The 46085-nt window shown below is 73.1% G+C and carries 35 protein-coding genes and 1 rRNA gene; 26 read left to right on the top strand and 10 right to left on the bottom strand.

What is annotated here, in order from left to right; genetic code table 11:
* Position 1 precedes the first annotated feature (1 nt).
* Positions 2-118 (top strand): 5S ribosomal RNA (rrf, locus tag KV557_RS34250).
* A gap of 98 nt (positions 119-216) precedes the next feature.
* Positions 217-1077 (top strand): phosphatase PAP2 family protein, encoded by an 861-nt coding sequence (locus tag KV557_RS34245; protein WP_218205475.1) that lies wholly within the window; start codon positions 217-219, stop codon positions 1075-1077.
* Here KV557_RS34245 and KV557_RS34240 read toward each other — a convergent pair.
* On the bottom strand, positions 1070-1633 hold the full coding sequence (locus tag KV557_RS34240; RefSeq protein WP_218205474.1) for an acetate uptake transporter: 564 nt from the start codon (positions 1631-1633) through the stop codon (positions 1070-1072). The two genes, KV557_RS34245 and KV557_RS34240, sit on opposite strands and share 8 nt — an antisense overlap.
* Before the next feature lie 300 nt (positions 1634-1933).
* A complete protein-coding gene (locus KV557_RS34235) occupies positions 1934-4495 on the bottom strand; it encodes a SpoIIE family protein phosphatase (protein ID WP_218205473.1) in 2562 nt (853 codons plus the stop codon).
* 575 nt (positions 4496-5070) lie between these two features.
* Between KV557_RS34235 and KV557_RS34230 the strand changes: the two genes are divergently transcribed.
* From KV557_RS34230 to KV557_RS34190, 9 genes are all read left to right on the top strand, one after another.
* Positions 5071-9591 carry a HAMP domain-containing protein gene (locus tag KV557_RS34230; protein WP_374106711.1) on the top strand — a complete coding sequence of 1507 codons (4521 nt, stop codon included), beginning with the start codon at positions 5071-5073 and terminating at the stop codon, positions 9589-9591.
* A 289-nt stretch (positions 9592-9880) separates the two neighbouring features.
* Positions 9881-10516: a response regulator gene (locus tag KV557_RS34225; RefSeq protein WP_218205471.1), complete on the top strand. Its 636-nt coding sequence runs from the start codon at positions 9881-9883 to the stop codon at positions 10514-10516.
* A gap of 137 nt (positions 10517-10653) precedes the next feature.
* Positions 10654-13329: a DNA translocase FtsK gene (locus KV557_RS34220; protein ID WP_218205470.1), complete on the top strand. Its 2676-nt coding sequence runs from the start codon at positions 10654-10656 to the stop codon at positions 13327-13329.
* Positions 13330-13620: 291 nt separating this feature from the next.
* Complete coding sequence (locus tag KV557_RS34215) at positions 13621-14481, top strand: helix-turn-helix domain-containing protein (RefSeq protein WP_218205469.1); 861 nt, start codon at positions 13621-13623, stop codon at positions 14479-14481.
* Between the two features lie 107 nt (positions 14482-14588).
* Positions 14589-16082 carry a 30S ribosomal protein S12 methylthiotransferase RimO gene (rimO, locus tag KV557_RS34210; RefSeq protein ID WP_218205468.1) on the top strand — a complete coding sequence of 498 codons (1494 nt, stop codon included), beginning with the start codon at positions 14589-14591 and terminating at the stop codon, positions 16080-16082.
* Positions 16079-16717, top strand: a complete 639-nt coding sequence (gene pgsA / locus KV557_RS34205) for a CDP-diacylglycerol--glycerol-3-phosphate 3-phosphatidyltransferase (protein ID WP_218205467.1) — start codon at positions 16079-16081, stop codon at positions 16715-16717. Before rimO ends, pgsA begins: the two co-directional genes overlap by 4 nt.
* Positions 16718-16752: 35 nt before the next feature.
* Complete coding sequence (locus KV557_RS34200) at positions 16753-17217, top strand: CinA family protein (RefSeq protein WP_218205481.1); 465 nt, start codon at positions 16753-16755, stop codon at positions 17215-17217.
* 318 nt (positions 17218-17535) lie between these two features.
* Positions 17536-17904: a helix-turn-helix domain-containing protein gene (locus tag KV557_RS34195; RefSeq protein WP_218205466.1), complete on the top strand. Its 369-nt coding sequence runs from the start codon at positions 17536-17538 to the stop codon at positions 17902-17904.
* A 69-nt stretch (positions 17905-17973) separates the two neighbouring features.
* Positions 17974-18267, top strand: a complete 294-nt coding sequence (locus KV557_RS34190) for a hypothetical protein (RefSeq protein ID WP_218205465.1) — start codon at positions 17974-17976, stop codon at positions 18265-18267.
* A gap of 48 nt (positions 18268-18315) precedes the next feature.
* On the opposite strand, the gene KV557_RS34185 is transcribed toward KV557_RS34190, so the two are convergent.
* Positions 18316-23046, bottom strand: a complete 4731-nt coding sequence (locus tag KV557_RS34185; protein WP_218205464.1) for an ATP-dependent helicase — start codon at positions 23044-23046, stop codon at positions 18316-18318.
* Between the two features lie 150 nt (positions 23047-23196).
* Here KV557_RS34185 and KV557_RS34180 point away from each other — a divergent pair, with 150 nt between their 5' ends.
* The 7 genes from KV557_RS34180 to KV557_RS34150 all read left to right on the top strand — a co-directional run bounded on the left by KV557_RS34180 (position 23197) and on the right by KV557_RS34150 (position 29617).
* A complete protein-coding gene (locus tag KV557_RS34180) occupies positions 23197-24735 on the top strand; it encodes a S8 family peptidase (protein ID WP_218205463.1) in 1539 nt (512 codons plus the stop codon).
* Positions 24736-24856: 121 nt separating this feature from the next.
* Positions 24857-25411, top strand: coding sequence for a GNAT family N-acetyltransferase (locus tag KV557_RS34175; RefSeq protein WP_218205462.1), 555 nt, complete (start codon positions 24857-24859; stop codon positions 25409-25411).
* 43 nt (positions 25412-25454) lie between these two features.
* Positions 25455-25649, top strand: a complete 195-nt coding sequence (locus KV557_RS34170) for a DUF3046 domain-containing protein (RefSeq protein WP_218205461.1) — start codon at positions 25455-25457, stop codon at positions 25647-25649.
* 87 nt (positions 25650-25736) lie between these two features.
* The gene (locus tag KV557_RS34165) at positions 25737-26963 is read left to right on the top strand and encodes an AI-2E family transporter (RefSeq protein WP_374106710.1); all 1227 of its coding nucleotides are present in this window, start codon (positions 25737-25739) and stop codon (positions 26961-26963) included.
* 202 nt (positions 26964-27165) lie between these two features.
* Positions 27166-28281: a recombinase RecA gene (recA, locus tag KV557_RS34160; RefSeq protein ID WP_218205460.1), complete on the top strand. Its 1116-nt coding sequence runs from the start codon at positions 27166-27168 to the stop codon at positions 28279-28281.
* A 4-nt stretch (positions 28282-28285) separates the two neighbouring features.
* Positions 28286-29314, top strand: a complete 1029-nt coding sequence (gene recX / locus KV557_RS45030) for a recombination regulator RecX (protein ID WP_374106709.1) — start codon at positions 28286-28288, stop codon at positions 29312-29314.
* A gap of 156 nt (positions 29315-29470) precedes the next feature.
* On the top strand, positions 29471-29617 hold the full coding sequence (locus tag KV557_RS34150) for a hypothetical protein (protein WP_218205459.1): 147 nt from the start codon (positions 29471-29473) through the stop codon (positions 29615-29617).
* 27 nt (positions 29618-29644) lie between these two features.
* On the opposite strand, the gene KV557_RS34145 is transcribed toward KV557_RS34150, so the two are convergent.
* From KV557_RS34145 to KV557_RS34125, 5 genes are all read right to left on the bottom strand, one after another.
* Positions 29645-31363: an FAD-dependent monooxygenase gene (locus KV557_RS34145; RefSeq protein WP_218205458.1), complete on the bottom strand. Its 1719-nt coding sequence runs from the start codon at positions 31361-31363 to the stop codon at positions 29645-29647.
* Between the two features lie 113 nt (positions 31364-31476).
* On the bottom strand, positions 31477-32325 hold the full coding sequence (locus KV557_RS34140; protein WP_218205457.1) for an amino acid ABC transporter permease: 849 nt from the start codon (positions 32323-32325) through the stop codon (positions 31477-31479).
* A gap of 73 nt (positions 32326-32398) precedes the next feature.
* Positions 32399-33049, bottom strand: coding sequence for an amino acid ABC transporter permease (locus KV557_RS34135; RefSeq protein WP_218205456.1), 651 nt, complete (start codon positions 33047-33049; stop codon positions 32399-32401).
* A gap of 50 nt (positions 33050-33099) precedes the next feature.
* Positions 33100-33999 carry a glutamate ABC transporter substrate-binding protein gene (locus tag KV557_RS34130; RefSeq protein ID WP_218205455.1) on the bottom strand — a complete coding sequence of 300 codons (900 nt, stop codon included), beginning with the start codon at positions 33997-33999 and terminating at the stop codon, positions 33100-33102.
* Positions 34000-34121: 122 nt separating this feature from the next.
* Positions 34122-34895, bottom strand: a complete 774-nt coding sequence (locus KV557_RS34125) for an amino acid ABC transporter ATP-binding protein (RefSeq protein ID WP_305149035.1) — start codon at positions 34893-34895, stop codon at positions 34122-34124.
* A 410-nt stretch (positions 34896-35305) separates the two neighbouring features.
* Here KV557_RS34125 and KV557_RS34120 point away from each other — a divergent pair, with 410 nt between their 5' ends.
* Complete coding sequence (locus tag KV557_RS34120; protein ID WP_218205454.1) at positions 35306-36061, top strand: response regulator transcription factor; 756 nt, start codon at positions 35306-35308, stop codon at positions 36059-36061.
* Between the two features lie 6 nt (positions 36062-36067).
* Positions 36068-37501, top strand: a complete 1434-nt coding sequence (locus tag KV557_RS34115) for a sensor histidine kinase (protein WP_218205453.1) — start codon at positions 36068-36070, stop codon at positions 37499-37501.
* 49 nt (positions 37502-37550) lie between these two features.
* Here KV557_RS34115 and KV557_RS34110 read toward each other — a convergent pair whose 3' ends face one another.
* A complete protein-coding gene (locus KV557_RS34110; RefSeq protein ID WP_218205452.1) occupies positions 37551-38570 on the bottom strand; it encodes a TAXI family TRAP transporter solute-binding subunit in 1020 nt (339 codons plus the stop codon).
* A gap of 95 nt (positions 38571-38665) precedes the next feature.
* On the opposite strand from KV557_RS34110, the gene miaB reads away from it, so the two are divergent.
* Together miaB and KV557_RS34100 are read left to right on the top strand one after the other, a co-directional pair.
* Positions 38666-40165: a tRNA (N6-isopentenyl adenosine(37)-C2)-methylthiotransferase MiaB gene (gene miaB, locus KV557_RS34105; RefSeq protein ID WP_308130210.1), complete on the top strand. Its 1500-nt coding sequence runs from the start codon at positions 38666-38668 to the stop codon at positions 40163-40165.
* 81 nt (positions 40166-40246) lie between these two features.
* Positions 40247-40945 (top strand): hypothetical protein, encoded by a 699-nt coding sequence (locus tag KV557_RS34100; RefSeq protein WP_218205451.1) that lies wholly within the window; start codon positions 40247-40249, stop codon positions 40943-40945.
* A gap of 65 nt (positions 40946-41010) precedes the next feature.
* Here the strand turns inward: KV557_RS34100 and KV557_RS34095 are convergent, their stop codons facing one another.
* Positions 41011-41271, bottom strand: a complete 261-nt coding sequence (locus KV557_RS34095; protein ID WP_218205450.1) for an antitoxin — start codon at positions 41269-41271, stop codon at positions 41011-41013.
* A gap of 187 nt (positions 41272-41458) precedes the next feature.
* On the opposite strand from KV557_RS34095, the gene miaA reads away from it, so the two are divergent.
* The 4 genes from miaA to KV557_RS34075 all read left to right on the top strand — a co-directional run.
* Positions 41459-42409, top strand: a complete 951-nt coding sequence (gene miaA / locus KV557_RS34090) for a tRNA (adenosine(37)-N6)-dimethylallyltransferase MiaA (protein ID WP_218205449.1) — start codon at positions 41459-41461, stop codon at positions 42407-42409.
* A gap of 227 nt (positions 42410-42636) precedes the next feature.
* Positions 42637-43143 (top strand): hypothetical protein, encoded by a 507-nt coding sequence (locus KV557_RS34085; RefSeq protein WP_218205448.1) that lies wholly within the window; start codon positions 42637-42639, stop codon positions 43141-43143.
* 131 nt (positions 43144-43274) lie between these two features.
* The gene (gene dapF / locus KV557_RS34080) at positions 43275-44183 is read left to right on the top strand and encodes a diaminopimelate epimerase (RefSeq protein WP_308130209.1); all 909 of its coding nucleotides are present in this window, start codon (positions 43275-43277) and stop codon (positions 44181-44183) included.
* 171 nt (positions 44184-44354) lie between these two features.
* Positions 44355-46085: RelA/SpoT family protein (locus KV557_RS34075; RefSeq protein ID WP_374106708.1), on the top strand; the 1731-nt coding region annotated here is incomplete at its 3' end.

Here is a 46085-nt window from a genome sequence, read left to right as displayed (position 1 = left end):
TTTCGGTGGTCATAGCGTGAGGGAAACGCCCGGTTACATTCCGAACCCGGAAGCTAAGCCTCACAGCGCCGATGGTACTGCAGGGGGGACCCTGTGGGAGAGTAGGACGCCGCCGAACAATCATTCCAAAAAGACCCCCTCCCATTCGGGAGGGGGTCTTTTTGCGTTACCCTCTGCCAACACGAACCGCAGCTCGGTGGAGAGGCACGATCCGCTTTGCAGAACCTGACTCTTACCTGGCAGTCCGCCGGGGGCACCGCGGTCGCTCTCTACGGCGGTGCGTACGTGGCCGCCCGGGTTCGGAAGCCGTCGCTGTCGGCGTTGTTGCGCGAGGCCGGCACGCTGTTGGCGCTGTTCGCACTCTGGCAGCTGGTGGGCCATCTGTCGGTGATGAGTGCGGACCACGCGCTGGACCGGGCGAGCTGGATCCATCGGACCGAGCTGGCGATCGGGTTGCCGGACGAGGCATCCTGGCAGGCGGCCATCACGCCGTATCCGGTGCTGGTGAGGCTGTCGAACTACTACTACGCGGTCATGCACTTCGCCGTGATGCTGGCCGTGCTGCTCTGGGTCTTCCTGCGGCACCGCGAGCGCTATGCATGGGTGCGCAACACGGTGGTGATCACGACCGCGATCTGTCTGCTCGTCCAGTTCATTCCGGTGGCGCCGCCCCGGATGCTGCCGCAGAACGGGTTCGTCGACGTGGCCGCGGAGTACGGGCAGTCGGTGTACGGGGGCGCGGTCGGCGGTGTGGTGGTGGCGGACCAGCTGTCGGCGATGCCGTCGGTGCACGTCGCCTGGTGTGTGCTGGCGGCGGTCGCGGTGATCCGGGTGTCGCCGAGCCCGTTCCGGTGGGTGATGCTGCTGCACCCGGTGCTGACGGTCGCGGTGGTCGTGGTGACCGCGAACCACTTCTGGGCGGATGGCATCGTCGCCGTCGCGATCCTGTTCTTCGCGTACACCGTCCTGGCGCTGGTGGCACGGCGGCGAGGCCGGATCTCCTCCGTCGACACGGTCGACGCGGAGAAGGCCCGGCCCCGCCAGGATGCGAAGGATCAGTCGAAGCAGGTCACTTGACCGGCAGGGCGATCCGCCCCCACTTGCCGTTGCTCAGCCTGGAGGTGGCCCAGTACCAGGCGATGAGCCCGGAGACCGCCGCCACCCAGCCGGCGACCTTGGCGAGACTGGTGTGGCTGCCGAACGCGGCGATGGCGGACAGGAGCAGTGACAGCGTCAGCAGGCCGTAGACGGCCCGACTGAACAGCCCGGCGCCCCAGCTGGCCGCAGTGAGGGTGAGGGCGAGCAGGGCCCACAGCAGCAGGAACAGCCCGGCGGCGTTCTTGCTCGCACCGCCGGCCACCGACCAGGTCGCCCAGAAGGCGCCGAGGCTGGTGAAGGCGGTGCCGGTGAAGCCCTCTCCGCCGCGGAGCTGCCAGAGGCCCGCGACGAACAGGGTGATTCCGCCGAGGACGTGGGCGAGATGTGCGGCGTCCCCGACCCCGGTGCCCTTGAGGATGCCGGTGGAGAGCAGGCCGTAGGCGAGCAGTGTGAGGCCGAGTGCGAGGTAGCCGAGGTTACCCGCGTCGGCTCCGGTGGAACGGGCGTTCGTTGCCCCGGTAGCTTCGTTGCTCACCGGAGGCTCCTTTCACTCTGGGCGCGCGCAGGGCGCAGTCAACGCAGTGGAGTGGTCCGATGGGGTGGATGCGTGCGACCGCGCCGAGGGCGCACGGCTGAGGCGTGCGCGGGCTGCGGTCAGAAGTGATGGGCCAGCGGGAGAGCCACTGGTCACGTCCCCTTCCGGGGGATTCCCCGGCGAGATCGGTGTACCCGGCCGGAGTCGCTTGTACCCTTGTGAATCGCACAATTTGTGGCGTTGTCAGCTGTGGAATGCTCACGAGCGGCCACCGGGCCGGGCCCGGCGTGGCAGATCTGCTCAGGCGGTGCGCTGGGCGGGCACCCGCAGGGTCAGGATGGCCATGTCGTCGGACGGCGGTTCCGGGGCGAAGCGTTCGACGGCGCGCTGCACGCGCATCGCGACGGCTCCGGCGGTCAGGCCGGTGCAGCCGGTGAGGACCTCGGCGAGGCCGTCGTCGCCCAACATCCGTCGGCCCTCGCGGCGTTCGGTCACGCCGTCGGTGACGCAGAGCAGGACCTCGCCGGGGGCGAGCACGAGGTGTTCGGCGGTGAGGTCGAGGTCGTCCATGACGCCGAGCAGCGGCTGCGGGGTGGCGGCGCGGTCCACCTGGCCGTCGGTGCGCAGCCGCAGCGGCAGCGGGTGGCCGGCGCAGACCAGGGACAGTTCGGTGCTGCCGTCCGGTCGGGGCGTCAGCTCGCCGTAGAGCAGGGTGAGGAAGCGGCTGCGTGAACCCTCGTCCAGGATGGCCGCGTTGAGCCGGCTGAGGACCTGCGGGGCGTCCAGGCCCTCGCGAGCGAGCAGCCGGAGCGAGTGCCGGGCGAGGCCGGTGACGGAGGCGGCCTCGGGGCCGGTGCCGCAGACGTCGCCGATGGCGAAGCCGTAGGTGCCCTCGCGGATGGTGAACAGGTCGTAGAAGTCGCCCCCGACCTCGTTGCCCTCGCCGGCGGCCTGGTAGTAGACGTCCACCTCGACACCCGGGATCTCGGGCAGGTCCGGCGGGAGCAGGCTGCGCTGGAGGGCCTGGCTGGTGGCCGTGCGCTCGGAGTAGAGGCGGGAGTTGTCGAGGGCGAGGGCGGCCCGGCGGGACAGGTCCTCGGCGAGTTCGAGGATCTCCTGCCGGAACCGGACGCCGGCCGGGGTGCCGAGGGCGAGCAGGCCGATGACGCGGTTGCGGGCGGTGAGTGGCAGGACGACCGTCTCGCCGAGCAGGCCGGAGAGTTCGGGGCCGTCGGTGAGCCCGCCGGCGGCGGCGGTCTCGGCGGGCGCGGGCCAGAAGCGGGCGCTGTGGGCCGGGCCGGCCTCCGGGGCGGGGGTCTTGCCGAGCAGGTCGCGCAGCGGGTCGATCCGGTCCTCGTCCTCGTGCAGGACGAAGGCGAGGCGGGGCGCGGCGCCGTGGTCGCCCTTGGTGTAGACGGCGCACCAGGAGGCGAGGGTGGGGACGGCCATCTGGGCCATCAGCGCGAGGGTCTGCTCGTGTTCGAGGGTGCCGGCGAGCAGGTCGGAGGCCTCGACGAGGAAGGAGAGCGAGCCTCTGCGCAGCCGTTCGAGCTCGGTGAGGCGGGTGCTCTCGACGGCGAGGGCCACCCGGTCGGCGGCGAACTGCAGGCGCAGCGCGTCCTCGTTGTCGTAGCGGCCGGGGGCGGCGGTGGCGATGCCGAGCGAGCCGATCAGCCGGCCCTCGACCTTGAGCGGGACGGTGACCAGCGAGCGCATGCCGCTGCCGTCGAGCAGGGGCAGTCCGGTCGGACGGGCGGTCAGGTCCTCGTGGACGGAGGGCAGCCGGGCGGAGTCGTAGCGGTTGCCGCTCTCGACCGGGAAGCGGGCGTGCCGGCGGTGCCCGGTGGTGAGGCCGGTGGCGGCGCGGACCTCGAACTCGTTCTCGTCGTCGGTGGTGAGCAGCAGGTACGCGGCGTCGGCGTCGAGCAGGTCGCGGGCCCGGTCGACGGTGCGCTGGAGGAGGGTGTCGAGGTCGTCGGTGGCGACCGGGCCGGCCAGCAGGTCGAGCCGGGGGCCGGTCTGGTCGGGGCGCTCGCCGGGCAGGGCGCGGGCCGGGGAGCGGAGCACCGCGCGGTCGGGTTCGAGGACGAGCAGGCAGAGCGTGGAGGGTACGCCCTCGGTGTCGCGGACGCGGACCTGGACGCCGTACACCTCGACCGTGCGGCCGTCGGCGCGGCGGACGGCGAAGCCGCCCTCCCAGCGGGCCAGCCGCAGCGTCTCGGCGAGGCCGAGCCCGCGGGCGGGGGCGTCGGGCCAGACGGCGAGGTCGGCCCAGGGGCGGCCGAGGACGGCGTCGGCGGGGTGCCGGAAGAGCGCCTCGGCGTCGGGGTTCCAGGCGAGGACGCGGCCGTCGTCGTCGAGCTGGACGACGGCGACGTGCACCGGGCCGGGGCCGCTGGGCAGGTCGCTGCCGGGGGTGGCGGGGACGGCGTAGCGGGTCCCGGCGACCGGGACGGGAAGGGCGAGCCGGAACCAGACGGTCTTGCGGCCGGCCGCGTACTCGACGCCCCAGCGCTCGGCCAGCGCGGAGCACATCAGCAGGCCGCGGCCGCCCTCGCCGTCCGGGTCGGCGTAGCGGTCGGAGGCGGTGACGGGTCCGTCGGTGAAGGCGGGCAGGCCGCGTTCGGGGTGGTGGTCGGTGACCTCGATCCGGACGGTCTCCTCCTCGCGCAGGCAGCAGACCTCGGCGGCGGTGCCGGCGTGTACGACGGCGTTGGTGACCAGTTCGCTGACCAGGACGACGGCGTCGTCGACGACCTCGGGCAGGCCCCAGCCGAGCAGCGCGTCCCGGACGAAGCTGCGGGCGGCGGCCGCCGACCGGCCGTCGGGGTCGAAGGTGGCGGCTGCGCGCGCGGTGACCACGTTGCCACGTCTCCTCTGTTGCTCCGGCTGGTTGTCCCGGGGTGCTTCGCCGACTCCCCGTGCGCGCCGGCGGGGTGAGCGTCGGCGCTGGGTCGGGTCGTGGCCCGGTGCAGCGCTCCACCCTACTTTCCGCTTGGTTCCCCGTGGGGGCGGGGCGTCGAAACAGGCACCAGAGGGTGATTCTGCCCACCTGTTTCTGGAGAGGCGGTAACAACCGTGTGCAACCGGCCGTATACCCGGCGCCGTTGCTGCCAGACTGGGGGGTCCGCGACGGCCGGTCGGAGCAGTACGGTCGATGCGGGTGCCGGTGTGCCGAGAGGGGCGGCCGGTGCGCAGCCCAGCCGGGCCGGTGCCCTGGCCCGGGCCCGATGGGGCACGGACGGTCACCGGACAGTTCACGACGTGGGAGGGGCCCGTTGAGTTCGGCCACCAAGGACGCAACCGGTACGACGCCGCCCGCTCAGCGCGGCGGTCGCTCCGGGGCCGCGCCGCGGAACGCGGCCGGCCGGCGAGCGAACCACAGCCGCGGCGCGGAGCCGGCCGAGCTGCGCAAGCTGCTGTCGGCGCTGACGGCGATGCGCGACGGCAACTTCCGGCGCCGGCTGACGGTTCCGGGCGACGGGCCGCTGGCGGAGATCGCCGCGGTGTTCAACGAGGTTGCCGAGCGCAACCAGCACCTGACCGGTGAACTGGCCCGGGTCCGGCGGGCGGTCGGCCGCGAGGGCCGGTTGAACGAGCGGCTGGAGACCGGCGCGGGCGAGGGTGCCTGGATGGCGGCGGTCGACAACTGCAATGCGCTGATCGACGATCTGGCCCGTCCGATGGCCGAGGTGGGCCGGGTGCTGACCTCGATCGCCGAGGGCGACCTGGACCAGAAGATGGAGCTGCGGTCGCTGCACAGCAACGGGGTGAGCCACCCGCTGCGCGGCGAGTACCTGAAGATCGGGCGGACCGTCAACGGACTGGTGGACCAGCTCTCGGAGTTCACCGACGAGGTGACCCGGGTGGCCCGCGAGGTCGGCACCGAGGGCAAGCTCGGCGGGCAGGCCAAGGTCCGCAGTGTGTCCGGGAGTTGGAAGGACCTGGCGGACTCGGTCAACACCATGGCCGGGCGGCTGACCGCGCAGGTGCGCAACATCGCCCAGGTGACCACCGCGGTGGCGAAGGGCGACCTGTCCCGCAAGGTCACCGTCGAGGTGGCCGGCGAGATGCTGGAGCTGAAGAACACCGTCAACACGATGGTGGACCAGCTCAACGGCTTCGCCGCGCAGGTCACCAGGGTCGCCCGGGACGTCGGCACCGAGGGCCGGCTCGGCGGTCAGGCGCAGGTGCCGGGCGTGGCCGGGGTCTGGCGGGACCTGACCGACTCGGTGAACTTCATGGCCGACAACCTGACCGGCCAGGTCCGCAACATCGCCCAGGTGACCACCGCGGTGGCGCGCGGGGACCTCTCGCAGAAGATCGAGGTGGACGCGCGCGGCGAGATGCTGGAGCTGAAGAACACCATCAACACGATGGTGGACCAGCTGTCCGGCTTCGCCGAGCAGGTGACCCGGGTGGCCCGCCAGGTGGGCACCGAGGGGCGCCTGGGCGGTCAGGCGCAGGTGCCCGGCGCGGCCGGGGTGTGGCGCGATCTGACCGACAACGTCAACTTCATGGCGAACAACCTCACCGATCAGGTGCGGAACATCGCCCAGGTGACGACCGCGGTCGCCAAGGGCGACCTGTCGCAGAAGATCCAGGTGGACGCGCGCGGGGAGATCCTGGAGCTGAAGAACACCATCAACACGATGGTGGACCAGCTGGGCGCCTTCGCGGACGAGGTGACCAGGGTCGCCCGGGACGTCGGCACCGAGGGCATCCTCGGCGGCCAGGCGAGCGTGCCGGGGGTGTCCGGCACCTGGAAGGACCTGACCAACTCCGTCAACCTGATGGCCAACAACCTGACCAGCCAGGTCCGCAACATCGCCGAGGTGACCACCGCGGTCGCCCGCGGCGACGTCTCGAAGAAGATCACCGTCGACGCCCGGGGCGAGATCCTGGAGCTGGTGACCACCGTCAACACCATGGTCGACCAGCTGTCGGCGTTCGCCGACGAGGTCACCCGCGTCGCCCGCGAGGTGGGCACCGAGGGCATCCTCGGCGGCCAGGCCCGGGTGCGCGGGGTGTCGGGCATCTGGAAGGACCTGACCGACAACGTCAACTTCATGGCGTCCAACCTGACCGGCCAGGTGCGCAACATCGCCGAGGTCGCCAGCGCGGTGGCCCGCGGCGACCTCTCCAAGAAGATCACCATCGAGGCGCAGGGCGAGGTCGCGGCGCTCGCCGGCACCCTGAACACCATGGTCGACCAGCTCTCCTCCTTCGCGGTGGAGGTCACCAGGGTGGCCCGCGAGGTAGGCACCGACGGCACGCTGGGCGGCCAGGCGAGCGTGCCGGGCGTGGCCGGCATCTGGAAGGACCTGACCGACAACGTCAACCTGATGGCCAACAACCTCACCGGCCAGGTGCGCAACATCGCGCTGGTGATCACGGCGGTGGCCCGCGGTGACCTGTCGCAGAAGATCGACGTCGACGCGCGCGGTGAGATCCTGGAACTCAAGACCAGCATCAACACCATGGTCGACCAGCTGTCCGCCTTCGCCGACGAGGTCACCCGCGTCGCCCGCGAGGTGGGCACCGACGGACGCCTCGGCGGCCAGGCCCGGGTGCCCGGCGTGGACGGCACCTGGCAGGACCTCACCGAGTCGGTGAACGAGCTGGCCAACAACCTGACCCGGCAGGTGCGCGCGATCGCCCAGGTCGCCACCGCGGTGACCAGGGGCGACCTGAGCCTGCGGATCGACGTGGACGCGGCGGGAGAGCTCGACGAGCTCAAGGACAACATCAACCAGATGATCGCCAACCTGCGCGAGACCACCCGCACCAACCAGGAGCAGGACTGGCTCAAGACCAACCTGGCCCGGATCTCCGGCCTGCTCCAGGGCCGCCGGGACCTGGAGGCCGTCGCCTCGCTGATCATGACCGAGCTGACCCCGGTGGTCTCCGCCCAGCACGGCGCGTTCTTCCTCGCCCAGCCGGCCGGCCGCACCGCCGAACTGATCACCGAGGACGACGACGAGAACGACACCGTGCTGCGCCTGATCGGCAGCTACGGCTACCAGCGGCGCGCGATGCCGACCACCTTCCGGCCCGGCGAGTCGCTGATCGGCCAGGCCGCGGTGGAGAAGCGGGCGATCATCCTCAAGGAGGCGCCGCCCGGGTACCTCAAGATCGCCTCGGGCCTCGGGGAGGCCTCGCCGGCCCACATCGTGGTGCTGCCGGTGCTGTTCGAGGGCCGGCTGCTGGGCGTCATCGAGCTGGCCACCTTCAGCTCCTTCACCACCGTCGCCCTGGACTTCCTCAACCAGATCGCCGACCTGATCGGGGTCACCGTCAACACCATCAGCGTCAACACCAAGACCGAGGGCCTGCTGCTGGAGTCCCAGCGGCTCACCGCCGAACTCTCGATGCGATCGGCCGAGTTGGAGGCGCGCCAGGAGGAACTGGAGCGCACCAACGAGGAGTTGCAGGAGAAGGCCGAGCAACTCGCCCAGCAGAACCGCGACATCGAGATCAAGAACAGCGAGATCGAGGAGGCCCGGCAGGTCCTGGAGGAGCGCGCCGAACAGCTCGCCCTGGCCTCCCGCTACAAGAGCGAGTTCCTCGCCAACATGTCGCACGAGCTGCGCACCCCGCTCAACTCGCTGCTGATCCTGGCCAAGCTGCTCTCCGACAACAACGAGGGCAACCTCTCGCCCAAGCAGGTCGAGTTCGCCGACACCATCCACGGCGCCGGCTCCGACCTGCTCCAGCTGATCAACGACATCCTCGACCTCTCCAAGGTCGAGGCCGGCAAGATGGACGTCCGCCCGGCCCGGATCGCCCTGGTCCAGCTGGTCGACTACGTCGAGGCCACCTTCCAGCCGGTCGCGCTGGACAAGAACCTGGACTTCGCCGTCCGGGTCTCGCCGGCCCTGCCGGTCACCCTGCACACCGACGAGCAGCGGCTCCAGCAGGTGCTGCGCAACCTGATCTCCAACGCGGTCAAGTTCACCGACGCGGGCGCCGTCGACTTCTCGATCAGCCCGGGCGGACCGGACGTGCCGCAGCACGTGCGCGAGCAGCTGCTGGAGTCCGGCGCGATCAAGGACCCGGACGACCGGCTGATCGCCTTCGCCGTCTCCGACACCGGTATCGGCATCCCCGGCAACAAGCTGCGGGAGATCTTCGAGGCTTTCAAGCAGGCCGACGGCACCACCAGCCGCAAGTACGGCGGCACCGGCCTCGGCCTGTCCATCAGCCGGGAGATCGCCCGGCTGCTCGGTGGCGAGATTCACGCCGAGAGCGAGCTCGGCAAGGGCTCCACCTTCACCCTCTACCTGCCGCTGCGCACCGAGGCCCCGGACGCCGGCTCCGCCGAGCGCCCCGCCGACCGCCAGACGGGGTCGAACACCCCGACGCTGCGTGCCTCGGTCGGCGTGACCCCGGTGGGCGTGCCCGTCCCGGTCGGCGAGAACCCGGCCGACCACTGGGCCCAGGAGGTCCGCGAACTCGCCGAGGAGCGCCGCCGCGGCGCGGTGGAACGCCGGCGCACCGCCGCCCTGGAGGCGCCCGCCGAGGGCCGCCTCGCGGAGCCGGTGCCGCTGCGCCCCGGGCGTACCGACGCCCGGTTCGACGGCCAGCAGGTGCTGATCGTGGACGACGACGTCCGCAACGTGTTCGCCCTCACCAGCGTCCTGGAACAGCACGGCCTGACCGTCCTGTACGCCGAGAACGGCCGCGAGGGCATCGAGATGCTGGAGCAGCACGAGCACGTCGCGCTGGTCCTGATGGACATCATGATGCCGGAGATGGACGGCTACGCGACCACCGAGGCGATCCGCCGGATGCCCCAGTTCGCCGGCCTGCCGATCATCGCGCTGACCGCCAAGGCGATGAAGGGCGACCGCGAGAAGTCCCTGGCGGCCGGTGCCACCGACCACATCACCAAGCCGGTGGAGACCGACCACCTGCTGTCGGTGATGCACGAGTGGCTGAGGCCGGATCGCGCCTGAGGCCAGGGGCGCGCACCCGGGCCGGGCTCCGGGGTGCGCGCCGGTCGGGGGGCCGGTTTGCTGGCGGGGAGGGCCGGGAACCCGGTAGGGTCACCGATCGTTGCGAACAGTGACCGGATGACGACACGCTGCTGAGCGTGCGCCGGAGCACTGCCTGCGTGCCGCTCCGAACCGGTTCGCGACGGAGCGATGTGCCGGGCGAGGGGGTGCGGCTAGCATGACCGGGGTAGCGGTGGGCAGTACGCGAGTGCCATCACCGGGCAGGCAGGCGACAGGAGGGCGGGCCCAGATGCAGAAGGCGAAGATCCTCCTGGTCGACGACCGGCCGGAGAACCTGCTGGCACTGGAGGCGATCCTGTCGGCGCTCGATCAGACGCTGGTGCGCGCCGCGTCCGGCGAGGAGGCGCTCAAGGCGCTGCTGACCGACGACTTCGCGGTGATCCTGCTGGACGTCCAGATGCCCGGGATGGACGGCTTCGAGACGGCCGCCCACATCAAGCGCCGCGAGCGCACCCGGGACATCCCGATCATCTTCCTCACCGCGATCAACCACGGCCCGCACCACACCTTCCGCGGCTACGCGGCCGGGGCCGTCGACTACATCTCCAAGCCCTTCGACCCGTGGGTGCTGCGCGCCAAGGTCTCCGTCTTCGTCGACCTGTACGTGAAGAACTGCCAGCTGAAGGAGCAGGCCGCGCTGCTGCGGCTGGAACTGGAGGCGGGCGGCGGCGAGCCGGCCCTCGGCGGGGCGCTGCTCGGCGAGCTGTCCGCCCGGCTGGCGGCGGTCGAGGAGCAGGCGGAGGCGCTGGGCAAGCAGCTGGACGGCAGCGCGGACGCCGGGGTGGCCGCCACCGCGGCGCACCTGGAGCGCAAGCTCGCCGGGCTGCGCAGGGCCCTGGACGCGCTGCGCCCGGGAACGGCGTAAACCGCCACCGCGCCCTCGCCCGTCCGGGTGAAGATCCGGGGCGCCCGGGTGAAACCGGGTCAGCGTGACGGTGTGTCGACACTCCGGGGGCCCGTGGCTCGGTGCGCCGGTGGCGTGCACCGGTAGGCTGCTGAGCCATGGCCACTCGTACGCCCGGGAACGCAGCACGTAAGTCGAGTCCGGGACCGTCCAAGAAGGCCGCGGCGAAGGCCCCGGGCAAGCCGCCCGTGAAGAAGGCGGCAGCCCGCAAGGCCCCCGCGAAGAAGACGGCGGCCAGGCCGGCCCCGCCACCGCCGCCTCCGACCAGGTCGGTACTGATGCGCGCCCTCAATGCCCTGGCGAGCCCGATCGCGGCCGTCTTCCGGGGCTTCGGCGACGGCGCCAAGAACCTCCACCCGGCCCACCGCAAGGACGGGCTGGGTCTGGTGCTGTTCGCGCTCGCCCTGATCACCGCCGCGGGCACCTGGTTCAGCCCACAGGGCTGGCTCGGCGAGGCGGCCACCGCCGTCGTCTCCGGGCTGTTCGGGCGGCTCGATGTGTTGGTGCCCTTCCTGCTGGCCGGGATAGCGATCCGGCTCTGGCGCCACCCGGAGCTGCCGGAGGCCAACGGCCGGATCGTGATCGGCCTGAGCGCGCTGGTGGTCGGTACCCTCGGCCTGGTCCACATCGGCTGCGGTGCGCCCATGATGGGCAGCGGCGCGTCCCGGATAAGGGGGGCCGGCGGCATCATCGGCTGGGCCGTGTCCACCCCGATGATGGCCGCCGCGGGCCCGGCGCTGGCCGTGCCGCTGCTCCTGCTGCTGGCCTTCTTCGGCCTGCTGGTGGTCACCGCCACCCCGGTCAACCGCATCCCCGAGCGGCTGCGGGCGGCGGGCGTGCGGCTCGGCGTGGTCGAGCCCGGGCCGGAGGACGAGCTGGGCGAGGGGCGTACGCCGGAGCGCGATCTGTCCACCGAGCCGCCGGAGGACGCCGACCCGTCGGCCCTGCCGTTCACTGTGGACAGCGAGGACCCGGGCGACGAGGTGGCCGCCCGCCGCCGCCGTCGCCGCCGTCGCAAGCACGCTGACGACGAGGAGCAGCCCGAAGCCGTCCGGGTGTCCTTGGACAAGGAGCCGGTCGACCCGTACGCCACCCGTGACCTCGCCGCCGGCGCCGCCGCCGATCTGGACGGTGCGCTGGTCTACGGCGTGCCCGCCTCCTCCGCGGTGGCGAACATGATGCACCAGGTGCAGGACCGTACCGCCCCGCCGGAGGAGGCCGCCGTCCCGGGGGCCCGCAGTGGCAGCCCGGGCGCGCCGGAGGAGCACGGCGCGGCCCCGGTGCGGATGGAGCAGCTCCAGCTCGCCGGCGACATCACCTACGCCCTGCCCTCGCTCGACCTGCTGGAGCGCGGCGGCCCGGCCAAGGCCCGCAGCGCGCTCAACGATGAGGTGGTGGCCCAGCTCACCGGCACGTTCGCCGAGTTCAAGGTGGACGCCAAGGTCACCGGCTTCACCCGGGGCCCGACGGTCACCCGCTACGAGGTCGAGCTCGGCCCGGCCGTCAAGGTGGAGCGGATCACCGCGCTCGCCAAGAACATCGCGTACGCGGTGGCCAGCGCGGACGTGCGGATCATCAGCCCGATCCCGGGCAAGTCCGCGGTCGGCATCGAGATCCCCAACCGGGACCGCGAGATGGTCAACCTCGGCGACCTGCTGCGCTCGCGCACGGCCGCCGAGGACACCCACCCGATGGTCGTCGGCATGGGCAAGGACGTCGAGGGTCACACCGTGATGGCCAACCTCGCCAAGATGCCGCACATCCTGGTGGCCGGCGCGACCGGCGCGGGCAAGTCGTCCTGCATCAACTGCCTGATCACCTCGATCCTCGCCCGGGCCACCCCGGACGAGGTGCGGATGGTGCTGGTCGACCCCAAGCGGGTCGAACTGACCGCGTACGAGGGCATCCCGCACCTGGTCACGCCGATCATCACCAATCCCAAGAAGGCCGCCGAGGCCCTCCAGTGGGTGGTGCGCGAGATGGACATGCGCTACGACGACCTCGCGGCGTTCGGCTTCCGGCACGTGGACGACTTCAACGCGGCCGTGCGGGCCGGCAAGGTCACCCCGCCGCTCGGCAGCGAGCGCGAGCTGACGCCGTACCCGTACCTGCTGGTGATCGTCGACGAGCTGGCCGACCTGATGATGGTCGCGCCGCGCGACGTCGAGGACTCGGTGGTCCGGATCACCCAGCTGGCCCGTGCGGCCGGCATCCACCTGGTGCTCGCCACCCAGCGGCCCTCGGTGGACGTGGTCACCGGTCTGATCAAGGCCAACGTGCCGTCCCGGCTGGCCTTCGCGACCTCCGCGATGGCCGACTCCCGGGTCATCCTGGACCAGCCCGGGGCGGAGAAGCTGATCGGCAAGGGCGACGCGCTCTTCCTGCCGATGGGCGCCAGCAAGCCGATCCGCATGCAGGGCGCGTTCGTCACCGAGGCGGAGATCGCCGCGGTGGTGCAGCACTGCAAGGACCAGCTGACCGCCGTCTACCGGGACGACGTGATGGTCGGCGGCGGGCCGAAGAAGGAGATCGACGAGGAGATCGGCGACGACCTCGACCTGCTGATCCAGGCCGCTGAGCTGGTGGTCTCCACCCAGTTCGGCTCGACCTCGATGCTCCAGCGCAAGCTCCGGGTCGGCTTCGCCAAGGCGGGCCGGCTGATGGACCTGATGGAGTCGCGCGGGATCGTCGGGCCGAGCGAGGGCTCCAAGGCGCGCGACGTGCTGGTGAAGCCGGACGAGCTGGACGGGGTGCTGGTCACCCTGCGGGGCTGACGGGCCGTGCCCCGGACGGCCCGTACCCGAACGGCTCGTGTCCTGAATGAGGTGTCACTCGTTCGGAGGAGGGTAGGCGCGATGTATGGAACCGAACGTCCGTACCCCGCGTCACAGGCCGGAAAGCGATTACCGCGTGCCCCGTGCGCGACCCCGCTGACGACCGGTCAGCGCGGGCCGGCCCCGACCGGGGCGGGCGCGCGCATTCGGGCCTGTCCTGCTTGAGAACCGATCCGCCTCCGCCCCTAGACTGTTCCCAGCAGGTGGCCATCCGCTCGAAAGGCGTGCCCCGTGACCATCGGCAAGTCCCCCGACCGCGAGAACGCCCCGTCGTCCGCCGAGCCGAGCGACGCGGTGCACCCGGCCGATGCCCCGAGCATCGGCCGGGTGCTGTCCGCCGCCCGGATCGAGGCCGGGCTCACGGTGGACCAGGTGAGTACGGCGACCCGCGTCCGGGTGCCGATCGTGCATGCGATCGAGGAGGACGAGTTCGGCCGCTGCGGCGGCGACTTCTACGCCCGCGGCCACATCCGCGCGATCGCCCGCGCGGTCGGCGTGGACGGCGAGGCGCTGGTCGCCCGCTACGACGCCGCGCACGGCGGCTCGCCGGCCTCCAGGCGGCCCACCCAGCTGATCGACAGCGGCCCGATCAAGGTGCCCGGCCGCAGCCGGCCGAACTGGACCGTCGCCATGGTCGCCGCGATCGTCGCGGTGGTCGCCCTGATCGGCTTCAACCTGGTGAGCGGCAAGGGCGGCCACACCACCACCGGCTCTGCCAGCGCGCCGCTGCCCAGCGGCTCCGGCACCGGCTCGGTCGCCCCCGAGCCCTCGCCCTCCGTGCAGCCGCCGGCCCCCGCGTCGAGCGCCGCCGCGATCGCCGCCGTCCCGGCCGACAAAGTCACCGTGAAGCTGGTCGCCGAGGGCGGCACCAGCTGGGTCTCGGCGACGGACGGCAACGGGAAGTCGCTGTTCCAGAACAACATCGGCAACGGCCAGGACCAGACCTTCACCGACCCCAAGCAGATCAAGCTGGTGCTCGGCAACGGCGGGGCCGTGCACGCGTACGTCAACGGCAAGGACCTCGGCCTGCTCGGCAAGGACGGCCAGGTGGTGCACGTCACGTACACCCCCGGCGACCCGCAGGCGGGCTGACCACAGGGGTGTGCGGCGGGCCCGGCGGCCCGGCGAGGATCCGGTTGAACGAGGCGCGCGGCCTCCGGGGCGAACGGCACCGGGGACCGCGCGTTAATCTTGGCCCTATGCCTGAACGCCGTACTGTCGCCCTTGTCACGCTCGGATGCGCCCGCAACGAGGTGGACTCCGAGGAACTCGCCGGGCGACTGGAGGCCGACGGCTGGTTGCTCGTCGACGACGCCGCCGAGGCCGATGTCGCCGTCGTCAACACCTGCGGCTTCGTCGAGGCCGCCAAGAAGGACTCCGTGGACGCCCTGCTTGAGGCCAACGACCTCAAGGGGCACGGCCGCACCCAGGCCGTCGTCGCCGTCGGCTGCATGGCCGAGCGGTACGGCAAGGAACTCGCCGACGCGCTGCCCGAGGCGGACGGCGTGCTCGGCTTCGACGACTACGCCGACATCTCCGACCGCCTGCAGACCATCCTCTCCGGCGGCCACCACGCCCCGCACATCCCGCGCGACCGCCGCAAGCTGCTGCCGATCAGCCCGGCCGAGCGGCAGTCCGCCGCCGAGGCCGTCGCGCTGCCCGGCCACGGCGCCGCCGAGACCCCCGCCGAGCCGATCGCCGACCTGCCCGAGGGCGTCGCGCCCGCCTCCGGCCCGCGCACCCTGCGCAAGCGGCTGGACGACAACCCGGTCGCCTCGGTCAAGCTCGCCTCCGGCTGCGACCGGCGATGTTCCTTCTGCGCCATCCCGGCGTTCCGCGGCTCGTTCATCTCCCGCCGCCCCTCCGACGTGCTGCACGAGGCCCAGTGGCTGGCCGGACAGGGCGTCCGCGAGGTCGTGCTGGTCAGCGAGAACAACACCTCGTACGGCAAGGACCTCGGCGACATCCGGCTGCTGGAGACGCTGCTCGGCGAGATCTCCGCGATCGACGGCGTCGAGCGGGTTCGGGTCTCCTACCTGCAGCCCGCCGAGATGCGCCCCGGCCTGATCGACGCGATGACCGGCACCGCGGACGTCGTGCCCTACTTCGACCTGTCCTTCCAGCACTCGGCGCCCGCCGTCCTGCGCCGGATGCGCCGCTTCGGCTCCACCGACCAGTTCCTGGAGCTGCTGAAGACCATCCGCGACAAGGCCCCGCAGGCCGGCGCCCGGTCCAACTTCATCGTCGGCTTCCCCGGCGAGACCGAGGAGGACTTCGCCGAGCTCGAACGCTTCGTCACGCACGCCGGACTGGACGCGATCGGCGTCTTCGGCTACTCGGACGAGGACGGCACCGAGGCCGCGACCTACGACGGCAAGCTGCCGGAGGACGTCGTCGCCGAGCGGCTGGACCGGCTCAGCCGGCTCGCCGAGGAGATGACCGCCCAGCGCGCCGAGCAGCGGATCGGCACCGAGGTCGAGGTGCTGATCGAGTCCGTCGAGGACGGCGTGGTCGAGGGCCGGGCCGCCCACCAGGCCCCGGAGACGGACGGCCTGACCACCCTCACCGGCGTCGAGAACCCGGAGATCGGCCGGTTCTACCGGGCTCGGGTGGTCGCCAGCGAGGGCGTCGACCTGATCGCCGAGGCGCTGGAGCAGGTGCGGGTCCGCCAGGCCCCGGGAGCCGGGGAATGACCAAGGGGCCCGGCGCCCCGGCCGCGGCCCACCCGGACCGACCGGCGGCCGAGGGGCCGCCGGCGCCGGCTATCTGGAACATCGCCAACATGCTCACGATGCTCCGGCTCCTGCTGGTGCCGGTCTTCGTGGCGCTGCTGTTCGCCGGCGGCGGGCACGACCCCAAGTGGCGCTCGGTGGCCTGGGCCTCCTTCGCCGTTGCGATGATCACCGACTTGTTCGACGGCGAGCTGGCCCGGCGCAAGGGCCTGGTCACCGACTTCGGCAAGATCGCCGACCCGATCGCCGACAAGGCGATCATGGGCTCGGCGCTGATCGGCCTGTCGATACTGGGCGACCTGCCCTGGTGGGTCACCGCGGTGATCCTGGCCCGCGAGCTCGGCATCACCGTGATGCGCTTCTGGGTGATCCGCTACGGCGTCATCCCGGCCAGCCGGGGCGGCAAGCTCAAGACCCTGACTCAGGGCATCGCGGTCGGCATGTACGTGCTGGAGCTGACCGGCTGGCTCGCCACCGCGCGGGCCGTCCTGATGGGCCTGGCGGTGCTGCTGACCGTCGGCACCGCGCTGGACTACATCGGGCAGGCGCTACGCCTGCGCCGCGAGGGACTGGCCGCGGAGCGCGCGGACCGGTGAACGGGAACGGGGGAGACCGGGTGACCGACTACGAGCTGGCGGTACGGGCGCACGCGGCGCTGCGCGGGGAGGGCAGCACGGTGGCCGTCGCCGAGTCGCTGACCGGCGGGCTGCTGGCGGCGGCGCTGGTGGACGTCCCCGGGGCGTCCGCGACCTTCCGGGGCTCGGTGACCGCGTACGCGACCGAGCTGAAGGCCTCGGTGCTCGGGGTGGACGAGGGACTGCTCGCCGTCCACGGGCCGGTGCACCCGGTGGTGGCGCGGCAGATGGCCGACGGCGTGCGGCGGTTGCTGGGGGCGACCTACGGGCTCGCGACGACCGGGGTGGCCGGGCCCGAGTCGCAGGACGGGCAGCCGGTGGGCACGGTACACCTCGCGGTCGCCGGTCCGGGCGGAACTCTGGTCAGTTCGCCCCGCCTGTCCGGGGAGCGTGCCACAATCCGTCACGGTGCGGTGACTGCCGCACTGGAGCTGCTTGTCGGCAGGCTTCCGGCCCGCTAGAACGTCGCCCGCAGAGGGTCTCCACCGAACCGAGATCTGCCGAAGTGGCGCGCGGGCATGGCACGGCTGGAGGATCGTGTTACATCCAAGGGCCTGGTTGGGCAAGAACCAGGTGGCGAACGAGTTGCGTGACGGTGACCGGGCGGCCCGCGACGGGTACCAGAAGGGGCCCGCGGACCCGGGGACGACACCGGAACGAGGAGGGGGACAGCCTTGCAGCCCACAGTGAACACGACCAGGGTCCCCGCACGCGAAGCGGGCAAGGCGGTACGGTGGGGGCGTGACATCTCGATCCGCAGTCCGAGGAGGGAGGCACCGATGATCCTGCTCCGTCGCCTACTGGGCGATGTACTGCGTCGGCAGCGCCAGCGCCAGGGCCGCACACTCCGCGAGGTGTCGGCGGCCGCCAGGGTTTCGCTCGGGTACCTCTCCGAGGTCGAGCGGGGGCAGAAGGAGGCCTCGTCCGAGCTGCTCTCCGCCATCTGCGACGCACTCGACGTCCGGATGTCCGAGGTCATGCGCGAGGTCAGCGACGAACTGTCGCTCGCCGAACTTGCGGCGATGGCAACCCTCTCGGAAGGTGATCTGCTGAGGCCGGTACTCGAACCGGTACAGCTGCCCGCCCCCGGCGCCGACCGGGCGAACATGTCGCCCAAGGCCGCCGCGATGGACGTGGTCGCCGCCTGATCCGGCCTCGTACTCCCGGGAACCTGTTCGATGCAGGAAAGGTCTCGGGGCGAGCGAAGGAGGGCGGTCGTGCGGAGAGTCGCGACGGTGCGCACGGTGGCCCGAATACGGCTCCGGCTGCGGCGCCTGGTGCCGTGGCCGGCCCGCTGGGTCCTGGTGGTCCTGTCGGCGGGGCTCGCCTGGTGGCTCCTGGTGGTCCGGGGGCAGCTGGCGGACGGCGCGGTGCTCGGACTGCTCGTGGCCGGCGGTTGGGGGCTCGGTCTCATCCCGGTCCACGCCGACCGGAGTGCGACCGGACCGGTCCGCCGACGCGAGCGCGAGGCCGTGGAGCGGGCGGAAGCGCAGCCGCCTTCGACCGGGTGAATGGTGTGTACGAAGGCCGCGGGGCGTTGACCCCGCGGCCTTCGGCGTCTATGGCCGCAGGCGCAGGCCGCGCGGGGTGGCGTGGAAGCCGGCCTCCTCCAGGACGGCGCCGAGCGCCGAGCCGAGCGCGGGCTCGCCGTTGGCCCGCTCGACCGTGACGCTGCCTAGCGCGCCCTCCCGGACGGCGGTGGCGAGCGCGGAAGCGGCCAGCGCCCGGGTGGCCTCGTCCTCCGGCCAGGCCAGCAGGGACTTGCCGCCACGCTCGATGTACAGCGCCAGCTCGCCGTCCACCAGCACCACCAGGGCGCCCGCCTTGCGGCCGGGGCGGTGCGCCTTGGCGTTCTTGGCCTCCTTGGTCTCCTTGGCGCCGGGGGCCGCCGGGGGCTCGGGCCAGGGCAGGGCGGCGCCGTAGGCGTTCGCCGGATCGGCGGCGGCCAGCACCAGCACCTGCGGCGGCTCGGCGGCCGGGCCGGCCGGCCACTCGGTGGCCCGGGCCCGCTCCAGCCGGCCGCTGACCGACCGCAGCCGGTCCGCCGCGCCCTCCATGGCGAACTGGGCGCCGCCCAGGCCCTCGACGAAGTAGCCCCGGCGGGCCCGGCCGCGCTCCTCCATCGCGGCGAGCACCCGGTACACCCCGGCGAAGCCGCCCGGCACCCGTTCGGCCGCCACCGTGCCCCGGGTCAGCAGGCCGTGCCGGTCCAGCAGGCTCTGCGCCTGGGCGGTGGCCCGGACCGTCGGGTCGGCGGCGAAGGCGGGCAGCAGCGACCAGCGCCCGGCCACCGTCGGCGGGCCGCTGCGCAGGGCGCCGCCGACCCGGCCGAAGGGGCGGCCGGCGCCGCCGTAGCGGCCCCGCGGGGTGGCCCGGGGGGCGCGGTGGGCGGTCGCCCCCGCCGTCCGGCCGGAGCCGAGCAGGGCGCGCAGCGGGGCGAGGGTGTCGTTGCTGACGTAGCCGGCCCAGACGAGGTCCCACAGGGCCTCGACGATCTCCGGCTCGGGGGTCTCGTCGCCGTCGGCGCGGAGCCGTTCGACCAGCTGGCGGAAGAACAGGCCGTAGCCGCCGGTGAGGGCCGCCATCAGGGCGCTGTGCAGCGGGGTGACGGCCGGCGGGACGGGCTCGGGGCGCAGCAGGTGGGCGTTCTCGGCCAGGTGCAGGCTGATCCAGCCGTCCTTGCCGGGCAGCGCGCCGGCCCCGCACCAGCCGAGCTCGCCGGCCGCCATCAGCTCGTCCAGCAGGCCGGGGGAGTAGTCGGTGAGCCGGGCCGGGAGGATCAGCTTCTCCAGGGCGGAGGCGGGCAGGGCGGTGCCCTGGAGCTGCTCGACCACCCGGAGCAGGCCGTCCGGGCCGCGCAGCCGGTGGCCGGCCAGGTGCTGCCACTGGGGGAGGAAGGCGGCCAGGGCGCGCGGCGGGACGGGCTCGACCTCCTGGCGCAGGGCGGCCAGCGAGCGGCGGCGCAGTCGGCGCAGGACCTCGGCGTCGCACCACTCGACGGTGGCGGTGTGGCCCTCGACCGGCCGGAACTCGCCCTGGACGAGGCGGCCGGCGGCGGTGAGGCGGTGCAGGACGCCGGTGACGACGGCGGTGCCCAGGCCGTAGTGGGCGGCGGCCTCGGCGGCGGTGAACGGGCCGTGGGTGCGGGCGTGCCGGGCGAGCAGGTCGCCCAGCGGGTCCTTGACCGGCTCGGTGAAGGCTTCGGGGACGCCGACCGGCAGCGGGGTGCCGAGGGCGTCGCGCAGCCGTCCGGCGTCCTCGATGGCGGCCCAGCGCTGCTCGCCGGCGATCCGGACCTGGATCACCCGGCGGGCGGCCTCCAGCTCCAGGGCCCAGAGCGGTTCGGCGCCGCGGGCGGTGAGTTCGGCCTCGGCGAGCGGGCCGAGCAGGCGCAGCGCGTCGGCGACGCCCTCGGCGTCCTTGATCCGGCGCTCGGGGGTGCGGCGCTGGAGCTCGGCCTCCAGCTCGGCGAGCACCTGTGGGTCGAGCAGTTCGCGGAGCTCGGCCTGGCCGAGGAGCTCGGAGAGCAGCCGGGAGTCGAGCGAGAGGGCGGCGGCGCGGCGCTCGGCGAGCGGGGAGTCGCCCTCGTAGAGGAACTGGGCGACGTAGCCGAAGAGCAGCGAGCGGGCGAAGGGGGAGGGTTCGGGGGTGGTGACCTCGACCAGGCGGACGGCGCGGGATTCCAGGTCGCCCATCAGCTCGACCAGGCCGGGGACGTCGAAGACGTCCTGCAGGCACTCCCGGACCGCCTCCAGGACGATCGGGAACGAGCCGTACTCGGAGGCGACTTCGAGCAGCTGGGCGGCGCGCTGGCGTTGCTGCCAGAGTGGGGTGCGGCGGCCGGGGCTGCGGCGCGGGAGCAGCAGGGCGCGGCCGGCGCACTCGCGGAAGCGGGAGGCGAACAGGGCGGAGCCGCCGACCTGGTCGGTGACGAGCTGCTCGATCTCGCCGGGCTCGAACAGGGCGGCGTCGGCGCCGACCGGGGCGTCGTCCGAACTCGCCTGTTCGGAGGGGCCCCTCATATCGAAGTCAGGGGCAAGCAGGTCGGCGTCGGGGAGGCGGAGCACGATGCCGTCGTCGGCGTGCATGACCTGCGGGTCGAGGCCGTGCTTCTCGCGCAGCCGCGCGCCGAGGGCGAGGGCCCAGGGGGCGTGCACCTGGGCGCCGAAGGGGGAGTGGATGACGATCCGCCAGTCGCCGAGTTCGTCCCGGAAGCGCTCGACGACGATGGTGCGGTCGTCCGGGAGGTGGCCGCAGGCGGTGCGCTGCTCGGCGAGGTAGTCGAGCAGGTTGTCGGCGGCCCAGTCGTCCAGGCCGGCCGCGCGGAGCCGGGCGGTGGCGGCCTCGGGCTTGAGCGAGCCCAGCTCACGGGTGAACGCGCCGAGGGCCCGGCCGAGTTCGAGCGGGCGGCCGAGGGTGTCGCCCTTCCAGAACGGGAGCCGGCCGGGGATGCCGGGGGCGGGGGTGACGAGCACCTTGTCGTGGGTGATCTCCTCGATCCGCCACGAGGTGGTGCCGAGGGTGAACACGTCGCCCACGCGGGACTCGTAGACCATCTCCTCGTCGAGCTCTCCGACCCGGCCGCCGCCCTTCTTGCCCGTTTTTGAATCGGACCCAGTTGCGCCGGCGATGAAGACGCCGAACAGGCCGCGGTCGGGGATGGTGCCGCCGGAGGTGACGGCGAGGCGCTGGGCGCCGGGGCGGCCGGTGACGGTGCCGGCCACCCGGTCCCAGACCAGGCGGGGGCGCAGCTCGGCGAAGGCGTCCGAGGGGTAGCGGCCGGCCAGCATGTCGAGCACCGCGTCGAAGGCGGACTGCGGGAGGGTGGCGAAGGGCGCGGCGCGGCGGACCACGGCGAGCAGGTCGTCCACCGGCCAGGTGTCCAGCGCCGTCATGGCGACCAGCTGCTGCGCGAGCACGTCCAGCGGGTTGCGCGGGATCCGCAGGGCCTCGATCCGGCCGGCCCGCATCCGCTCGGTGACCACGGCGGACTGGACGAGGTCCCCCCGGTACTTGGGGAAGACGACGCCGGTGGAGACGGCGCCGACCTGGTGACCGGCCCGGCCGACCCGCTGGAGGCCGGAGGCGACCGAGGGCGGGGACTCGACCTGGACGACCAGCTCGACGGCGCCCATGTCGATGCCCAGCTCCAGGCTGGAGGTGGCGACCACGGCGGGCAACCGGCCGGCCTTCAACTCCTCCTCGACCAGGGCTCGTTGCTCCTTGGAGACGGAGCCGTGGTGGGCCCGGGCGATGACCGGCGGGACGCCCTTGGCCGCGCCCGAGCCGCCCATCAGCTGGGCGGGGGCGTGCGCCTCGGGGGCGGCGGCGCCGGTGGTGCGCTCGAAGGCGATCTCGTTCAGCCGGTTGCACAGGCGCTCGGCGAGGCGGCGGGAGTTGGCGAAGACGATGGTCGAGCGGTGGGCCTGGACCAGGTCGACGATCCGCTCCTCGACGTGCGGCCAGATCGAGGCCTGGCGCTGCGGATCGCTGTCGGAGGAGCCGCCGGTGGCGGGGGCGGCGGGCAGGTCGTCCAGGTCGGGGACGGGGACGACCACCGAGAGGTCGAACTCCTTGGCGGCGGCGGGCTGGACGACGGTGGCGCCGCGCTGCGGGCTCAGGAAGCGGGCCACCTCCTCGACCGGGCGGACGGTGGCGGACAGGCCGATCCGGCGGGCCGGGCGGTCCAGCAGCTCGTCCAGCCGCTCCAGGCTGAGCGCGAGGTGGGCGCCGCGCTTGGTGCCGGCGACCGCGTGCACCTCGTCGAGGATCACCGTGTCGATGCCGCGCAGGGCCTCCCGGGAGGCGGAGGTGAGCAGCAGGAACAGGGACTCGGGGGTGGTGATCAGGATGTCCGGCGGGTGGGTGGCGAAGCGCCGGCGGTCGGCGGCGGGGGTGTCGCCGGAGCGGATGGCGACCTGGACGTCCGGCTCGGGCAGGCCGAGCCGGACGGCGGCCTGGTGCAGACCGGCCAGCGGAGCGCGCAGGTTCCGTTCGACGTCCACGGCGAGGGCCTTGAGCGGCGAGATGTAGAGGACCCGGCAGCGGCGCTTGGGCTCGGCGGGGTGCGGGGTGTTGCTGAGCCGGTCGAGGGCGGAGAGGAAGGCGGCGAGCGTCTTGCCGGAGCCGGTGGGGGCGACCACCAGGACGTCGGTCCCCTGCCCGATGGCGCGCCAGGCCTCGGACTGGGCGGTGGTGGGGGCGGGGAAGGCGCCCGTGAACCAGGCCCGGGTGGCCGGGGCGAATCCGGCCAGCGGGTCGGTGGGCGGGGTCTGCTGCTGGGGCGCCATGCCCCCATGGTGCCGGGTGGGACCGACAACGGGGGGCGTTGTGAGGGGGGTGTAGTTAAAGGAGCAAAAAAGACAATCCGCTCATATGGTGATGATTCAGGCCCATGATCAACCCGTCGGCCTGCGGGACCGACGAGCGGAGACCGTGCGATGGCGCAGGTGTACCCGTCCGGCACCGGTCCCGCCCCGGCCGTCCGCCGCCGCGTCCGCGGGCCCGTGCGGGCGCTGCTCGCGATGCTGCTCACCGCGGTCGTGGTCGGCGGCGCCGTTCCGTACATGTCCGGGGGCGGCCGGTCCTACCTCAGCTACCTGGTGCTGGCCGAGCAGGAGGACGCTGCCGGGGCCGCCCGGGCCGGGGCCGAGAGCCGGGCCGCGGGCGGGCAGGTGGTCCAGGAGTACCCGCAGATCGGGGCCGTGCTGGCGTACGCGACCGGGGCCTTCGCGGACAGGGTGCGCGCCCGGCCCGGGATCGCGGCGGTCGGTGCCACCCGCACCGCGCCGGTGGTCGGCCCGCCCCGCGCGCTGGACGGCGCCGGGGACTTCGCCGGCGGCACCGACCGTGGCGGGCGCAGCAGCGCCGACCGGCGGGAGACGGCCGACCGGCAGGAGAGCAGCACCGTCATGGTGCCCGACCCGGTCGAGCGGGACGCCTGGAACCTCACCATGGTCGGCGCGTCCGGCGCACGCACCGGCGACGCGTCCGCGCAGCAGAACGGGCCCGCCGGGCCGACTCCGGGGGCGCTGCGCAAGGTGCTCGTCGCGGTGCTCGACTCCGGCGTCGACGACACCCACCCCGACCTGCGTGCCGCCGTCGACCCGAAGGCCTCGGCCTCCTGTGCCGACGGCCGCCCGGACGCCCGCACCGGCGCCTGGCGGCCCGACCCCGGGGTGGGCGAGAGCGGGCACGGGACCCACGTCGCCGGGATCGTCGGCGCCGCGCGGGACGGCCACGGCGTCACCGGGGTCGCGCCGGGCGTGCGGATCGCCGCCGTCCGGCTGCTCGGGCCGCTCGGCCAGTACTACGCGGAGAACATCGTCTGCGGCATGCTCTGGGCCGCCGACCACGGCGCCAAGGCGATCAACAACAGCTACTTCGCCGACCCGTGGAAGTACAACTGCCCGGAGGACCGCGACCAGGCCGCGCTGATCGCCGCCGTCGGCCGGGCCGCCGCGTACGCCCAGCGCAAGGGCGCCGTCGTGGTCGCCTCGGCGGGCAACGACGGGCAGGACCTCGGGGCGGCCAGGAGCGACGAGCGCAGCCCCAACGACCGGGTCTCCGGCCCGGCGCAGTCCCGGTACCTGGGCACCGAGTGCATCCGGCTGCCGGGCGAGCTGCCCGGTGTCGTCACGGTCACCGCCGTCAACCGGGACGGGCAGCCGTCCTCGTACACCAACTACGGGCGTGGCCGGGTCTCGCTCGCCGCCCCCGGCGGGGACCCGGACGCCGGGCCGCAGGGCGCGATCGTCTCCGACTGGCCCGGCGGGCAGTACGCGGCGCTGGCCGGCACCTCGATGGCGGCGGCGCACGTCACCGGCGCGGTCGCGGTGGCCGCCGTGCTGCACCCGGACTACGACTCCGGCCGGCTCGCCGCGCTGCTGGCCACCTCCGCCGCCGGCTGCCCGCCCGGGCCGTACGCCTGCGGGGACCGGCCGTACTTCGGCGCGGGGATGCTGGTGCTGCCGAGGTAGAGCGCGCAGGCCGCCGGGGAAGGGTGCGTAGGTGGAGGCGGGGGCGTGGGTGCGCAGGCCGCGGGCGCTCGGGCCGGAAAAGTAGGTGACGAGGATTCGGCGGCGGGTGAGGATCGGGGGCATGAGCGTATTCCTCACCACCGAGCGGTTGGTGCTGCGCCGCTTCACCGTCGCGGACGTGGAGCACCTGGTCGAGCTGGACGGCGATCCCGAGGTGATGCGCTACCTCGCCGGCGGGGTGTCGACCTCGCGCGAGGTGGTCGAGACCGAGCTGCTGCCGCTCTACCTCGCGCACTACGAGCGGTACGGGACCCTCGGCTGGTGGGCGGCCGAGGAGCGGGGGAGCGGCGCGTTCCTGGGCTGGTTCGAGTTCCGGCCGACGGAGGAGGGTGAGCGTGGCGAGGTCGAGCTCGGCTACCGGCTGCGCCGGGCCGCCTGGGGGCGCGGGTACGCGACCGAGGGCGCGCGGGCGCTGATTCGCCGCGGCTTCACCGGGCTGGGGGTGGAGCGGGTGGTGGCGTACACGATGGCGGTCAACGCGGGCTCGCGACGGGTCATGGAGAAGAGCGGGCTGGCGTACGTCCGCACGTTCCACGAGGACTACCCGGAGGCGATCGCGGGTAGCGAGCACGGCGAGGTCGAGTACGCGCTGGAGTGGGCGGACTGGACGGGGTGACGGGCCCCGGGTGTCCGGTGGCCGGTCCGGGATACTGGACGGCATGAGGCTGACGGAGTTCTGGCGACGGATGTACGCGCACTTCGGGGAGGGGTACGCGGAGTCCTTCGCTGCCGACCACGTGATGAGCGAGCTCGGCGGGCGGACCGTCCGGCAGGCGCTGGAGGCGGGCTGGGAGGCCAAGGACGTCTGGCGGGTGGTCTGTGAGACGCAAGGGGTCTCGACGCTGTTGCGCTGACCTGCCCTGCTGCGCTGACCTGCCCTGCTGCGCCGAACGGGGTGCCCGGTGTCCGGGCGGGCGCCGGGCATGGGACAAACTGTCCGGGTGACAAACGACACGGAACGGAAGAATTCGGACAGTCCGGAGAAGATCGCCGACGCGGGCGGCGGCGGAATCTGGGGCGGCGGGATGCCGCGCTGGCTGCCCCGGGCGATGGTGCTGGCCTTCGTCCTGCTGGGGCTGTTCCAGCTCGCCGACTGGGCCTTCCGTCAACTCATCGACCTCTTCGTGATGTTGCTGGTGGCCTTCTTCCTCTCGCTGGCGCTGGAGCCGGCCGTCGACCGGATGGCCGCGCGGGGCGTACGCCGGGGCGTCGGGACGTTCCTGGTGTTCGTCGCGGTCGGGGTGGCGGTGGCCGGATTCCTCGCGGCGCTCGGGACGCTGCTGGTGGATCAGGTGGCGAAGATCGCGGGGGACCTGCCCCACCTGGTCGACAATCTGATCAACTGGACGAATCGGACCTTCCATCAGGACCTGTCGCTGGGCGAGCTGCAGAAGAAGCTGCTCAAGGACTCCGGCGCGATCGAGAACTACGCCCAGCAGGCCGCCGACAACGTCTGGGGCGTCTCCTCCACCGTCATCGGCGGGCTCTTCCAGGCCTTCACGGTCGGGCTGTTCACCTTCTACTTCACCGCCGAGGGCCCCCGGGTCCGCCGGACGGTCTGCTCGCTGCTGCCGCCCGCCAAGCAGGGCGAGGTGCTGCGGGCCTGGGAGATCGCGCTCGCCAAGACCGGCGGCTACCTGTACTCGCGGGCGCTGCTCGCGGTGGTGTCGGCGGCCGGGCACTGGGTGATGTTCGCGCTGCTGGACCTGCCGTACTCGGCGGCGCTGGCGATCTGGGTCGGCGTCATGTCGCAGTTCGTGCCCACCATCGGCACCTATCTGGCGGGCGCGCTGCCGGTACTGGTGGCGCTCACCGTGCAGCCGGTGGACGCGCTGTGGGTGCTGGTGTTCACGGTGGTCTACCAGCAGGTCGAGAACTACGTGCTGCACCCGAGGATCACCGCGAGGACGGTGGACGTGCACCCGGCGGTGGCGTTCGGTGCGGTGATCGCGGGCGCGGCGCTGCTCGGGGCGGTGGGCGCGCTGATTGCCATCCCGGCGGCGGCCACCCTGCAGGGGTTCGTCGGCACCTACGTGCGGCGCTACGAGGTGGCCACCGACCCCCGGATCGACCGGGGCGAGCAGCGGCGGGCCCGGCGGGAGCTGCGCCGGGAGGCGGCGCGGCGGCTGCGGCGGATGGTCGGGGGAGGGTCGGGCGACCCGGAGTGACCCGCTGGCGCGGGGGACGGATGCCGACAGACGCGGACGGGTGCCGTGCGAAAACGTGCGACGCTTGAATCGAACAGATGTTCTTTGTACTCTCCGGCGAGGAGTTTTCCACAGGCATAGCCCGGTAGGGCTCGTTTGTCAGTGGGACGCGCTAGCGTCGAGGACGATGAAGCGCACAGCACAGAACCCGAGGGTGGAAGCCATGGCAGGTACGGACCGCGAGAAGGCCCTTGAGACCGCACTCGCCCAGATCGAGCGGCAGTTCGGCAAGGGCTCGGTGATGCGCCTGGGCGAGAAGGCCAACGAGCCGATCGAGGTGATCCCCACCGGGTCCACCGCTCTGGACGTCGCTCTCGGGGTCGGCGGCATCCCGCGTGGCCGAGTGGTCGAGATCTACGGCCCCGAGTCCTCCGGCAAGACCACGCTGACCCTGCACCTGGCGGCCAACGCCCAGCGGGCCGGCGGCACGGTCGCCTTCGTGGACGCGGAGCACGCGCTCGACCCCGAGTACGCCAAGAAGCTCGGCGTGGACACCGATGCCCTGCTGGTCAGCCAGCCGGACACCGGTGAGCAGGCCCTGGAGATCACCGACATGCTGATCCGCTCCGGCGCGATCGACCTGGTGATCATCGACTCGGTCGCGGCGCTCGTCCCGCGCGCCGAGATCGAGGGTGAGATGGGTGACTCGCACGTCGGTCTGCAGGCCCGCCTGATGAGCCAGGCACTGCGCAAGATCGCCGGTGCGCTGAACCAGTCGAACACCACCGCGATCTTCATCAACCAGCTCCGGGAGAAGATCGGCGTCATGTTCGGCTCGCCGGAGACCACGACCGGTGGCCGCGCGCTGAAGTTCTACGCCTCGGTCCGCCTGGACATCCGCCGGATCGAGACCCTGAAGGACGGCACCGAGGCGGTCGGTAACCGCACCCGCGTCAAGGTGGTCAAGAACAAGGTCGCCGCGCCGTTCAAGCAGGCCGAGTTCGACATCCTCTACGGCGTCGGCATCAGCCGCGAGGGCGGCCTGATCGACATGGGCGTCGAGCACGGCTTCATCCGCAAGTCGGGTGCCTGGTACACCTACGAGGGCGACCAGCTCGGCCAGGGCAAGGAGAACGCCCGCAACTTCCTGCGGGACAACCCGCAGCTCGCCGACGAGATCGAGCGGAAGATCAAGGGCAAGCTCGGCATCGGCCCGAAGACCGAGGAGCCGGCCGAGGGCGAGGCGGCTGCCGCCGCCGACGGCGCCGCGAAGCCGATCACCGCGACCGCCGCCAAGACGGCCGCGGCGAAGAAGACGGCGGCCGCCGCCAAGGCCTGAGCCGTTGACACAGCACGACAAGGTGGGTGACGGCGGCCCGGCGGGGCCGGACGACGACTACGGTCCGCCGGACTGGTTCGCCGCCGTGGCGGAGGAGCCCGATCCGGAGCTGCCGGCGCCCGCGCCGGGGCGGTCGCGGCGTCGGCGCGAGCCGCGGTCCGCGGCGCGATGGGCATCCGGCCCCGAGCCGGAGTTCGACCGGGCACCGGTCCGGGCGGTGCGCGGCGCGGCGCCCGGACCGGGTCCGGCTGAGGATGCCGAGGGCCTGGCCCACGGGCTCGGGCTGGTATCCGCGTCCGAGCTGCCCACCGGTCGGCGGCGGCGCCGCTCGGCGCTGGCCGCCGAGGACTCTGCGGAGGCCTCCGAAGAGGACTTCGCGGAGGCCGTGGGAACGGATGCGGCGGAGGCGGCCGGTCACGGGGGTGCGGCCGCCTTCGCCCCGGGCGCGCGCGGGGGCCGGGAGGGCGCCGGCCGCTCCCGCGCGTCCCGGCGCGGTGAGCAGGACGGCGAGGCCGCGCCCGCACGCGAGTCGAGGCGGGCCAGGGCCGAGGAGTCGGCCGATCCCGAGACCCGCGCGCGCGACATCTGCCTGCGGCTGCTCACCGGCGCCGCCAAGACCCGCAAGCAACTCGCCGACGCCCTGCGCAAGCGGGAGATCCCCGAGGACGTCGCCGACGAGGTGCTCACCCGGCTCGAAGAGGTCGGCCTGATCGACGACGCGGCCTTCGCCGCTGCCTGGGTGGAGTCCCGGCACGCCGTCCGGGGTCTGTCCCGGCGGGCGCTCGCCCAGGAGCTGCGAACCAAGGGCGTGGCAGCCGACCTGGTCGAACAGGCCGTCGCCCAGCTCGACCACGACGACGAGACCGAGGCGGCCCGGGCCCTGGTCGAGCGGAAGCTCCGGAGCACCCGGGGGCTGGACCCGCAGGCCCGGACGCGGCGGCTGGTCGGCATGCTGGCCCGGCGCGGCTACTCCGAGGGGCTCGCGTTCCGCGTGGTGCGTACGGTGCTTGAGGAAGAGGACGTCGAACCGTAGAGCCCGGGCCAGCCGTAAGGAACTCGGCCGTCAGGAACTGCGGGGGACTGATGGCAGTTTCGTAGGCTTCTTGGTCAACTCCAGGGCGAGTCTTGACCATGGGCCGAGGAGCAGGCCGCCCAGCTGTGGGCCGAACTCGACCGGCCGGTGCGGGTGATGGTGTGGCCGGAGGTGGTGGACGACGTCGGGGCGCAGCTGATCGCCCGGGAGGTCGCCCGGCAGGTCTCCGCGGAGCTGACCTGTCCGGGGCCGATCCGGGTGACGGTGGTCCGGGAGAGCCGAGTCACCGCGGTGGCGCGGTAGGGCCCGGCCTTCGCCCCGCCTTCTCGGCTACGCCCGGGGCGAGTCCATCTGTTCGGCGGAGGCGGCGGGTTCCGGTTCGGGGGCGCCGGTGAGCGGCGCCGGGCCGCCCCGGGCGCGGTCGGCGAGCGCCAGCAGGTCCTCGGCGGCGGCGCCCTGGGTGACGCCGACCAGGTGCCCGTCCGGCCGGATCAGCAGCACGGTGTGCGGCCCGGCGTCCGGGTACTCCTCGGTGACCAGCACCTGGGCGGGCACCGGCAGTGCGTTGGCGACCTCGGCGAGGCGGGGCATCAGCCCGGCGCCCAGCCAGTGCTCGGCGGACCAGACCGCGGTGCCGGGAGCGACCAGCAGCAGCAGGAAGGTGGCACCGAGCCGGGCGTGCAGGTGGTCGGGGGTGCCCTCGGCGGAGAGCACCGGCAGGTCGGGGACGAGCACGCCGGGGGCGGTGGCGGGCAGCAGCTCGCTGAGCGACGTGGCGCCGCGCGCACCGCGCTGCACCGGCACCCGGCCGGGGACGCCGGAGGGCGCCGCCGGGTAGGCGGGGGCGCCGCCGAAGCGGCCGGTGCCGAGCTGGCCGTCGGCGAGCAGCGGTGCGTGCTTGCGGAAGCCGCCGACGAGCAGCGAGCGCCGGGTCTGCTGCCAGCCGCGCAGCGGGCGCAGCAGCGGCATGGCCTGGTCGACGGCGCGCAGCCGGGCGCCGACCGCGCCGCGGCGCTCGGCCTCGTAGCCGTCCAGCAGGGAGCCGCCGGGCTGCGGGCCGCCGGAGTGGAGGTGCCAGGCGAGGGCGAGCCGCCAGGCGAGGTTGTCGGCGTCGCGCAGCCCGTCGGCGAGGTTCTGCATGCCGAGCGCGCCGTGCAGGTGGGCGGCGTCGCCGGCGAGGAAGCAGCGGCCGCTGCGGAAGCGGGCGGCGAGGCGCTGCTGGGCGGTGTGGTCGGCGGCGGCGAGCAGTTCGAAGCGGGGGAGTTCGCCGCACCAGCCGGTGAGGGTGGCGGTGACCCGGGTGAGCAGGGTGTCGCCGGTGACGATGCCGGGCCAGGTGGCGTGCGGGTCGACAGGTTCGGTGGGGGCGGGGCGGCCGGGGGGCAGACGCCAGTCGAGCCGCCAGACGCCGTCCGGCAGCGGGCGGGCGGAGGCCTCGCGGTCGCCGCGCCACGGGGGTTCGCGGTGCAGCCGGGCCCCGTCGAAGGGCAGGTCGACCCGGACGGTGGCGATGGCGTTGCGGTCGACGGCCGGGCGGCCGGGGAAGCGGATCTTGAGGAGCTTGCGGATGGTGGAGCGGGCACCGTCGCAGCCGACCAGGTGGCTGCCGCGCCACCAGGTGCTGCTGCCGTCCTGGGTGCCGTGGGTGCGGACCCTGACGCCGTCGCGGTCCTGTTCGAGCTCGGTGACCCGGCTCAGCGGGACCAGTCTGACCAGCGGGGTGCCGGTGAGGGCGTCACGCAGGCCGCGCTGGAGGCGGTGCTGGGGCAGGTGGAAGGTGGGGGATTCGGTGAGGTCGATCCGCAGCACCTCCTGGCGGCGCCGCCAGATGGCGAAGGAGTCCCACAGGGCGCTGTCGGAGACGGCCCGGGGGTAGCCGATCCGGGTGAGGAAGGCGGCGGTGTCGGCCCCGAGGACGACGCTGCGCGGGCCCTCGGGGCAGAGCCCGGAGCCCTCGTCCAGGACGACGGTCGGCACCTCGTGCCGGGCCAGTGCGAGGGCCAGGGCCAGACCGACCGGTCCGGCCCCGACCACGATCACCGGGTCCATGCCGGGACCTTCGGGCGGGGGCGGACCGGCGAGGTGGCGTCAGCGTCATATGCCGCGTGGATGCTCCCGGGACGTGTCACGAAGAGCAATGCAACAGTTCACCTGCGTGTCCGTCAAGCAGCAGCCGAAGTGCGCCGGTTCGCGCCGCGACGGCCGCGTGCCTCGATCCACCGGGCGAGCGCGGTGAGCAACAGGCACATCGCGACGTAGATCGGACCGATCACCAGCACCACGGGGATGTAGGGGAAGCCCGCGGCGTTGATCGGCTGGCTCGCGATCGCCTTCCCGACGAACAGCAGCTCGTGGTAGGTGATGATGAAGCCGAGCGAGGTGTCCTTCAGGGTGACGACCAGCTGGCCGATCATCGACGGCAGCATCGAGCGGATCGCCTGCGGCACCAGGATGCCGGCCATCACCTGGTTCTTGCGCATGCCGAGGGCGTACGCCGCCTCGCCCTGGCCGCGCGGGACGGCGTTGACGCCGCTGCGGATGATCTCGGCCTGGACCGAGCCGTTGTAGAGGGTGAGGCCGAGCACCAGCGCCCACATCGGGTCCTTCGCGAAGAACGCGTAGTAGAGCGCGACGATCAGGATCAGCAGCGGCATCGCCCGGAAGAACTGGACGACCGAGGTGCACGCCCAGCGCACCGGCCGGTGGTCGGAGAGCTGCCCGGCGGCGAGCAGCGCCCCCAGGGCGAGCGAGAACAGCGCCGCCAGCCCGAAGGCCTCCAGGGTGGCGAGCAGGCCGTCCACGATGCGCTGCTGGATGGTGTTGTACTGGAAGGCGTCCCAGAGCCCGGCGTCGAACTGGCCGTTGTCGGACAGCATCGTGACGGCGTACCAGAGCAGGCCGGCGATCGCGATCAGCGCCAGCACCCCGAACAGCCGGTACCGCGCGCGGGCCTTCGGACCGGGGGCGTCATAAAGGACGCTCGCGGTGGAGGCGCGGGTGAAGAGACTCATGCGCCCACCTCGCTTCGCTCGGCAGGGGCATTCGCCCACACGCGCCTCTTCATGATTCGCTCGCTTCGCTCACTCATCGGGCCACCGCCAGTCGGGTTTCCAGGAAGCGGAACAGGGCGGCGACCGTCGCGCTGATCACCAGGTAGGCGCAGGCCACCCAGAAGAAGATCGAGAAGATCGAGTAGCCGCGCTCGGAGAAGGTCTGCTGCGCGCTGTACAGCTCGCCGACGCTGAACGCGCCGGCGATCGCCGAGTTCCTCGGCAGGGCGATGAACACGCTGCTCATCGGGCCCAGCACGGTCCGGGCGGCCTGCGGCAGGACGACCAGGGTGAGGGTCTGGCCGAAGGTCATGCCGAGGCTGCGGGCGGCCTCAGCCTGGCCGAGCGGCACGGTGTTGATGCCCGAGCGCAGCACCTCGCAGACGAACGAGGCGGTGTACCCGCCGAGCGCCAGAACCGCGAAGGTGAGGTGGCTGAAGTGCACGTCGAGCGCGGGCAGTCCGAACTCGACGGCGAAGAACAGCAGGGTCAGCGGGGTGTTGCGGAAGAGCGTCACCCAGGTGGTGCCGAAGGCGCGCAGCACCGGCACCGGGGAGACCCGGAAGGCCGCCAGCAGGGTGCCCAGCAGCAGGGCGAGCAGAGCGCTGAGCGCGCTCAGCTCGATCGTCTGCAGGAAGCCGTCGCGGAACAACGCGAAGTTGTCGTCCTCGAACAGGAACCCCATCAGGCGGCCCTCCTCTCAGGAGTGGTCAGGAACGGAAGTCAGCGGGCGGATCAGTAGCGGTCGAGGGCCGGCGGGGTGGGCGCCGCGGAGCCGGAGAGGCCGAGGGTCGCGTCGTACGCCTTCTTCCAGTCGCCGTTGTCCTGGTGCGCCTTGATGGCGTCGTTGATGGCGGTGCGCAGGGCCGCGTCGTCCTTGTTGAGGCCGACGCCGTACCGCTCCTCGGTGAACGGCTGGCCGACCACCTTGAGCTTGGGCGCGAACTTGGAGGCGTAGCCCTTGAGGATGGCGTCGTCGGTGGTGACGGCGTCGACCTCGCCGGACATCAGCTTGTCGACGCAGGCCGAGTAGGTGTCGAACTGCGTGATCTTCGCGTTGTACTGCTGGATGTTCTTGATGGAGGTCGAACCGGTGGCGGTGCAGACGTTCTTGCCCGCGACCGAGTCCTTGCCGGTGATGTCCTTGTTGTCGGCCTTCACCAGCAGGTCCTGGCCGGCGATGTAGTACGGGCCGGCGAAGGAGACCGACTTCTTGCGCTCGTCGTTGATGCTGTAGGTGCCGACGTAGAAGTCGATCTGGCCCTTGGAGATGGCCGGTTCGCGCTGCGAGGAGACCAGGGTCTGCCACTTGATCTGCTGCGGGGTGAAGCCGAGGTCGGCGGCGATCATCTTGGCGATCTCGATGTCGAAGCCGCTGCGGTCGCCGCTGGCCAGGTCCTCCCAGCCGAGGAACGGCTGGTCGGCCTTGGCGCCGATGACCAGCTGGCCGCGCTTCTTGGCCTCGGCCAGCACCGCCGAGTCGACCTTGGCGTCGGTCTTCACCGTGTAGGTCGGCAGCTGCGGGGCGTTGCTGGCGCTCGCGGAGGCGCCGGGAGTGCCGTCCTTGCCGCAGGCGGCGGTGGCGGTGAGCGCGACGGCGCAGAGCGCGACGGCGAGAGTGCGACGAGTCCTCATGAGGGTTGTTCTCCTGGGGCTGGGCCACGGGGTCAACCGGGCTCTGACGTCTGGACGTTGGATGCGCGGGCCGGTCGGCCGGGCGCCGTTGCCGGGCCGGCCGCGCGACGGCGCGAAAACGGTCAGTGGTGCAGGATCTTCGAGAGGAAGTCCTTGGCACGCTCGGAGCGCGGCGCGGTGAAGAAGGCGTCCGGGGTGTTCTCCTCGACGATCTTCCCGTCGGCCATGAACAGCACGCGGTTGGCGGCGGAGCGGGCGAAGCCCATCTCGTGGGTGACCACGACCATCGTCATGCCGTCCGCGGCCAGCTGGCGCATGACCTCCAGCACCTCGTTGACCATCTCCGGGTCGAGGGCCGAGGTGGGCTCGTCGAAGAGCATCACCTTCGGCTTCATCGCCAGCGCGCGGGCGATCGCCACGCGCTGCTGCTGGCCGCCGGACAACTGGGCCGGGTACTTGTCCGCCTGCGCGCCGACGCCGACCCGCTCCAGCAACTCCCGGGCGGTCTTCTCGGCCTGCGGGCGGGCGATCTTCCGCACCTTGACCTGGCCGATGACCACGTTCTCCAGCACGGTCTTGTGCGCGAACAGGTTGAAGCTCTGGAACACCATGCCGACCTCGGCGCGCAGCCCGGCCAGCTCCTTGCCCTCGGCGGGCAGCGGGCGGCCGTCGATGGTGATCGTGCCGGAGTCGACGCTCTCCAGCCGGTTGATCGTCCGGCACAGGGTCGACTTGCCCGAACCGGACGGCCCGATCAGGACCACCACCTCGCCCTGCGCGATCTGCAGATCGATGTCCTGGAGCACGTGCAGGGCGCCGTAGTGCTTGTTCACGCCCTTCAGTACGACCAGCGGAGCGGCTGCGGAAGTGGAGACCTCGGCCTGGTCCTCGGTCATCGCGCCTGCTCCCTCGTGTCGGCCCGAGGGGTCTGAACTCCCTTGGGCGGCAATGGTGGTACGAAATCCGGGGGCCGCGGCCGGCGGAGCCGCAGCCCCCGGTGGGCCGACCTTAGGAGCGATGACGATGCCCCGTCAGCCGATCTGAGCGGAACTTGAGCATCACGAAACGGCCACACGGTGCGCGCACACTGTTCGTGCGGCCGCGATCGGGGCACGGTGACAGCGGGCCGCCACCCCGGCGCCGCCCGTCCCGGAGCGTCCCGCGGCACGGCCGAGCCTGGCGCCCGGCCGCCCGCTGGCTCATACTGCGCAGGACCGGGACCCGACCGAGCGGGCCCGGTGATCACCTCCCGGGGACGCCCCGGGGGCCCCTGGGAGACGTCGGGGAACGGGAGAGGAGGAGACAGATGCGACTGCTGCTCGTCGAGGACGACGAACGCGTGGCCGCCGCGCTCGTCGCGGTGCTGGGACGACACGGGTTCCAGGTCAGGCACGCCCGCAGCGGACACGAGGCCCTGGACGCGCTGGTGCCCGACGGCAACGAGCCGTACCGGGTGGTGCTGCTCGACCTCGGGCTGCCCGACCGCGACGGTTTCGAGGTGTGCAGCCGGATCCGGGCCGGCAGCGGCGTCCCGGTGATCATGGTCACCGCCCGCGCCGACATCCGCTCCCGGATCCACGGCCTCAACCTCGGCGCCGACGACTACGTCACCAAGCCGTACGACATGGGCGAGCTGCTCGCCCGCATCCACGCCGTCGCCCGCCGCGGCGCCGCGCCCGCCGCCGTCTCGGTGGCCGCGCCCGACACCGTCCCGCAGCAGCGCGGCCCGCTGGAGTCCCGCGGCATCCGGATCGACCGGGAGCGCCGCCGGGTCAGCGTGGACGGCCGCGACGTGCCGCTCACCCGCAAGGAGTTCGACCTGCTCGCCCTGCTCGCCCAGAGCCCCGGCGTGGTCTACCGCCGCGAGCAGATCTTCAGCGAGGTGTGGCGCAGCGGCTGGGAGGGCAACGGCCGCACCCTGGAGGTGCACATCGGCTCGCTGCGCAACAAGCTCGCGCTGCCCGGCCTGGTCGAGGCCGTGCGCGGCGTCGGCTACCGGCTGATCCCCGAGTGCCCGGCGCCCTCCGCGAAGACGCCCCCGCCCGCCGCCGCGGAGCACTGACCGTACGTGCGCACCCGTCTGCTCGGCATCCTGCTCGCCCTGATGCTCTGCGTCCTGGCCGCCCTCGGGCTGCCGCTCGCGGCGGCGGTCGCGGCGGCCCAGCAGACCAAGGTGGTCGTCGACCGGCTCGACGACGCCGCCCGCTTCGCCCAGGACCTGCCCACCTCCGGCACCACGGACGCGGCGCGCAAGGGCGACCCGGGCCCGGCCCCCGGTGACCTCAGCCGCCGCAACGCCATCGACGCCGAGGTCGCCCGGTACCACGACCTGTACGGCGTGCGGCTGGGCATCTTCCAGCGCGACGGCCTGCCGATCGCCGCCGCCCCGAAGGACTGGCAGGTGCCCTCCGGCGGCTCCGGCGCACAGGCCTTCCAGGAGGCGCTGGACGGGCGGCGCAGCCACAACCCGCCGCAGGTCTGGCCGTGGACCGACGACCGCACCATCACCGTCGCCACCCCGGTGGTGCGCGACGGCGACGTCGTCGCGGTGGTGCTCAGCGAGTCCCCGACCGGGGCGCTGCGCACCCGGATCCTGCACAGCTGGCTGGTGATCGGCGCCGGCGAGGCCGCCGCGATGATCGTCGCCGTGCTGCTCGCCGTCCGGCTCACCGAGTGGGTGCTGCGCCCGGTCCGCACCCTCGACCGAGCCACCCACGACATCGCCACCGGCCGGATGGCGGCCAGGGTCGCCCCCGGCGGCGGGCCGCCCGAGCTCCAGCGGCTGGCCCGCTCGTTCAACGAGATGGCCGACCACGTGGTGCTCGCCATGGACCAGCAGAAGGCCTTCGTGGCGGACGCCTCGCACCAGCTGCGCAACCCGCTCGCGGCGCTGCTGCTGCGCGTCGAGGTGCTCGGCCTGGAGCTGCCCGAGGGGCACGAGGAGGAACTGGGCGGCGTCCGCGAGGAGGGCGTCCGGCTGGCCCGCGTCCTGGACGACCTGCTCGGGCTCGCCACCGCCGAGCACGCCCGTCCCGAACCCGAGCCGACCGACCTCGCCGCGCTCACCCTCGCCCGGGTGGACGCCTGGCGGCCGGTCGCCGAGCAGCGCGGCATCGAGCTGCGCTGGGACGGCCCGGCGCTCGCGCTCGGCATGGCGGACCCGATCGGCTTCGGCTCCGCGCTGGACGCGGTGTTGGACAACGCGCTGAAGTTCAGCCCCGAGGGCAGCCGGGTGCGGCTGCGGGTCGCGGTGCGGCGCGAGGAGGTCGCGGTGACCGTCACGGACGCCGGGCCCGGCCTCACCGAGGAGGAGCTGTCCCGGGCCGGCGACCGGTTCTGGCGCAGCCCGCGGCACCAGAACGTGGACGGTTCCGGGCTCGGCCTCTCGATCGCCCGCACCCTGCTGATGGCCGGCGGCGGCTCGCTCGGCTTCGCCCCGGTCAAGCCGACCGGGCTCGCGGTGACGCTGGCGGTGCCACGGCCGGAGCCGGCGAAGAAGTAGGCCCTGCGGCTTGACCGAGCGGTACGAGCGGTAGGGGAAGAAGCACGCCTCAGGGCTTGACCGAGCGGTAGTAGCGCATCGCGCCCTCGTGGAGCGGGAGCGGGTCGGTGTAGACGGCGGTGCGCAGGTCGACCAGCTGGGCGGCGTGGACCTGGGCGCCGATCTGGTCCCGGCTGTCGATCACCGCCCTGGTCATGCCTTCGACCAGGCCGGGGTCCACGTCGTCCCGGGTGATCAGCAGGTTCGGCACGGCGACCGTGGCGACGGCGTCCTTGGGCTCGGCGTTCGGGTAGGTGCCCTTGGGCATGGTGGCCGCGCGGTAGGCGTCGGTGCCGCCGCCCTCGGCCTTGTGGAGCGCCTCGGCGAGGTCGCCCAGCGGCACGACCCTGATCCGGACGTGGTCGGAGAGGTCGGTGAGGGCGCTGGTCGGCAGGCCGCCGGACCAGAAGAAGGCGTCCAGGTTGCCCTTGCGCAGCGCGTCGGCGGCGTCGCCGAGACCCAGCGGGGCCGGCGTGATGTCGTGGTCCGGATCCAGCCCGGCCGCCAACAGCAGCCGCCTGGTCACCAGGTTCACCCCGGACTGCGGCTGGCCCACGCCCACCCGCAGGCCCTTGAGGTCGGCGGTGCGGAGCACCGGCGAGGAGGCCGGGACGATCAGCTGGAGGTAGTCGTCGTACAGCCGCGCGATCGCCCGTAGCCGGTCCTTGCCCGGGCCCTGGTAGTCGGCGACGGCGTCGGCGGTGGCGATCGCGAACTGGTCCTGCCCGCTGGTCACCCGCTGGAGGTTGTCGAGCGAGCCCTGGGTGTTGTCCAGCGCCAGCCGCACCCCCGGCATCGACTTGGCGACGTGCGTCTGCAGCAGCTGCCCGTAGCGGTCGTAGACCCCGAGCTTCACACCCGTCGCGAAGCGCGTCTCCCCCCGCGGGTAGCCGGGCGAGCGGCCCGCCGACAGCCACCAGCCGCCGAGCCCCGCCACCAGCAGCACCAGCACCAGCAGCGTCCGCCACAGCGGGCTGCGGGCCGCGGTGCGGAGCGCGGCGCCGAGGCGTGGAGAAGTGGTGGGGGCCATGCAGGGATAGTGCCAGGCGCCCCGGCAGAACGGGAGGGGCCGCGGGGCCCGGCGTCCGGGGAAAAGCGCTTCGCGGGTGCCCGTACCCTGGTCTGGTGAGCGGTGAGAGCGGATTGAAGAGCTACAAGGTCGTCACGTACGGCTGTCAGATGAACGTCCACGACTCCGAGCGGCTGTCCGGCCTGCTGGAGGACGCGGGCTACGTCAAGGCCGGGCAGGACGGCGACCCGGACCTGGTCGTGTTCAACACCTGCGCGGTGCGTGAGAACGCCGACAACAAGCTGTACGGCAACCTCGGACAGCTCGCGCCGGTCAAGAGCCGCCACCAGGGCATGCAGATCGCCGTCGGCGGCTGCCTGGCCCAGAAGGACCGCGACACCATCGTGCGGAAGGCCCCCTGGGTCGACGTGGTGTTCGGCACCCACAACATCGGCCACCTGCCGGCGCTGCTGGAGCGGGCCGCGGTCGAGAAGAAGGCCCAGGTCGAGATCCTGGAGTCGCTGGAGACCTTCCCCTCCACGCTGCCGACCCGCCGCGAGTCCGCGTACGCCGCCTGGGTCGCCATCTCGGTCGGCTGCAACAACACGTGCACCTTCTGCATCGTGCCCGCGCTGCGCGGCAAGGAGGAGGACCGCCGCCCCGGCGACGTCCTCGCCGAGATCGAGGCGCTGGTGGACGAGGGCGTCATCGAGGTGACCCTGCTCGGCCAGAACGTCAACGCCTACGGCTCCGACCTGGGCGACCGCGAGGCCTTCTCCAAGCTGCTGCGCGCCGCCGGCCAGATCGAGGGCCTGGAGCGGATCCGCTTCACCTCGCCGCACCCGCGCGACTTCACCGACGACGTGATCGCCGCCATGGCCGAGACGCCGAACGTGATGCACCAGCTGCACATGCCGCTGCAGTCCGGCTCCGACCGGGTCCTCAAGGCGATGCGCCGCTCGTACCGGCAGGAGCGTTTCCTCGGGATCATCAAGAAGGTGCGCGAGGCGATGCCCGACGCCGCCATCTCCACCGACATCATCGTGGGCTTCCCCGGCGAGACCGAGGAGGACTTCGAGGAGACGATGCACGTCGTCCGCGAGGCGCGCTTCACCAACGCCTTCACCTTCCAGTACTCCAAGCGCCCCGGCACCCCGGCCGCCGAGATGGACGAGCAGGTGCCGAAGGCCGTCGTGCAGGCCCGCTACGACCGGCTCATCGCGCTCCAGGAGGAGATCTCCTGGGAGGAGAACAAGAAGCAGGTCGGCCGCACCCTGGAGATCCTGGTCGCCGAGGGCGAGGGCAAGAAGGACGACAAGACCGACCGGCTCTCCGGCCGCGCCCCCGACAACCGGCTGGTGCACTTCACCCGGCCCAGCGAGCCGGTGCGACCGGGCGACATGGTGACCGTCGAGATCACCTACGCCGCCCCGCACCACCTGCTGGCCGAGGGCCCCGCCCTCGCGGTGCGCCGCACCCGGGCCGGGGACGCCTGGGAGAAGCGCCAGGCCAAGCCCGCCGCCAAGCCGGCCGGGGTGATGCTCGGCCTGCCGAGCATCGGCGCCCCGGCGGCGCTGCCTCTCGCCGCCCCGGCGGGCGGTTGCTGCGGCGACTGACCGCACCCACCGCGCACGGCGGCCCGGCGGGACCTTCGCGTCCCGCCGGGCCGCCGTTTTCCGGCAGCTAGAGTGATCCACATGCTGGTAGCCGTCGCCGTGTGCCCCTGTCCGCCGCTGCTCGTCCCCGAGGTCGCCGCCGGGGCGGCGGCCGAGCTGGACGCGCTGCGGGACGCCTGCGACGAGGCGCTCGCGGCGCTGGTCGCGGCCGAGCCGCAGCTGGTCGTGGTGGTCGGCACCGGGCCCGAGGCCGAGGTGTGGACCGAGGGCGGGGCCGGCTCCTTCCGTCGCTACGGGGTGCCGCTGGTGGCCAAGCTGCCCGGCGGCCGGGTCGAGGGGCCGGAGCTGGCGCCCTCGCTGACCGTCGGCGCCTGGCTGCTGGAACGGGCCGGGGTGACCCTGCCGACGCACGCCTGCGCGGTGCCCGCGGACGCCCCCGCCGACCGGATGCTCGGGCTTGGCCAGGGGCTGGCCGGGCTGGCCGACCGGGTGGGCCTGCTGGTGCTCGGCGACGGCAGCGCCTGCCGCTCGGTGAAGGCGCCCGGCTACCTGGACGAGCGCGCCGAGGGCTTCGATGCGGCGCTCGCGGCGGCCCTGGGCGCGGCCGACCTGCCCGCGCTGGCCGCGCTGGACGCCGGGCTGGCCGCCGAGCTGAAGGCCGAGGGCCGGGCGCCCTGGCAGGTGCTGGCCGGCGCCGCGGAGGGCGCCGGCCTCACCGCGCGGCTCGGGTACCAGGATGCGCCGTACGGGGTCGGGTACTTCGTGGCGTCCTGGAGCTGAGCCCAAGGGAGCTGAGCCCAGGGGAGCCGAGCCCCGGAGGAGCTGAGTCTTGGGGGAGCCGAGCCTCAGGCCGACGGGCCCTGGCCGTTTCCGCCGACGCCCTCCTCGCCCGGCTTGGGCTTGTGGGCGAAGTCGTCGACCGCGTCCTTGGCCTTGCTGGCGCCGTGCTCGATCTTCTCGCTGTACTTGCCCTTGGTGGCCTTGTCGATCGCGCCGCCGGCCTTGTCCACCGCGTGCTCGATCTGCTCGCTGTGCTTGCCCGCGAACTCGCTGGCCTTCTCCTTGAGCTCCTCGGCCTTGCCCTTGAGGTTGTCCATCAGACCCATGGCGATCTCACCCTTCCTTCCCTGCCTTCTGCACAACGTCCGCCTTCTGCACAACGTCCGCGACGGCCGAACCGTTCGCAACCGTGCCCAACTGCGGAAGTGGCGGGAGACAGTCATATCGTCGCGCGCCGGGCGCCGGTCGGCAGCCCGGTCACCGGCGTGGCGGCGGTTTTGCGAGACTGGAGCGGTGAGCAGCTCCCGTACCGTCCAGCCCCCCGTCGTGTCGATCGTCGGCGCGACCGCCGCCGGCAAGTCCGACCTGGCCGTCGCGATCGCCCGCAGTCTCGGCGGCGAGGTGATCAACACCGACTCGATGCAGCTCTACCGGGGCATGGACATCGGCACCGCCAAGCTCACGACGGCCGAGCGCGGCGGCGTCCCGCACCACCTGCTGGACGTCTGGGACGTCACCGAGGCCGCCAGCGTCGCCGAGTACCAGCGGCTGGCCCGGGCCGAGATCGACCGGCTGCTCGCCGCCGGGCGCGCCCCCGTGCTGGTCGGCGGATCCGGGCTGTACGTCCGGGCGGCGATCGACGAGATGGAGTTCCCCGGCACCGACCCGGAGGTCCGGGCCCGGCTGGAGGAGGAGCTGGCCCAGGCCGGCCCGTACGTGCTGCACCGGCGGCTGGCCGAGCTGGACCCGGCGGCGGCCGAGGCGATCCTGACCGGCAACGGGCGGCGGATCGTTCGGGCGCTGGAGGTCATCGAGATCACCGGGCAGCCGTTCACCGCCAACCTGCCGAGCAACACCGCCGTCTACGAGGCGGTGCAGATCGGCGTCGCGGTGCCGCGCCCCGAGCTGGACGAGCGGATCACGCTGCGGGTCGACCGGATGTGGGAGGCCGGGCTGCTCGACGAGGTGCGGGAGCTGGAGAAGCTCGGGCTGCGCGAGGGGAAGACCGCCTCCCGGGCGCTCGGGTACCAGCAGGTGCTCGACCACTTCGCCGGCGAGTGCACGGAGGACGAGGCGCGGGCCGAGACCGTCCGGGCCACCAAGCGCTTCGCCCGCCGTCAGGAGTCCTGGTTCCGCCGGGACGACCGGATCCACTGGCTCTCCCGGCCGGCCGGCACCGACCCGGTCGAGCTGCTGGAACGTTCCCTTGAACTGATCGACCGTCAGCGGAATCCGGTCGCATAGACGGGTTCCGGCCAATCCGGCGGTGCACCTGCGCGCGCAGGTGGGCGTGCAGGACCAACCGGCGGTTACGGCCCGATCACGTGATGGCCACGGATCACCCGCCGACCCCGGTCAGGCCCGGAACGCACCTCTGGACATGCCATCATCGATGGCATAAGAGGTCGGCCCGCGAGGGTCGGCCGTGCCGGCCGCGAGTCCGCTCGTGTCGAACTGTCAGGGGAGGCCGCGTGTCGACGGGTACCGGCCCCGAGTCCGGCCAGAGCGGAAGCGTCACCGCGCCGGCCGAGGAGTTCGACGAGTCGACGCTGGGCGACCTCCCCGTGCTGACCGGCCTGGACGCGCCCACCTCGTACGCGGTCGCGCTGCCGACACTGGACACCCGCCCCTCCGGCGCGGTGCACGAGCGGGAGATCCGGCCGCGCCGCCGGCTCCGGTGGTGGCAGACGCTGCCGATCGCGCTGCTGGGCACGCTCGGCTCGCTGATGTTCTCCTTCCCGCTCGCCTTCGGCTCGGCCGGGGCGCGGGCGACGATGGTCGGGATGCTCGGGCTGCTGCTGACCGCCGCCTCGGTGGGCTGGGGCGCGATGGCCGCCCGGCACGCCGGGTACAAGTGGCCGGGCCTGCCGCGCCGGGGTTCCGGGAAGCGGGCCGGGTGGAAGGCGATCGTGGTCTACACCCTGATCGCGCTGGCCGCCTGCGCGCTCGCCGTCTGGCGGGTCGCCCACCTGCGATAGCCGACTGGCGCAGGCCGCCCCGAGCCGAAGGGCGCGCCGGTGCCGAAAGCGCGGGAGCGATGAGCGTTGGCGCCGGGTACCCGAAGGGCGCGCCCGGAGGCGAGCGGGCGAGTGACAGTACCATCGGGAGGGTGAGCGCTTCCTCCCCGCAGCCGGCCGGTATTCCCTTCCTCAAGGGGCACGGCACCCAGAACGACTTCGTCATCGTCCCGGACCCGGACGGCCTGCTGACGATCGGCCCCGAGGCCGTCGCCGCGCTGTGCGACCGCCGGGCCGGCATCGGCGGGGACGGGCTGCTGCGCGTGGTGCGCTCGGCCGCCGACCCGGCCGCCGCGGACCTGGCCGACCGGGCCGAGTGGTTCATGGACTACCGCAACTCCGACGGCAGCATCGCCGAGATGTGCGGCAACGGCGTCCGGGTCTTCGCCCGCTACCTGGTCGAGGCCGGCCTGGCCAAGCCCGGCGAGCTGGCCGTCGCCACCCGGGCCGGGGTGCGGACGGCGCGGGTCGCCGAGGACGCCGAGGACGGGACGCCCGGCGAGGTCACCGTCGGCATGGGGCACGTGCGGCTGCCCGGTCCGGACGGCATCGAGGTCGCGGTCGGCGAGCGGCGCTGGCCCGCGCTGAACGTCAACATGGGCAACCCGCACGCGGTGGCCTTCGTCGAGAGCCTCGACCACGCCGGGGAACTGCGGCACGCGCCGCTCACCAGCCCCGAGGGCGTCTACCCGGAAGGCGTCAACGTCGAGTTCGTGGTGGACCGCGGGCCGGCGCACGTCGCCATGCGGGTGCACGAGCGCGGCTCCGGCGAGACTCTCTCCTGCGGCACCGGTGCCTGCGCCGTCGCGGTGGCCGCCATCCGCCGGGACGGCCTCGACCCGGCGGTCACCGGCGAGGCCGCCACCTACACCGTGGACCTGCCGGGCGGCCGGCTGGTGATCACCGAACACCCCGACGGCCGGGTGGAGATGACCGGCCCGGCGGTGATCGTGGCTGCGGGCGAGATCGACGCCCGCTGGTGGGCGACGCTGGTCGGCTGACGGCCCGGTTTGCCCATTTCGCTCGGCGACGAATCCGCCCGTTCGGGTGATACCGGTCGCGGACGGGAAGCAGGGCGTCGCGGAACGTGCTCTGCTCGGTAGCATGGACCACCGGGTCGGCGCCCCTGGGCAAGGGGTGGCAACCGGTGACCGTTGCCGGAGGTGTGCCGAGTGACCATCGAAGCCGGGCAGCCCCTTGCGGGGCAGCCGACGACCGCACGGCAGGCCGGGGCCCGGCGGCCCCTCGGCGGGCTCGGCCGGGCCGCGCTCGGCCGGGCAGGGCGGGCCGCCTTACTGGCCACCGGCCGCCCGCCGGTGCCGGACGCCCTCGAACCGCTCGTCCGGGTGCACCGCGAACACCATCCGCAGGCCGATCTCGGCCTGCTCGCCCGGGCGTACCGGCTCGCCGAGGCCAGTCACCGCGGGCAGAAGCGCAAGAGCGGCGAGCCGTACATCACCCACCCGCTGGCCGTCACCATGATCCTGGCCCAACTCGGCGCCGGGACCACCACGTTGGTCGCCTCGCTGCTCCACGACACCGTCGAGGACACGGAGTTGACGCTGGACCAGGTGAGCGCCGGGTTCGGTCCCGAAGTCGCCTACCTGGTCGACGGGGTGACGAAACTGGAGAAGGTCGACTTCGGCGCCGCCGCCGAGGCCGAGACCTTCCGCAAGATGCTGGTCGCCACCGGGGACGACGTCCGGGTGATGGTGATCAAGCTCGCCGACCGGCTGCACAACATGCGCACCATCCGGCACATGAAGCCGGCCAGCCAGGTGCGGATCGCCAAGGTCACCAGGGACGTGCTGATCCCGCTGGCCGAACGGCTCGGCATCCAGGTGCTCAAGGCGGAGCTGGAGGACATCGTCTTCGCCACCCTGCACCCCGAGGACCATGCCCGCACCCGCGCCCTGATGGCCGGTCACGAGGCCGAACCGGACGCCCTGCTGGCGCCGTTCGCGCGGCTGCTGGCCCGCCAGCTGGCCGAGGCCGGGGTGGCCGCCGAGGTCACCGTCCGGCCCCGGCACTGCGTCTCGCTGCACCGGGTGCTGCTCAAGCGGGCCGCCGCGCCCGGACGGGACGGGCGGCCGCAGGAGCCGCAGCCGGCCGACTTCGGGCGGCTGCTGGTGGTCGTCGAGGAGAACGCCGACTGCTACGCCGTGCTCGGCGAGCTGCACACCTGCTGGACGCCGCTGCCTGGCGAGTTCAAGGACTTCGTCGCCGCTCCCAAGTTCAACCTCTACCAGTCGCTGCACACCGCCGTGGCTTTGGAGGGCGGCGCGGTCGTCGAGGTGCTGGTGCGCACCCGGCGGATGCACGAGGTGGCCGAGACCGGGGTGGCCGCGCTCGGCGACCCCGAGCCGGCCGGCGCCGTCCAGGACACCGACGAGCTGGACCGCACCGACCCCGCCCGGCCGGGCTGGCTCAGCCGGCTGCTGGAGTGGCAGCAGGAGACGCCCGACCCGGACGCCTTCTGGTCCGCGCTGCGCGCCGACCTGGCCGGGGACCGCGAGATCACCGTGGTGACGGAGAGCGGTGAAACGCTTCAGCTGAGGGCGGGCGCCACCTGCGTCGACGCGGCCTACCTGCTCGGCGAGGAGACCGGCCATCGATGCATCGGCGCCCGGGTCAACGGCCGGCTCACCGCGCTGTCCACCGTCCTCCAGGACGGCGACCTGCTGGCCGTGCTCACCGAGACCGTGCCCGTCGGGGCCGGGCCGCGCGCCGCCGAACCGTCCGGGCCCGCGCCCGAGTGGCTGGCGCACGCCCGCACCCCGGCCGCCCGGCTGGCCATCGAGCGCTGGCTCGCCGACCACCCCGCCCGGCTGCCGGTGGTCCGCACCGGCCCCTCCGCCGGGCAGCCCGCCCCGCCCGCGCACCGCACCGCCGAGCGCCGGGCC

The organism is Kitasatospora aureofaciens, assembly GCF_019192735.1.
In the GTDB taxonomy this organism is placed as follows: Bacteria; Actinomycetota; Actinomycetes; order Streptomycetales; family Streptomycetaceae; genus Kitasatospora; species Kitasatospora aureofaciens_A.
Note: the sequence above shows the minus strand (reverse complement) of the source record. Positions and strands in the feature narration are given on the sequence as shown.

Excerpts from the sequence above, each read along its gene's own strand:
- KV557_RS34170 (WP_218205461.1), top strand. The coding sequence starts at position 25,455 with ATGAGGCTGACGGAGTTCTGGCGACGGATGTACGCGCACTTCGGGGAG.
- pgsA (WP_218205467.1), top strand. The coding sequence starts at position 16,079 with ATGACCAAGGGGCCCGGCGCCCCGGCCGCGGCCCACCCGGACCGACCG.
- KV557_RS34145 (WP_218205458.1), bottom strand. The coding sequence starts at position 31,363 with ATGGACCCGGTGATCGTGGTCGGGGCCGGACCGGTCGGTCTGGCCCTG.
- KV557_RS34125 (WP_305149035.1), bottom strand. The coding sequence starts at position 34,895 with ATGACCGAGGACCAGGCCGAGGTCTCCACTTCCGCAGCCGCTCCGCTG.
- rimO (WP_218205468.1), top strand. The coding sequence starts at position 14,589 with ATGCCTGAACGCCGTACTGTCGCCCTTGTCACGCTCGGATGCGCCCGC.
- KV557_RS34195 (WP_218205466.1), top strand. The coding sequence starts at position 17,536 with ATGATCCTGCTCCGTCGCCTACTGGGCGATGTACTGCGTCGGCAGCGC.
- KV557_RS34110 (WP_218205452.1), bottom strand. The coding sequence starts at position 38,570 with ATGGCCCCCACCACTTCTCCACGCCTCGGCGCCGCGCTCCGCACCGCG.
- KV557_RS34220 (WP_218205470.1), top strand. The coding sequence starts at position 10,654 with ATGGCCACTCGTACGCCCGGGAACGCAGCACGTAAGTCGAGTCCGGGA.
- KV557_RS34185 (WP_218205464.1), bottom strand. The coding sequence starts at position 23,046 with ATGGCGCCCCAGCAGCAGACCCCGCCCACCGACCCGCTGGCCGGATTC.
- KV557_RS34230 (WP_374106711.1), top strand. The coding sequence starts at position 5,071 with ATGCGCGACGGCAACTTCCGGCGCCGGCTGACGGTTCCGGGCGACGGG.
- KV557_RS34225 (WP_218205471.1), top strand. The coding sequence starts at position 9,881 with ATGCAGAAGGCGAAGATCCTCCTGGTCGACGACCGGCCGGAGAACCTG.
- KV557_RS34120 (WP_218205454.1), top strand. The coding sequence starts at position 35,306 with ATGCGACTGCTGCTCGTCGAGGACGACGAACGCGTGGCCGCCGCGCTC.
- KV557_RS34100 (WP_218205451.1), top strand. The coding sequence starts at position 40,247 with ATGCTGGTAGCCGTCGCCGTGTGCCCCTGTCCGCCGCTGCTCGTCCCC.
- KV557_RS34130 (WP_218205455.1), bottom strand. The coding sequence starts at position 33,999 with ATGAGGACTCGTCGCACTCTCGCCGTCGCGCTCTGCGCCGTCGCGCTC.
- KV557_RS34180 (WP_218205463.1), top strand. The coding sequence starts at position 23,197 with ATGGCGCAGGTGTACCCGTCCGGCACCGGTCCCGCCCCGGCCGTCCGC.
- KV557_RS34095 (WP_218205450.1), bottom strand. The coding sequence starts at position 41,271 with ATGGGTCTGATGGACAACCTCAAGGGCAAGGCCGAGGAGCTCAAGGAG.
- KV557_RS34175 (WP_218205462.1), top strand. The coding sequence starts at position 24,857 with ATGAGCGTATTCCTCACCACCGAGCGGTTGGTGCTGCGCCGCTTCACC.
- KV557_RS34140 (WP_218205457.1), bottom strand. The coding sequence starts at position 32,325 with ATGAGTCTCTTCACCCGCGCCTCCACCGCGAGCGTCCTTTATGACGCC.
- recA (WP_218205460.1), top strand. The coding sequence starts at position 27,166 with ATGGCAGGTACGGACCGCGAGAAGGCCCTTGAGACCGCACTCGCCCAG.
- KV557_RS34135 (WP_218205456.1), bottom strand. The coding sequence starts at position 33,049 with ATGGGGTTCCTGTTCGAGGACGACAACTTCGCGTTGTTCCGCGACGGC.
- KV557_RS34150 (WP_218205459.1), top strand. The coding sequence starts at position 29,471 with ATGGTGTGGCCGGAGGTGGTGGACGACGTCGGGGCGCAGCTGATCGCC.